The 54601-nt window shown below is 73.2% G+C and carries 61 protein-coding genes and 1 tRNA gene (1 of these 62 cut by a window edge); 30 read left to right on the top strand and 32 right to left on the bottom strand.

Annotated elements, in window-relative coordinates:
- The 7 genes from E4P39_RS02860 to E4P39_RS02890 form a co-directional block, all read left to right on the top strand.
- Positions 1–625: the 3' portion of a metallophosphoesterase gene (locus E4P39_RS02860; RefSeq protein ID WP_167761535.1), read on the top strand. The gene continues 374 nt to the left of window position 1, outside the view; the window shows 625 of its 999 coding nt (coding positions 375–999); its start codon lies off the left edge, out of view; the stop codon is at positions 623–625.
- 121 nt (positions 626–746) lie between these two features.
- Positions 747–1517 (top strand): polysaccharide lyase, encoded by a 771-nt coding sequence (locus E4P39_RS02865; protein ID WP_135134896.1) that lies wholly within the window; start codon positions 747–749, stop codon positions 1515–1517.
- 56 nt (positions 1518–1573) lie between these two features.
- Positions 1574–2656, top strand: a complete 1083-nt coding sequence (locus E4P39_RS02870) for an NAD(P)-binding domain-containing protein (RefSeq protein WP_245159599.1) — start codon at positions 1574–1576, stop codon at positions 2654–2656.
- Positions 2657–2777: 121 nt separating this feature from the next.
- On the top strand, positions 2778–3701 hold the full coding sequence (locus E4P39_RS02875; RefSeq protein WP_135134897.1) for an ABC transporter ATP-binding protein: 924 nt from the start codon (positions 2778–2780) through the stop codon (positions 3699–3701).
- Positions 3698–4531 carry an ABC transporter permease gene (locus E4P39_RS02880; RefSeq protein ID WP_245159600.1) on the top strand — a complete coding sequence of 278 codons (834 nt, stop codon included), beginning with the start codon at positions 3698–3700 and terminating at the stop codon, positions 4529–4531. The genes E4P39_RS02875 and E4P39_RS02880 overlap by 4 nt, the downstream gene beginning before the upstream one ends.
- A gap of 138 nt (positions 4532–4669) precedes the next feature.
- Complete coding sequence (locus E4P39_RS02885; protein ID WP_135134898.1) at positions 4670–5011, top strand: hypothetical protein; 342 nt, start codon at positions 4670–4672, stop codon at positions 5009–5011.
- A 110-nt stretch (positions 5012–5121) separates the two neighbouring features.
- Positions 5122–7233 (top strand): SGNH/GDSL hydrolase family protein, encoded by a 2112-nt coding sequence (locus E4P39_RS02890; RefSeq protein WP_167761536.1) that lies wholly within the window; start codon positions 5122–5124, stop codon positions 7231–7233.
- Here E4P39_RS02890 and E4P39_RS02895 read toward each other — a convergent pair.
- Positions 7155–8324: an MFS transporter gene (locus tag E4P39_RS02895; RefSeq protein WP_245159601.1), complete on the bottom strand. Its 1170-nt coding sequence runs from the start codon at positions 8322–8324 to the stop codon at positions 7155–7157. The two genes, E4P39_RS02890 and E4P39_RS02895, sit on opposite strands and share 79 nt — an antisense overlap.
- An 82-nt stretch (positions 8325–8406) precedes the next feature.
- Between E4P39_RS02895 and E4P39_RS02900 the strand changes: the two genes are divergently transcribed.
- Both E4P39_RS02900 and E4P39_RS02905 read left to right on the top strand, forming a co-directional pair.
- Positions 8407–8952, top strand: coding sequence for a DUF488 domain-containing protein (locus tag E4P39_RS02900; RefSeq protein WP_135134900.1), 546 nt, complete (start codon positions 8407–8409; stop codon positions 8950–8952).
- Positions 8949–9458, top strand: coding sequence for a gluconokinase (locus tag E4P39_RS02905; protein ID WP_135134901.1), 510 nt, complete (start codon positions 8949–8951; stop codon positions 9456–9458). Before E4P39_RS02900 ends, E4P39_RS02905 begins: the two co-directional genes overlap by 4 nt.
- A 78-nt stretch (positions 9459–9536) precedes the next feature.
- On the opposite strand, the gene pruA is transcribed toward E4P39_RS02905, so the two are convergent.
- Positions 9537–11162, bottom strand: a complete 1626-nt coding sequence (pruA, locus tag E4P39_RS02910) for an L-glutamate gamma-semialdehyde dehydrogenase (protein ID WP_135134902.1) — start codon at positions 11160–11162, stop codon at positions 9537–9539.
- Positions 11163–11219: 57 nt separating this feature from the next.
- Complete coding sequence (locus E4P39_RS02915; RefSeq protein WP_135134903.1) at positions 11220–12149, bottom strand: proline dehydrogenase family protein; 930 nt, start codon at positions 12147–12149, stop codon at positions 11220–11222.
- A 208-nt stretch (positions 12150–12357) separates the two neighbouring features.
- On the opposite strand from E4P39_RS02915, the gene E4P39_RS02920 reads away from it, so the two are divergent.
- Positions 12358–12981, top strand: a complete 624-nt coding sequence (locus tag E4P39_RS02920; protein ID WP_135134904.1) for a biliverdin-producing heme oxygenase — start codon at positions 12358–12360, stop codon at positions 12979–12981.
- Positions 12978–15323: a SpoIIE family protein phosphatase gene (locus E4P39_RS02925; protein WP_135134905.1), complete on the top strand. Its 2346-nt coding sequence runs from the start codon at positions 12978–12980 to the stop codon at positions 15321–15323. Before E4P39_RS02920 ends, E4P39_RS02925 begins: the two co-directional genes overlap by 4 nt.
- Before the next feature lie 18 nt (positions 15324–15341).
- On the opposite strand, the gene E4P39_RS02930 is transcribed toward E4P39_RS02925, so the two are convergent.
- Together E4P39_RS02930 and E4P39_RS02935 are read right to left on the bottom strand one after the other, a co-directional pair.
- Positions 15342–15620: a hypothetical protein gene (locus tag E4P39_RS02930; protein ID WP_135134906.1), complete on the bottom strand. Its 279-nt coding sequence runs from the start codon at positions 15618–15620 to the stop codon at positions 15342–15344.
- Positions 15621–15722: 102 nt separating this feature from the next.
- Positions 15723–16538, bottom strand: coding sequence for a polysaccharide deacetylase family protein (locus tag E4P39_RS02935; protein WP_135134907.1), 816 nt, complete (start codon positions 16536–16538; stop codon positions 15723–15725).
- A 325-nt stretch (positions 16539–16863) separates the two neighbouring features.
- Here E4P39_RS02935 and E4P39_RS02940 point away from each other — a divergent pair, with 325 nt between their 5' ends.
- Both E4P39_RS02940 and E4P39_RS02945 read left to right on the top strand, forming a co-directional pair.
- A complete protein-coding gene (locus E4P39_RS02940; protein WP_135134908.1) occupies positions 16864–18738 on the top strand; it encodes a S8 family serine peptidase in 1875 nt (624 codons plus the stop codon).
- 4 nt (positions 18739–18742) lie between these two features.
- Complete coding sequence (locus tag E4P39_RS02945; RefSeq protein ID WP_135134909.1) at positions 18743–21358, top strand: GGDEF and EAL domain-containing protein; 2616 nt, start codon at positions 18743–18745, stop codon at positions 21356–21358.
- 12 nt (positions 21359–21370) lie between these two features.
- Here E4P39_RS02945 and idi read toward each other — a convergent pair whose 3' ends face one another.
- Positions 21371–21898: an isopentenyl-diphosphate Delta-isomerase gene (gene idi / locus E4P39_RS02950; protein WP_135134910.1), complete on the bottom strand. Its 528-nt coding sequence runs from the start codon at positions 21896–21898 to the stop codon at positions 21371–21373.
- Positions 21899–22087: 189 nt separating this feature from the next.
- On the opposite strand from idi, the gene E4P39_RS02955 reads away from it, so the two are divergent.
- The 4 genes from E4P39_RS02955 to E4P39_RS02970 are packed head-to-tail and all read left to right on the top strand — an operon-like array spanning position 22088 to position 24744.
- Complete coding sequence (locus E4P39_RS02955; protein ID WP_135134911.1) at positions 22088–22918, top strand: alpha/beta hydrolase; 831 nt, start codon at positions 22088–22090, stop codon at positions 22916–22918.
- Positions 22919–22958: 40 nt separating this feature from the next.
- Positions 22959–24326: an MFS transporter gene (locus tag E4P39_RS02960; RefSeq protein WP_135134912.1), complete on the top strand. Its 1368-nt coding sequence runs from the start codon at positions 22959–22961 to the stop codon at positions 24324–24326.
- Positions 24327–24380: 54 nt separating this feature from the next.
- Complete coding sequence (locus E4P39_RS02965; protein ID WP_209306314.1) at positions 24381–24533, top strand: hypothetical protein; 153 nt, start codon at positions 24381–24383, stop codon at positions 24531–24533.
- A gap of 13 nt (positions 24534–24546) precedes the next feature.
- Positions 24547–24744 carry a DNA-binding protein gene (locus tag E4P39_RS02970; protein ID WP_135134913.1) on the top strand — a complete coding sequence of 66 codons (198 nt, stop codon included), beginning with the start codon at positions 24547–24549 and terminating at the stop codon, positions 24742–24744.
- Positions 24745–24751: 7 nt separating this feature from the next.
- Here E4P39_RS02970 and E4P39_RS02975 read toward each other — a convergent pair whose 3' ends face one another.
- Positions 24752–25102 (bottom strand): VOC family protein, encoded by a 351-nt coding sequence (locus tag E4P39_RS02975; RefSeq protein ID WP_135134914.1) that lies wholly within the window; start codon positions 25100–25102, stop codon positions 24752–24754.
- A 67-nt stretch (positions 25103–25169) separates the two neighbouring features.
- Between E4P39_RS02975 and E4P39_RS02980 the strand changes: the two genes are divergently transcribed.
- On the top strand, positions 25170–26246 hold the full coding sequence (locus E4P39_RS02980) for an NAD-dependent epimerase/dehydratase family protein (RefSeq protein ID WP_135134915.1): 1077 nt from the start codon (positions 25170–25172) through the stop codon (positions 26244–26246).
- On the opposite strand, the gene E4P39_RS02985 is transcribed toward E4P39_RS02980, so the two are convergent.
- Positions 26229–27695 carry an ATP-binding protein gene (locus tag E4P39_RS02985; protein ID WP_135134916.1) on the bottom strand — a complete coding sequence of 489 codons (1467 nt, stop codon included), beginning with the start codon at positions 27693–27695 and terminating at the stop codon, positions 26229–26231. The genes E4P39_RS02980 and E4P39_RS02985 overlap by 18 nt on opposite strands.
- A gap of 68 nt (positions 27696–27763) precedes the next feature.
- Entirely contained in the window at positions 27764–28441 is a 678-nt protein-coding gene (locus E4P39_RS02990; protein ID WP_167761537.1) for a PaaI family thioesterase, read from the bottom strand.
- A gap of 261 nt (positions 28442–28702) precedes the next feature.
- Here E4P39_RS02990 and E4P39_RS02995 point away from each other — a divergent pair, with 261 nt between their 5' ends.
- The gene (locus tag E4P39_RS02995; protein ID WP_167761538.1) at positions 28703–29080 is read left to right on the top strand and encodes an STAS domain-containing protein; all 378 of its coding nucleotides are present in this window, start codon (positions 28703–28705) and stop codon (positions 29078–29080) included.
- A 6-nt stretch (positions 29081–29086) separates the two neighbouring features.
- Here E4P39_RS02995 and E4P39_RS03000 read toward each other — a convergent pair whose 3' ends face one another.
- A complete protein-coding gene (locus E4P39_RS03000) occupies positions 29087–29941 on the bottom strand; it encodes an aldo/keto reductase (RefSeq protein WP_135134919.1) in 855 nt (284 codons plus the stop codon).
- A 58-nt stretch (positions 29942–29999) separates the two neighbouring features.
- Here E4P39_RS03000 and E4P39_RS03005 point away from each other — a divergent pair, with 58 nt between their 5' ends.
- On the top strand, positions 30000–30584 hold the full coding sequence (locus E4P39_RS03005; RefSeq protein WP_135134920.1) for a histidine phosphatase family protein: 585 nt from the start codon (positions 30000–30002) through the stop codon (positions 30582–30584).
- On the opposite strand, the gene E4P39_RS03010 is transcribed toward E4P39_RS03005, so the two are convergent.
- On the bottom strand, positions 30562–31665 hold the full coding sequence (locus tag E4P39_RS03010; protein ID WP_135134921.1) for an EAL domain-containing protein: 1104 nt from the start codon (positions 31663–31665) through the stop codon (positions 30562–30564). The two genes, E4P39_RS03005 and E4P39_RS03010, sit on opposite strands and share 23 nt — an antisense overlap.
- A 120-nt stretch (positions 31666–31785) precedes the next feature.
- Between E4P39_RS03010 and E4P39_RS03015 the strand changes: the two genes are divergently transcribed.
- Entirely contained in the window at positions 31786–32424 is a 639-nt protein-coding gene (locus E4P39_RS03015) for a TetR/AcrR family transcriptional regulator (protein WP_245159602.1), read from the top strand.
- Between the two features lie 3 nt (positions 32425–32427).
- Here the strand turns inward: E4P39_RS03015 and E4P39_RS03020 are convergent, their stop codons facing one another.
- From E4P39_RS03020 to E4P39_RS03030, 4 genes are all read right to left on the bottom strand, one after another.
- Positions 32428–32916, bottom strand: coding sequence for a DUF427 domain-containing protein (locus E4P39_RS03020; protein ID WP_135134922.1), 489 nt, complete (start codon positions 32914–32916; stop codon positions 32428–32430).
- Positions 32913–34100 (bottom strand): sugar-transfer associated ATP-grasp domain-containing protein, encoded by a 1188-nt coding sequence (locus E4P39_RS03025; protein ID WP_167761540.1) that lies wholly within the window; start codon positions 34098–34100, stop codon positions 32913–32915. Before E4P39_RS03025 ends, E4P39_RS03020 begins: the two co-directional genes overlap by 4 nt.
- Positions 34097–34849: a hypothetical protein gene (locus E4P39_RS22110; protein WP_167761542.1), complete on the bottom strand. Its 753-nt coding sequence runs from the start codon at positions 34847–34849 to the stop codon at positions 34097–34099. Before E4P39_RS22110 ends, E4P39_RS03025 begins: the two co-directional genes overlap by 4 nt.
- Before the next feature lie 150 nt (positions 34850–34999).
- Positions 35000–35230, bottom strand: a complete 231-nt coding sequence (locus E4P39_RS03030; RefSeq protein WP_135134923.1) for a DUF3618 domain-containing protein — start codon at positions 35228–35230, stop codon at positions 35000–35002.
- Between the two features lie 88 nt (positions 35231–35318).
- Here E4P39_RS03030 and E4P39_RS03035 point away from each other — a divergent pair.
- Both E4P39_RS03035 and E4P39_RS22790 read left to right on the top strand, forming a co-directional pair.
- Positions 35319–35399: transfer RNA gene (locus E4P39_RS03035), tRNA-Leu, on the top strand.
- A 251-nt stretch (positions 35400–35650) separates the two neighbouring features.
- Entirely contained in the window at positions 35651–37468 is a 1818-nt protein-coding gene (locus E4P39_RS22790) for an exosporium protein (protein ID WP_280790777.1), read from the top strand.
- A 316-nt stretch (positions 37469–37784) separates the two neighbouring features.
- Here the strand turns inward: E4P39_RS22790 and E4P39_RS03045 are convergent, their stop codons facing one another.
- The 4 genes from E4P39_RS03045 to E4P39_RS03060 form a co-directional block, all read right to left on the bottom strand.
- Entirely contained in the window at positions 37785–37973 is a 189-nt protein-coding gene (locus E4P39_RS03045) for a twin-arginine translocase TatA/TatE family subunit (protein ID WP_135134924.1), read from the bottom strand.
- Positions 37973–38926: a 3,4-dioxygenase subunit beta gene (locus E4P39_RS03050; protein ID WP_135134925.1), complete on the bottom strand. Its 954-nt coding sequence runs from the start codon at positions 38924–38926 to the stop codon at positions 37973–37975. Before E4P39_RS03050 ends, E4P39_RS03045 begins: the two co-directional genes overlap by 1 nt.
- Before the next feature lie 132 nt (positions 38927–39058).
- A complete protein-coding gene (locus tag E4P39_RS03055) occupies positions 39059–39679 on the bottom strand; it encodes a DUF732 domain-containing protein (protein WP_135134926.1) in 621 nt (206 codons plus the stop codon).
- 178 nt (positions 39680–39857) lie between these two features.
- On the bottom strand, positions 39858–40778 hold the full coding sequence (locus tag E4P39_RS03060) for a hypothetical protein (RefSeq protein WP_135134927.1): 921 nt from the start codon (positions 40776–40778) through the stop codon (positions 39858–39860).
- A 62-nt stretch (positions 40779–40840) separates the two neighbouring features.
- On the opposite strand from E4P39_RS03060, the gene E4P39_RS03065 reads away from it, so the two are divergent.
- Positions 40841–41470 (top strand): class I SAM-dependent methyltransferase, encoded by a 630-nt coding sequence (locus E4P39_RS03065; protein ID WP_209306315.1) that lies wholly within the window; start codon positions 40841–40843, stop codon positions 41468–41470.
- 70 nt (positions 41471–41540) lie between these two features.
- Positions 41541–41786: a hypothetical protein gene (locus E4P39_RS03070; protein ID WP_135134928.1), complete on the top strand. Its 246-nt coding sequence runs from the start codon at positions 41541–41543 to the stop codon at positions 41784–41786.
- A gap of 3 nt (positions 41787–41789) precedes the next feature.
- Here E4P39_RS03070 and rdgB read toward each other — a convergent pair whose 3' ends face one another.
- Together rdgB and rph are read right to left on the bottom strand one after the other, a co-directional pair.
- A complete protein-coding gene (gene rdgB, locus E4P39_RS03075; RefSeq protein ID WP_135134929.1) occupies positions 41790–42401 on the bottom strand; it encodes an RdgB/HAM1 family non-canonical purine NTP pyrophosphatase in 612 nt (203 codons plus the stop codon).
- Positions 42402–42489: 88 nt separating this feature from the next.
- Positions 42490–43227: a ribonuclease PH gene (gene rph, locus E4P39_RS03080; RefSeq protein WP_135134930.1), complete on the bottom strand. Its 738-nt coding sequence runs from the start codon at positions 43225–43227 to the stop codon at positions 42490–42492.
- Positions 43228–43379: 152 nt separating this feature from the next.
- Here rph and E4P39_RS03085 point away from each other — a divergent pair, with 152 nt between their 5' ends.
- Both E4P39_RS03085 and bcp read left to right on the top strand, forming a co-directional pair.
- Positions 43380–43784: a YjbQ family protein gene (locus E4P39_RS03085; RefSeq protein WP_135134931.1), complete on the top strand. Its 405-nt coding sequence runs from the start codon at positions 43380–43382 to the stop codon at positions 43782–43784.
- Between the two features lie 45 nt (positions 43785–43829).
- Positions 43830–44318: a thioredoxin-dependent thiol peroxidase gene (gene bcp, locus E4P39_RS03090; RefSeq protein WP_135134932.1), complete on the top strand. Its 489-nt coding sequence runs from the start codon at positions 43830–43832 to the stop codon at positions 44316–44318.
- Between the two features lie 5 nt (positions 44319–44323).
- Here the strand turns inward: bcp and E4P39_RS03095 are convergent, their stop codons facing one another.
- The 7 genes from E4P39_RS03095 to E4P39_RS03125 form a co-directional block, all read right to left on the bottom strand.
- Entirely contained in the window at positions 44324–44809 is a 486-nt protein-coding gene (locus E4P39_RS03095; RefSeq protein WP_135134933.1) for a DUF4262 domain-containing protein, read from the bottom strand.
- Between the two features lie 85 nt (positions 44810–44894).
- Positions 44895–45848, bottom strand: a complete 954-nt coding sequence (locus tag E4P39_RS03100) for an ATP-dependent DNA ligase (RefSeq protein ID WP_135134934.1) — start codon at positions 45846–45848, stop codon at positions 44895–44897.
- Positions 45849–45859: 11 nt separating this feature from the next.
- Entirely contained in the window at positions 45860–46600 is a 741-nt protein-coding gene (locus E4P39_RS03105) for an MBL fold metallo-hydrolase (protein ID WP_135134935.1), read from the bottom strand.
- Complete coding sequence (gene murI / locus E4P39_RS03110; RefSeq protein WP_135134936.1) at positions 46597–47424, bottom strand: glutamate racemase; 828 nt, start codon at positions 47422–47424, stop codon at positions 46597–46599. The genes E4P39_RS03105 and murI overlap by 4 nt, the downstream gene beginning before the upstream one ends.
- A gap of 148 nt (positions 47425–47572) precedes the next feature.
- On the bottom strand, positions 47573–48523 hold the full coding sequence (locus E4P39_RS03115; RefSeq protein ID WP_135134937.1) for a cysteine synthase: 951 nt from the start codon (positions 48521–48523) through the stop codon (positions 47573–47575).
- A 22-nt stretch (positions 48524–48545) separates the two neighbouring features.
- A complete protein-coding gene (locus E4P39_RS03120; RefSeq protein WP_135134938.1) occupies positions 48546–48821 on the bottom strand; it encodes a MoaD/ThiS family protein in 276 nt (91 codons plus the stop codon).
- 121 nt (positions 48822–48942) lie between these two features.
- Positions 48943–49416 carry a M67 family metallopeptidase gene (locus E4P39_RS03125; protein ID WP_135134939.1) on the bottom strand — a complete coding sequence of 158 codons (474 nt, stop codon included), beginning with the start codon at positions 49414–49416 and terminating at the stop codon, positions 48943–48945.
- Positions 49417–49516: 100 nt separating this feature from the next.
- Between E4P39_RS03125 and E4P39_RS03130 the strand changes: the two genes are divergently transcribed.
- A complete protein-coding gene (locus E4P39_RS03130; protein ID WP_135134940.1) occupies positions 49517–49870 on the top strand; it encodes a hypothetical protein in 354 nt (117 codons plus the stop codon).
- Here the strand turns inward: E4P39_RS03130 and E4P39_RS03135 are convergent.
- Entirely contained in the window at positions 49809–50306 is a 498-nt protein-coding gene (locus E4P39_RS03135) for a DUF2017 family protein (RefSeq protein WP_135134941.1), read from the bottom strand. The two genes, E4P39_RS03130 and E4P39_RS03135, sit on opposite strands and share 62 nt — an antisense overlap.
- Positions 50303–50599, bottom strand: a complete 297-nt coding sequence (gene clpS / locus E4P39_RS03140; RefSeq protein ID WP_135134942.1) for an ATP-dependent Clp protease adapter ClpS — start codon at positions 50597–50599, stop codon at positions 50303–50305. Before clpS ends, E4P39_RS03135 begins: the two co-directional genes overlap by 4 nt.
- 51 nt (positions 50600–50650) lie before the next feature.
- Between clpS and E4P39_RS03145 the strand changes: the two genes are divergently transcribed.
- Together E4P39_RS03145 and E4P39_RS03150 are read left to right on the top strand one after the other, a co-directional pair.
- Complete coding sequence (locus E4P39_RS03145; protein WP_135134943.1) at positions 50651–51946, top strand: nicotinate phosphoribosyltransferase; 1296 nt, start codon at positions 50651–50653, stop codon at positions 51944–51946.
- Between the two features lie 13 nt (positions 51947–51959).
- Entirely contained in the window at positions 51960–52532 is a 573-nt protein-coding gene (locus E4P39_RS03150) for an isochorismatase family protein (protein ID WP_167761543.1), read from the top strand.
- Here E4P39_RS03150 and E4P39_RS03155 read toward each other — a convergent pair.
- Entirely contained in the window at positions 52529–52912 is a 384-nt protein-coding gene (locus E4P39_RS03155; protein WP_135134944.1) for a hypothetical protein, read from the bottom strand. The two genes, E4P39_RS03150 and E4P39_RS03155, sit on opposite strands and share 4 nt — an antisense overlap.
- Before the next feature lie 336 nt (positions 52913–53248).
- Entirely contained in the window at positions 53249–54505 is a 1257-nt protein-coding gene (gene serB, locus E4P39_RS03160) for a phosphoserine phosphatase SerB (protein WP_135134945.1), read from the bottom strand.
- Between the last annotated feature and the right edge of the window lie 96 nt (positions 54506–54601).

Here is a 54601-nt window from a genome sequence, read left to right on the forward strand (position 1 = left end):
CAACCACGAGTACCACTCCGATCCGCCGGCCGGGTACCTGGCCTACTTCGGGGCCGCCAACGTCACCAATCCCGTCGACGGCGGTGCGTACTACGCCTGGGACGTCGGCAACGGCTGGCGGGCCTACGCACTCAACACCGAGATCAGCACCTCCGGTGCGCAACTGGAGTGGCTGCAGGACGACGTGGCCGCCCATCCGGGGCAGCACTACATCCTCTACACGCACCGTCCCCGGTACACCTCCAGCGACAACCACGGGCCCTCCGACGACGTCTGCCCGCTGTGGGACGCCCTGGCCCTCACCGGCGGGCTGGAGATCGTCCTGTTCGGGCACAACCACCAGTACGAGCGGTTCGCACCCATGGACTGCGCCGGACAGGCCGGCGACGCGGGCGCCCGGAGCTTCGTGATCGGCTCGGGCGGCAAGGAGCTCTACGGATTCGGACCGGCCCAGCCGGGCAGCGAGTTCCGCAACGACAGCGACTTCGGGGTGCTCAAGTTCAATCTGTACGAGAGCTCCTACGAATGGGAGTTCATCGCCTCCGGCAGGGGCCAGGACGGCAACGGCACGATGGACACGGGCAACGCCGGTCAGATCCTCGACAAGGGGAGCGCGGCCGTCTGAGCGCCGGACCGGCCGGATCCCGCCACGGACGGGAACGGCGGGCCGCGACGTCGCGCCAGTTCCTCATGGCGCGTGCGCGGATCTTCCGGAACGGGGGCGGTGTCCTTACCCTCCCCGGGGCATGAGAGGTCGCCGGGGCTCCTGGAGTGCGCTCACCGTCTGCGTTCTTGTCGCCCTCGCCATGGCCTCGGCGACTCCCGCGAACGCGGCCGTGCCGACGGGCAGCCGGGTCGTCTTCGTGGGCGACTACGAGACGGGTGACTTCAGTCAGTGGACCGACTGCCAGAACCGGACGCACAGCGCGTCCTGCTCGCGCTTCCGCGAGTCGTTCTACGGCATGCAGGTCCAAGGGGCGATCAACCGGCAGGGGCGGTGGGCCGCCCGGTACGAGGTGCGCAACGGCGACAAGCCCTCCTGGGGCGGTGGCGAGCGCGCTGAGGTGGCCCGGTACGACATCGGCCGGGTGTACGAGGGCGACGAGCGCTGGTACGAGTTCAGTCTGCTGTTCGACGCCGCCTTCCCTGCGGTGACGGGCGACTTCCTCGTGGTCATGCAGTGGCACGCGGGAAGAGGGTCCCCGCCGATGGCGCTCAAGGTGGACGCGCAGGGCCAGCTCCTGCTGGACGGCTCGGGCCCGGACGCTCCCACGATGGTCATCGGTGACATCGCGCGCGGGCAGTGGGTCGACTACGTGGTGCACGCCACGTTCGGCAGGTCGATCTCGAACGGGTGGGCCGAGGTGTACCGGAACGGCGTCCTCGCCGTCCCGCGGCACGCCCGCGACAACATGTCCAGCCGCTCGAACTACCTGAAGATGGGCATCTACCGCGACCCGCGCGAGACGACGACCGCGGTGATGTGGCAGGACGGACTCCGCGTCACCGCTCCCTGAGCCGGCGCCCGCCCCGTCGCAGGGAAGGGCGGGTCGCCCTCCGGCGTTCAGCGGACGTGGGCATCCGGAGTGTCGACGTCGTGGTCATCGGTGCCGGGCAGGCCGGGCTCAGCACCGCGTGGGCGCTGGCCCACCAGGGATTCGAGCCGGAGACCGGCTTCGTCGTCCTCGACGGCGACGACGGCCCCGGCGGCGCGTGGCAGCACCGCTGGCCGTCGCTGACCGTCGGCACCACCCACCGGGTGCACGACCTGCCCGGTCTCGCGTTCGAGCCCGACGCCGGGAACCTGCGTGCCGCCGACGTCGTCCCGGCGTACTTCGCCGAGTACGAGCGCCGCTTCGACCTGCCCGTCCACCGGCCGGTGCACGTCCGCGCGGTCTCCCGCACCGACGCCGGGAGCTTCCTGGTGCGGACCGACACGGGCGACTGGACGGCGCAGGCGGTCGTCAACGCGACCGGCACCTGGACCCGTCCCTTCGTGCCCCGCTACCCCGGCCAGGAGACCTTCGCCGGCCGGCAGCTGCACACCGTCGACTACGGGGATGCCGCCGAGTTCGCCGGGCAGCACGTCGTCGTGGTCGGCGGCGGGGCGTCGGCCGTGCAGCTCCTCGGTGAGATCTCGCAGGTCGCCTCGACGACCTGGGTGACCCGCCGCCCGCCGGTGTGGCGCGAGGGGCCGTTCGACGAGGAGGCGGGGCGCCGCGCGGTCGCGCTCGTCGAGGGGGCGGTGCGGGAGGGACGCCGACCCGGCAGCGTCGTCGGCGTCACCGGGCTCCTGACGTCCACGCCCTACGTCCGGGACGCGCTCGACCGCGGCGTCCTGGAGCGGCTGCCGATGTTCGACCGCATCACCGAGGACGGCGTCGCCTGGGCGGACGGCCGGTTCGTGGCCGCCGACGCGATCCTCTGGGCCACCGGATTCCGGGCGGCGCTGGGGCACCTCGCGCCTTTGCACCTGCGCGGTCCCGGCGGCGGCATCCGCATGGACGGGACGCACGTCGCCGGCGAGCCGCGGGTGCACCTGGTCGGCTACGGGCCGTCGGCCAGCACGATCGGGGCCAACCGCGCGGGGCAGGCGGCCGCCCGCAGCCTGCGCCGGCTGCTCCGTCCACAGGGGGAACTCCCCCGCAGCGCCTGAGTTCCTCCCTTCAGGGACCGTTCAGGGTCTGTTCAGGGGTTCCCCCGATGTGCCGAGGGCACCCCGGCCGACAGGCTGCTCCCATGACTTCCTCCTCGCTTCCGAGCCGCGGCGCGACCGCATGATCGTCGCCTCCGGACTCACCAAGACCTACGGCTCGAAGACCGCGGTCGACGGCATCAGCTTCACCGTCGAGCCCGGCCGGGTCACCGGCTTCCTCGGGCCCAACGGCGCCGGGAAGTCGACCACCATGCGGATGGTCCTCGGCCTCGACCGCCCCACCGCGGGCAGCGTGACCGTCAACGGCCGCCGGTACGCCGACTCCCCCGCACCGCTCCGCGAGGTCGGCGCGCTGCTGGAGGCCAAGGCCGTCCACCCCGGCCGGTCGGCGCGGAACCACCTGCGCTGGCTGGCCGCGACCAATGGCATCCCCGTCGGACGCGTCGACGAGGTGCTCGATCTCGTCGGCCTGACCGAGGTCGCCCGCCAGCGGGTGGGCAAGTTCTCGCTCGGCATGGGCCAGCGGCTCGGCATCGCCGTCGCCCTGCTCGGCGACCCGCGCGTCGTCGTCCTCGACGAGCCGGTCAACGGCCTGGACCCCGAGGGCATCCGCTGGGTCCGCAATCTCGCCCGCCGCCTGGCGGCCGAAGGCCGCACGGTGTTCGTCTCCAGCCACCTCATGTCCGAGATGGCACTGACCGCGGACCACCTGGTGGTCATCGGCCGCGGCCGGGTGCTCGCCGACTGCTCGATGTCGGACTTCATCGCCGAGCACGCCGCCTCCTACGTGCTGGTGCGCAGCCCGCAGCGCGGGGAGGTCGCCGACGTCCTGCGCCGGCACGGCCTCGACGTCGCGGTGCACGAGGACGACGAACTCCGCGTGCAGGGCCTCGACGCGCCGTCCATCGGCGAGCTCGTCGGCAAGAACGGCCTCTACCTGCACGAGCTGACCCTCGTCCGCTCCTCCCTGGAGGACGCCTTCATGACCTTGACCGCCGACAGCGTGGAGTACCACGCCGCCACTCCTGCAGGGATCGCCCGATGACCATGACCCCGATCTCCCGGACCGTCGAGCTCGACCCGAACCGGAACGTCCCGGGGATCCGGCGGCCCGGGTTCTCCGACACGCTCCGGGCCGAGTGGATCAAGTTCTGGACCGTCCGGTCGACGCAGTGGTCGGTGGCCACGCTGTTCGTCATGGGCGCGGGCCTCACCGTGCTGGTCTGCTGGGCCGCCGCCGGGGAGCTGGCCAGCGAGACGGCCGACGAGGCAGCGGCCGCCTTCGTCACCTGGGGCCTGATGCTCGCCCAGATCGCCGCCGTCGTCCTGGGTGCGATGGTCGTGACCAGCGAGTACGGCACCGGCATGATCCGGGCCACGCTGGCGGCGACCCCGAGCCGGGGCGCCGTCCTGGCGGCCAAGGCCCTGGTCCTCACCACGACCCTGTTCGTCGTGGGCACGGCCACCGCCTTCGCCGGCTACTTCGGGGGGAACCCGTTCCTCGAGAACGAGGGCGTCGGCGTCGCCCTGAGCGACGACGGCGTGCTGCGGGCGATGGTCGGCAGCGGGCTCTACATGGCCGGCCTCGGGCTGTTCGCCGCGGCGGTGGGACTGCTGGTCCGCCACACGGCTGCCGCGCTGTCGATCGTGCTCGGTCTGGTCTTCGTCGTCGGCAACATGGTGTTCCTCCTCCCCGGCGCCTGGGGCGAGTGGATCGGCAAGCTCATGCCGGGCAACGCCGGGTCCGCCGTCTCGTCGGCGGCGTCGTTCAACCCGATGCTGCTCGACCCGTGGGTCGGCTACGCCGTCTTCATCGGCGAGGTGGCCGTCGTCCTCCTGGCCGGCTACCTCGTCCTCCGCAGCCGGGACGCCTGACCGGACGAGCCCGTTGCGGGTGTTGTCCCGACATTGCGGGTGCTGCAGCACGCGCAACGCAGGGACAACACCCGCAATGCGGGGCCCCAGCGCCGCCCCTGTCGTCAGGACGCCGGTCCGGCCAGGCACAGTGGAGGCATGACCGACCCAGCCGCTGACGGTGCCCGCCGCGCCGAGGAGCTCCTCCGGCTGCTGACCGACGGCGACGAGGAGGGCGCCGGCCTCCTGCTCGACGAACTCGCCGAGGTGCGCGACCTGGTGTTCGCCGGGGCCGGGCTCACCGCCGTCGCCCGCAGCGAGGCACGCAGCCTGCCCCCCGCGCAGCGCGCCCAGGCCAACACCCGTCAGTTGCGGCTCGGCATCCTCCGCGACGCGAACCGCGACGACCCCGCGGGCCTGCGGGTCTGGCTGCGCCAGGCGGCCGACGAGATCCTGCTGATCCGGTCCCAGCAGGAGATCGCCGACAGCCTCGCCGGATGATCCGCACCCCCGCCGCCGGACGAGAACGAAACGCCTTGTTGCCGCAACTCCCGCGGCTCTAGCCTCCAGCCGGTCTCGCCGCTGAGACCACGGGGGACGGGGGCCCAGGCGTGAGCACCAAGGACAGCGGGATGACGCGCGTCCGCAACTTCTTCGATCACCCACCCAGCCGTCAGACCCTGTGGTTCCTCGTGAGCGTCGGGCTCCTCTACTGGGGCGCCCGAGGCGGAGCCTCGCGCACGGTGATCATGGGACTGTTCGTCCTGTACGCGATCGCGGGCACGGTCTGGGTGCGGTCCCAGTACGAGGACTCGCTCGACGGCAGGCGCCACACCCTGCCCCACACCTCGCTGATCGCCATCGGCGTACTCGCAGCGGGGCTCGGTGCGGCCGGTTGGTTCCGCGAGCAGAGCCTCGAGACTCTCGTGCTGACGGCGTTGATCCTCTTCTTCGTCGGCCTCGGGTTCCGGATCGTCGTCCTGCGCCACCGCGAGGACAGGGTCTCCCTCGGAAGATGGGCGCTCGTCGCTGGCGGCGTCAGCTACTTTCTCGGCTGCGCGGCCTTGGGGCGAGCGCACTGGCTCGTAGCTGCGGTATTGCTTGTCGTGGCGCTCTTCCTGCTCCCTTCTGGGCTGGCGATGCTGTCCGAGGAGGCCATCCACCGCAATTGGCGGATCCGGACGCCGCGACAGCGGCTCGTCCGCATGACCCTCGGCGTCGTCGCCTTCGCGCTGATCGCCGTCGCCTCGGCGGATGTCGCCGACTCTCCGCTGGTCCTGCTGGCGTTCGCGGCCTTCGGCCTCCTCGTCGTGGCGCTGACGTCGTCGACGATGGCCGATGTCGCGGCGGTGCTGGCGTTGGTCGCCTTCATGGGGATCACACCGAGGCAGGCGGCCCTGCCGCCGGAGCTCACACCCTCGGCCGACCGTTCCAACGTTCTCGTCGCCCTCGGCGACTCCTACATGTCGGGCGAAGGGGCAGCGACCTTCTACGAGAGGACCGACGAGGGGGGTGGCAATGGCTGCCGCCGGTCACCGACAGCCTGGGCCGCCGTCGCCGGCCAGCAAGATCCCTTCGACGGCCTCGACTTCCTTGCCTGCTCAGGCGCGTCGACGTACAACGTGCGCGAACCCATCGCCGCCAGGAGCCCCGGGCCGGAGACCCCGAAAGACCCCCGACCGCATGCCCAGGACGGAGAGATCTCGACCCAACTGGCGCAGTACCAAAATCGCGCGGACGCCCGGAAGTACACCCCCCGCCTGGTCGTGCTCAGCATCGGCGGAAACGACGCAGGCTTCGGGACGATCGGCCAGATGTGCGTGGCGCCGGGCAACTGCGGCACCGAGGCCGCCCTGTGGAACGGCGGCCTGGAGCAGGTGGAGGAGTCGCTGCGCGCGACGTACCAGGAGGTCCGGGAGACGTTCGGCCGCACCCCGGTCGCCGTCATCCCGTATCCGGATCCCATCTACAACGGCCCCGGGAGCAACTGCGAGCTCATCGCGTTGAGCCCCCGGGAGCGGACCTTCATCGGCGAGTTCCTGGCCGGGCTCAACAACAAGATCCGGACGGTCGCCGAGGAGTTCGACTTCTTCTACCTGGTCGAGATGGAAGGCGCCCTGGCGAACTCCGGCCTGCAGCTCTGCGACCCGGTGAACGAGGGCCGTCCCGGGCTGAACTTCATCGGCCTGCGGTCGGTCAACGGGGACCCGGCACAGCGGTTCAACCCGAGCAACTGGACGCACAACAGCCTGCACCCCAACGAGCGGGGGCACGCCGCCATGCTCCGGGTCTTCAAGAACTGGCGGGATGAGGTGGACCCGAAGCCGGGCGACGACCCTGCCTCGGCGCCGGAACCAGGCGACCTCCAGGCCGGCGCCGACCAGGCATCGGACCTCCCGGACACCACGGCGGCGTGCGACGTCTACGGCCATCTGACGCCGGACGTGTACAGCAGGGCCGACGGTGAGGGTTGCCGCAACCAGGGCTCCGACTGGGCCCTGAAGCAAGTGGGCGTCCAGGCCGGCCTGGTAGGGGTTATCGGGGCACTGGCGGCGGCCGCGGCGTGGACTGCCAGTGCCGCCTACTTCGGCTGGAGGCGGGCCCGATGGCCTCAGGTTCTCGAGAAGCGTGAGGAGGCCGCGCGTCAGGCGATGGAGCGTGGGGAGGCCGCGCGGACCGCCAGCGGGACCAGCACCGCGAGCAGTGCCGACGCGAGCACGTAGGTCCACGGCAGCCCGATCCCCGCGGCGAGGATCCCGAGACCGAGGGCGCCGGCGGCGGTGCCGGCGTCGAACGAGGCGTTCCACATCGCGCTCGCCGACGTCGCCCCGCCCTCCCCGGCGCGGGCGAAGGCGGTCAGCAGCGTCAGGTTCTGCACCGCGCCGAAGCCGGCGCCGAACACCGCGGCCCCCACGAGGACCCAGGCGTCTCCCGCGAGGAGCCCCGCGGCCACGGCGATCAGCCCGGCCGCTCCGAGGACGAGAGCCAGGGGCAGCAGCCGGCGGCTGCCGAACCGGTCGGCGAGCAGCCCCGCACGCCAGCGCGTCACCGCCCCGGTGAGCCCGAAGAGCAGCAGGGCCGCCGTCGCCAGTGCGCCATCCGGACGCTCGATGGGCAGGAAGGTGACCAGGCCCCCACCGGCCAGGGTGACCACGAAGAGCACGACCGACGGAGCCACCGCGGCCATGGCCGCGATCCGACCGGCCCCGGCCGGACCCCGGACCTCCTGGGGAGGCATCGCGCGAACCAGGGTCGGGACCAGGAAGAGGCCCAGCAGGGGGGAGGCGGCCAGCCAGGCCAGCCAGCCGGCGTGCCCGTCGAGCACCAGGGCGACGCCCGCGGGAACCGCGACGAGGTTGGGTACCGCGATCGCCAGCCCGTAGATGCCGATCGCCTCACCCCGCCGCTCGGCCGGGGCCACCTGCGCGGCCAGGGTCGCGCCCAGGACGGTGAGGACGGCGAAGCCCACGCCCCGGACCGCCGACAGCGCGGAGAGCCAGAGCAGCCCGTCGTCGACCGCGTAGAGGGGAGACGGTGCCCCCAGCGCGACGAGCCCGAGCGCGAGCACCCGGGCCTGCCCGAGGCGCGCCGTCAGCACCGGGACGACCGCCTGCACCGCGATGGTGACCACCAGCAGCACGGCGGTGACCGTTCCGGCGGTGCTCTCCCGGGCACCCCCGGCGACGGCGTAGGCCGGCAGCGAGGCCAGCGTCAGGCAGTAGCTGACGAACCCGAGAACGGTGACGCCCACCAGCGCCCGCATCGCCGGCGCCCGCCACAGCGACGCCCGCATGCCCACGGCTCCCCCGCGCACGACTCCCCCTCCTTGCCGACCTCCGTTCGTCCGAGCATGACCTGCGGTGCGCGACTCCGTGCCTCCGGGTAGGCAGGAACGCATGCCGCTGCTCACCGTCGGTCACGGCCCCGAGGACCGCGTCCGCCTCGGGGCGCGCCTGACCGCGGCGGGAGTCACGTCCCTGGTCGACGTCCGCCGTTTCCCGGGCAGCCGCAGCAACCCCGACGTCGCTCGCGACGCCCTCGCGGCCTGGCTGCCCGAGCTCGGCGTCAGCTACCGCTGGGAGGAGCGGCTCGGCGGCCGGCGACGCCTGCCGCCCGGCGGGCCCGTCGCCGACGGCTGGTGGACGGTGGCGCAGTTCGCCGCGTACGCCGCGCACACCCGGACGCCCGAGTTCAGCGCCGCCCTCGACGACGTGCTCGGCGAGGCGGGGCGCAGCACCGTGGCGGTGATGTGCAGCGAGAGCGTGTGGTGGCGCTGTCACCGCCGGCTGATCGCCGACGTGGCCGTCCTGGGGCGCGGCGTCCCGGTGGCGCACCTCATGCCCGACGGCCGGCTTCCCGGGCACCGCCCGTCGGAGGGCGCGGTGCTCGACGACGACGGAGCGGTCCGCTGGCCGGCGCAGGAACTACGGTCCGGGGCATGACCCGCCCCACCGCCGTCGTCGTCATGGGGGTGTCGGGGTCCGGGAAGACCACGGTCGCCGTCGAGCTCGCCCGCCGGACGGGCTGGGAGTTCGCCGAGGGCGACGACCACCACCCGGCCGCCAACGTCGAGAAGATGCGCGCCGGGATCCCGCTCGACGACGCCGACCGCGAGCCCTGGCTGCGGACCCTCGCCGGATGGATCGCCGAGCGCGAGCAGGCCGGCGCCTCGTGCGTGCTGACCTGCTCGGCGCTCAAGCGCAGCTACCGCGACCTGCTCCGGGAGGGCAACGGGTCGGTGTTCTTCGCCTACGTCGCCGTCCCGGAGGCCGTGCTGTCCGAGCGCCTCGCCGCGCGGAAGGGCCACTACATGCCGCCGTCCCTGCTGGGCAGCCAGCTGGCCGCGCTCCAACCCCTGGGGGACGACGAACCGGGCATCACCGTCCCGGGCACCGGGGAGCCCGGCGAGGTGGTCGACGGGATCGTCGCCGCCCTCCCGAACCGTTGATCATCGGGTTGTTGCCGCCGACACGGCCGGACACGCCGCGGGGAGCGGGAACGAGCCGATGATCGACTGCGGGAGGCGTCAGCCCATGTGCGGGTAGCGGTGGTCGGTGGCCGGCACGAACGTCTCCTTGATCGACCGGGTGCTGGTCCAGCGCTGCAGGTTCTGCGGGGCGCCGGCCTTGTCGTTGGTCCCCGAGGCCCGCCCGCCGCCGAACGGCTGCTGACCGACGACGGCGCCGGTCGGCTTGTCGTTGACGTAGAAGTTGCCGGCCGCGTTGCGCAGGAAGTGCTGAGCGTGCGCTATCGCCGCACGGTCCTGCGCGATCACGGCACCGGTCAGCGCGTACGGCGCGACCGACTCCATCTGGGTCAGCACGGCGTCGTAGTCGGCGTCCTCGTAGACGTGCACGGCGAGCACCGGCCCGAAGTACTCGGTGCTGAAGACCTCGTGCCCGGGGTCGGTGCCCTCGATGATCGTCGGCCGGACGAAGTAGCCCTCGCTGTCGTCCGCCGTCCCTCCGGCGATCACCGTCAGCGCGGCGTCGTCCTTCGCCCGGTCCAGGACGCCGGACAGCTTGGAGAACGACTTCCGGTCGATGACGGCGCCCATGAAGTTCGAGAAGTCGGTGACGTCGCCCATCGACAGCGACTCGGTGGTCGACACCAGGTCGTCCTTCAGCCGGGTCCAGACGCTGCGGGGGACGTACGCACGGGAGGCCGCCGAGCACTTCTGGCCCTGGAACTCGAACGCGCCGCGGATCATCGCCGTCCGCAGTACATCCACGTCGGCGGACGAGTGCGCCACGATGAAGTCCTTGCCACCGGTCTCGCCCACGATCCGCGGGTAGCCGCGGTAGGACGCGATGTTCTCCCCCACCGTCCGCCACAGGTGCTGGAACACCGGGGTCGAGCCGGTGAAGTGGATGCCGGCCAGGTCGCGGTCGGCCAGGGCCACCTCCGAGACCGGGATGCCGTCGCCGGGGACCAGATTGATGACGCCGGGCGGCAGGCCCGCGGCCTCGAGCAGCCGCATCAGGAAGTGCGCGGCGAACTGCTGCGTGGGCGAGGGCTTCCAGACGACGGTGTTGCCCATGAGCGCCGGCGCGGTCGGCAGGTTGCCGGCGATCGCGGTGAAGTTGAACGGCGTGATGGCGTAGACGAACCCCTCGAGCGGCCGGTGGTCGACCCGGTTCCACACGCCCGGCGCCGACGTCGGCTGCTCGGCGAGGATCTGGCGGGCGAAGTGCACGTTGAAGCGCCAGAAGTCGATCAGCTCGCACGCCGCGTCGATCTCCGCCTGGTAGGCCGTCTTGCTCTGGCCGAGCATCGTCGCGGCGTTCAGCGTCTGCCGCCACGGCCCGGCGAGCAGGTCCGCGGCCTTGAGGAAGACGGCGGCCCGGTCGTCGAAGGAGAGGTCGGCCCAGCCGGGCGCGGCCTCCTTGGCGCAGCGGACGGCGTCCTCGGCGTCGGCATGCGTGGCGTGCGCCGACGTCCCGAGGACGGCGGCGTGCCGGTGCGGCTGGACGACCTCGAACTTCTCGCCGGCCGCCATCCGCTGCCGGCCCCCGATCGTGGCGGTCAGCTCGAGCTGGTCGGCGGCGAGCTCGGCCAGCCGGGTCTCCAGGGCCGCGCGCTCGGCAGAACCGGGCGCGTAGGTCAGGACCGGCTCGTTGCGGGGAGCCGGCACCTGCGTGATGGCGTCCATGGGGTGGACCTTCCGGTGAGATCGGGGGCCAACACGGCCATTTTGGCCCCTCAGAAGTCAGGACCTGGTGACGAGGGAGCGCAGGAAGAAGCGGACGTTCGCCGGGCGCTCGGCGAGACGGCGCATGAAGTAGGCGTACCAGTCGACGCCGTAGGGGACGTAGGCCCGCACGCGGGTACCGGCGGCGGCGAGGCGGCGCTGCTCGTCGGGGCGGATGCCGTAGAGCATCTGCACCTCCCAGGAGTCGGCGGCCCGCGAGTTCTGCGCGGCCAGCTCGTGGGCCAGCTGGATCAGCCGCGGGTCGTGCGAGCCGACCATCGGATAGCCCGGCCCGGCCATGAGGATGTCCAGGCAGCGTGCGTAGGCGGCGTCGACGGCCTTCTTCTTCTGGTGGGCCACCTCGGCCGGCTCGTCGTAGGCCCCCTTCACCAGGCGCACCCGGGACCCGGTGACGGCGAGGGCCTTCGCGTCGTCCTCGGAGCGGATCAGCATCGCCTGCAGCACGGCACCGGTGCCGGGGTGCTCCTTCCGGAGCTCGGCGAGGACGGCGAGGGTGGAGTCGACGGTGCGGTGGTCCTCCATGTCGAGGGTGACCGTGGTGCCCATCTCCGTGGCCGCCTCGACCACCGGCCGGACCAGCTCCAGCGCGAGGTCGTGCCCACCCGGCAGCGCCTGGCCGAAGGCCGACAGCTTCACCGACACCTCGGCCGCCCGGCCGAGCCCCAGCGGGGCGAGGCCGGCCAGCAGCGCCAGGTAGGCATCCCGGGAGTCCTCGGCCTCCGACCGCCGGGTGATGTCCTCGCCCAGGTGGTCGAGGGTGACCGCGATGCCGTCGGCGGCCAGGGTGCGGACGACGCCCAGCGCGTCGGCCAGGGTCTCCCCCGCGACGAACCGGTCGACGACGCGCCGGCTGGCCGGGTTCCCGGTGACGAGTCGGCGCAGCCCCGGCCGGCGCGACGCGGCGAGGAGAGCCTTCTGGGTGAGCACGGGACCTCCGGCGCGACGGGACGGGAACACCTCGACGCTAGGCAGCCGGGCGGCGCCGGGCCAGCGACACGCGTACCGGCTCTCCCGGCCTCGACCTCGCTACCGGCGGCACCGGCCGCCCCTGCGCGCGTTCCCGGAGGCGGTCCGTCTCGTGCGGGGGCCCGCCTGCCCCCGCGGCGTGGACCGGGCTGACCTAGGCTCGGGTGCGATGGCTGAAGGTCTGCGTCCGGAGCACCACGGCGAGGACGACGTCCTCCGGATGCTGCGGAGCGGTACGGCGGCGGAGCACGCAGACCTGGAGCGCTCGCTCGATCTGCTCGACCCGGCGCTGGACCGCACCCGGCTCACCGACGTGCTGGCACGGATGCACGGGTTCTGGCAGGCCGCGGAGACCGGGCTCGACGCCTGGGCCGCCCGCCATCCGGGGGACGCCGGGCAGGTCTCCTGGGAGCGACGGCGCCGGGCGGGGCTGTTCGCGGCCGACCTGGCGACGCTCGGCGCCCGGGGCGCCGCGGACGCTCCCGAACTCCCGCCCCCGGCCGGCACCGACGAGGCCATGGGCCGGCTCTACGTCCTCGAGGGCTCGACGCTCGGGGGGGCCTTCATCGACCGGCACCTCGCGACCGTGCCGGCGCTGTCGGGCCTGCGGCTGAGGGCCTTCTCGCCCTACGGTCCCGAGACCGGAGCCATGTGGCGCGACTTCCGCCGCGCGGCCCGCGACCGGGTGGCGGCGGGCGGGGACGCCGGGGCGATGGTCGCCGCCGCCCGTTCGACCTTCGGCGCGCTCGCCGCGTGGTGCCGCCCCGCCGCGAGCGCCCGGGTGCCCGCGTGACGGAGGCCGACCGGACGCTGGAACTGCTGCCGCCGGGCACCCCGGTCGACCTCAGCAACTGCGAGCGCGAACCGATCCACGTCCCGGGCAGCATCCAGCCGCGCGGCGTGCTCATCGAGGTCACCGATCCCGACTTCGTCGTCCGGCAGGTGTCGGAGAACCTGGCCGACCTCGTCGGCCTCCCCTGGCAGGACGCACTCGGCCTGCCGCTCGCCGACCTGCTCGGGCCCGCGCCGGCCGGGGCGGTGGCACGCTCGGCCAGCGGGTTCGGCGACCTGCGCGAGCGGAACCCCGTCGAGATCACGCTCGACGTCGCCGGGTCCCCGGTCCCGGTCGACGCGCTGCTGCACCGGGTGGCGCAGGGAGGGGACGGCGACCCGGCGTCCTCGCTGGTGGTGGAGCTGGAGCCGGCCCGCGGCCCGCGGCCCTTCTCCTTCCCGAACACCTACCAGGCCGTCCGCGGCACGATCGGCGAGCTCAACCGGGCGTCGTCGCTGCAGGAGCTGTACGACATCACCGCGCAGGCGGTCCGGACGCTCACCGGGTTCGACCGCGTGATGGTCTACCGCTACGACGCCGAGTACAACGGCGAGGTCGTGGCCGAGGCGAAGGCGCCGCAGCTCAACTCGTTCCTCGGCCTGCACTATCCGGCGTCGGACATCCCCGCCCAGGCCCGCGCGCTGTACGAGAAGAACTGGATCCGGCTGATCTCCGACGTGGACTACACGCCGGCGCGGCTGCGACGTGCCGAGGGGACGGCCGCCGAACCGCCCCTGGACCTGACGTACTCCACGCTGCGCAGCGTGTCGCCCATCCATGTCGAGTACCTGAAGAACATGGGGGTCCGCGCCTCCATGTCGATCTCGCTCCTGCGCGAGGACAAGCTCTGGGGGCTCATCGCCTGCCACCACTACAGCGGTCCGCACGCCCCGCCGTACGCCACGCGCGCGGCCGCCGAGTTCCTCGGCTCGACGCTGTCCCTGCGGCTGGTGGACCGGGCCGAGGAGGACGAGGTCCACCGCGCGCTGCGGGTCCGGTCCACCCTGGCGTGGCTGACCGCCGCCACCCTGGACGAGGACCGGCCGCTGGTCGACACGCTGCTCGGCTCGCCCAGCCTGCTGGACCTCCTGTCCGCCGACGGCGTCGCCGTGCACCTGCAGGGCCGCCGGGCGACGGCCGGTGCGGCGCTGCCCGAGGGGCTGGCCGACCGGATCGCCGCATGGGCGGCGGGGCACGGCGGGGACGTCGTCGCCACCGATGCCCTGCGCCGGACGGCGCCCGCGCTGGGGGTGCCGGTCGCGCCCGCCTGCGGCGTCGTCGTCCTGCCCCTGCCGGAGGGCCAGTACGTCCTCTGGTTTAGGGGGGAGGCGGTCCGGCACATCGACTGGGGCGGCGATCCGCACAACAAGGCGATCGCCGCCCGCGAGGGCGACGAGGTGCGGCTCAGTCCGCGGAAGTCGTTCGAGCGGTGGCAGGAGGTCGTCCGCGGCCGGTCGGAGCCCTGGCTGCCGCGGGAGCTGGCCGAGGTCGTCGAGCTGCGCAGCCACCTGCTCGAGGCCCTGTACGCCCGGTCCCGCAGCATCGTGCGGGCGGCCGAGACGCTCCAGCGCAGCCTGCTGACCGACCCGCCACAGCCGGCCCACCTGCAGGTCGCCGTCCGATACGTGCCCGCTGCGCGCGAGGCGCAGGTCGGCGGCGACTGGTACGACGTCTTCCTGCAGCCGGACGGCTCGACGGTCCTGGTGATCGGTGACGTCGCCGGGCACGACACCGCGGCGGCGGCCTGCATGTCGCAGCTGCGCGGAGTCCTGCGCGGCATCGCCTTCGACAACCGGGAAGGACCGGCGCAGGTGCTCACCCGCCTCGACGCGGCCATCGCCGGGCTGCAACTGGGCGCGCTGGCGACGGTCCTGATCGGCCGGCTGGAGCAGTCCGCGGCCGACCGCGCCGCCGGCGTCCACCGGCTGCGGTGGGCCAGTGCCGGGCACCTGCCGCCGCTCGTCGTGGCGCCCGACGGTACGCAGCGCCTCCTGACGACGCCGCGAGCCGGGCTGCTCCTCGGCGTCGACCCGCTCGCCGTCCGCCCCGAGCGGGAGGTCGTCCTCGAGCAGGGCTCGACCTTGCTGCTCTACACCGACGGCCTCGTCGAGCGCCGCGACCAGGCGTTCGACGACGGGATCGACGTGCTCGGCCGGGCACTGGCCGAGGAACGCGACCGGCCGGTCGAGGAGGTGTGCGACGCACTGCTGCGTCGGCTGCTCCCCGACGGAGCCGAGGACGACGTCGCGCTGGTCGCCGTACGGCTGCTGCCCCGCGCGGAGGGCGACGCCGGGGCTCGCTGACCTTCCGGCCGGAAGGCCTCAGGGCTCCCCGGGCGACTGGAACAACGGGTTCAGGCCGTCGTCGGGCGGCCCGCCCTTGGCGGGCAGGGGCCCCTCGTCCTCGGCGGCACGGACCTCCGCGACCGTCCCGGCGGGTGGGACGACCGCGCCTCCGGTGTCGCGTTCCAGGGCCGCCAGCAGGCGCTCCTCGTCGGGCGCCAGGTCGCCGGGCCCCAGGTGCCCCCCGGGTTCGCCCGCGTCCGATCCGGAGGCCATGGCCGAGTCCGGGGTCGGGTCGTCCGGCGCGGTCCAGCTCATGTCTGTTCTCCTGTGCCGTGGCAGGTGAGGTCGGCGGACCAGGTCCCCCCGACAGCCTCGCGGAAGTCCGGCCCCGGCGCAGGTCGGGCCGCCGCGGCCGGGCTACCGCGCCACCCGGCCGCCGGCCGTCGCGCCGCGAAGCCGCTGGCCAGGCGTGGCCCAGACGTCGGCGAGGGTCACGGTGCGCAGCTCCCGCTCGGCGATCAGGTCCAGCAGCTCGCCGTACACGGTGGTGACGGGTGGGTGGTTGGCGTGGCCGACGACGATCGACCGCGCGACGAACCACTCCCGCGCCGACGCCAGGAGCTCGTCCGGGCCGAGGACACGGGCGTCCCCGAGGGTGCCGTTCCACATCGCGATGGTGGGGTGGCCCTCGTCGGCGGCGATCCGGTCGGTGCGCTCGTCCCTCGCGCCGAACGGCGGGCGGAAGAACGGGCTGTCGGTGACGCCGAATGTGCTGTGGAGGAAGTCGCGGTTCCGGCCGATCTCCTCGGCGACCTCGCGGTCGCCGAGCCCGGTCAGGTCGGGGTGGGACCAGGTGTGGTTGCCCATGGCGACCTGGCCGGACTCGACGAGCGGCCGCAGCACCGCGGCGTTGTCCGCCCACGAGCGGTAGCGGCCGTTGGGGAAGAACGTCAGCCTGATCCCGGTCTCCACGGCGAGCGCGGCGAACGCGGCGACGACCTCTGAGCTGGTGCCGTCGTCGATGGTCAGTGCCAGCGAGTTCCCGGTGCCCGGAAGCGCATCGACCACGCCGGTCGGAGGCCGTGCGACCGCTGGGTACGGAGCTCCCGTGGCGGCCGGCGCGAGGACCCGGGGCGGGGTCGCGTCGGGATCGCCCAGCTCGCTCGCGCCCCGGGCGACAGAGGCTCCGGCCAGCCCCGCGGCGAGCACGAGGAGGAAGCGCCGGCGGTCCATGGCCGGAAGCTAGGGCGGTCCGCGGGGCCGCTCGGGGAGCCACACCCTGCGACGCGCCGGACCTCGCCTCCCGTGGCCGATCGGTTACGCCTTGTAGTGCTAGTACCTCCGCTGAGCGTCGCCGTCGTCACGGACCGTCATATCTTCACCCGTCCGCGGGACACGGCACGCTCACTGGGCCCTTCTGAGGCCCCTCCCCCCTCGGGGTGAAGTACATGGGCCTTCGGGTCCAGACCCTCTCCTGTTCCTCACACTCTGTGTCGATCCAGTCACCGTCAAAGGCACACGGACGTGCCCCGCACGACACAGGGAAGTGCAGGCCTACATGAAGAACAGCCTCGCGGGGGTCTCCTCCGCGTCCACGCCCGGATACGGGGTGACCTGGGGCGGACCGCCTCGGGCAGCCGGCCGGGCACTCACCGTCTTCGCCGCGGCGGCAGTCGTCGCCGGCATGGCGGGACCGGCGGCTGCCGCTGCCGCGCCGGCCTCCTCGGCCGACTCGGTGTCGGTCATCGTCCGCGAGACCCCGGGGTCCGGCAACGGCCCCGAGCGGGCCGTCGTGGCCCTGGGCGGCACCGTCGAGCAGCAGCTCGGCATCATCGGCGGCTTCGAGGCGACCCTCCCGGCCGACCGCCTGGGCGTCCTGCGCTACGCGCCGGGTGTCCTCGAGGTCGTCGAGAACGCCTCGGTGACGCTCACCAGCACCGAGGTCGACAACCAGGTCGGGCTCAACGGTTCGCTGCAGCGGGTCACGCACGAGATGACCGGCGCCGCCTCCATGTGGGACGCCGGCTTCACCGGCGCCGGCGTGGACGTCGCGCTGATCGACTCGGGTGTCGTCACGGTCGACGGTCTGGCGACCGCCGGCAAGGTCGTGCACGGCCCGGACATGTCGTTCGAGGGTGTCGCCTGCGACAGCTCGGGCTGCAAGGCGAGCCCCGTCGCGACGCTGGACACCTACGGGCACGGCACGCACCTGGCGGGCATCATCGCCGGGCGCGACAGTGCAGCTCCCGGCACCGTGAACAGCGCGTCGTCGGGCGACTTCGTCGGCATCGCGCCGGACGCCCGGGTCGTCAGCATCAAGGTCGCTGACGCCGAGGGCCGTACCGACGTCTCGCAGGCGATCGCCGCGATCGAGTGGGTGATCCAGAACAAGAACGCCAACGGGCTGAACATCCGCGTGCTGAACATGTCGTTCGGCACCGACGGTGTCCAGCGCTACCAGCTGGACCCGCTGGCGTTCGCCGCCGAGCAGGCGTGGCACCAGGGCATCGTGGTCGTCGTGGCCGCCGGCAACACCGGCTACGGCAGCGCGAAGCTCAACAACCCCGCCTACGACCCGTACGTGATCGCCGTCGGCGGTTCCGACGGCGTGGGCACGGCGACGACGGACGACGACATCGTCCCGTCCTGGTCGACCAGTGGTGACGGCACGCGCAACCCCGACGTCGTCGCCCCGGGCCAGTCCGTGGTCAGCCTGCGGGTGCCGAACTCGCACCTGGACGCGGCCTACCCGGGTGCCCGTACCGGGGAGCGGTTCTTCCGCGGCAGCGGCACGTCGCAGTCCGCGGCGGTCGTCTCCGGCGCTGCGGCCCTGCTCCTCGAGCAGCGGCCGGAGCTCACCCCGGACCAGGTCAAGGCGCTGCTGATGGGTTCCGCGCGTTCGCTGCCGAACGCCGACGCCCGCGCCCAGGGCAGCGGTCTGATCGACATGGTGGCGGCCAGTGCCGCAGCCACGCCGACCGCCGTGCAGACCTGGGAGCGGTCGACCGGTGCCGGTTCGCTGGACAAGTCGCGCGGTACCGCGATCGTCAAGCACAACGGCAAGGAGCTCCGCGGCGAGACCGACTTCACCGGCAACAAGTGGGACGCCGCGAAGTTCAGCAAGAAGTTCGCCAAGGCGCTCGACAAGGCTGCCGCCGGGAAGGGCCCGCTCAAGAACGTGGACCTGAACGGCCTGTCCTGGAACGGCCTGAGCTGGAACGGGCTCTCCTGGAACGGCCTGAGCTGGAACGGGCTCTCCTGGAACGGCCTGTCCTGGAACGGCCTGAGCTGGAACGGGCTCTCCTGGAACGGACTGTCCTGGAACGGCCTGAGCTGGAACGGGCTCTCCTGGAACGGCCTGAGCTGGAACGGACTGTCCTGGAACGGCCTGAGCTGGAACGGGCTGTCCTGGAACGGTCTGGCGTGGGGCTGATCCCATGACGACGACGATGACGGACGGCGGCGCTGCCGCCCCCCGGCGCTTCTCTCTGGGCGTGCCCCAGAAGATCGCGCTGCTCACGGGGGGGATCGCCGCGACTGCGGTGACCCTGTTCGTCATCGTCGTCGCGCCGCTTCCCGCGGCGCCCACGGCCCTGAACCTGCCGTGGGTGCTGTGGGCGGTGGCCTTCGCGGCCAGCGAAGTGCTGATCGTGCACGTGCAGTGGAAGCGCGAGTCGCACACCTTCTCGCTCAGCGACCTCGTCCTGGCCGCCGGCCTCGCGCTCGCCCTCCCGTGGCACCTCGTGCTGGCGCAGCTGGCCGGGACCACGCTGATCCTGGTCTTCTACCGCCGCCAGCGGGGCCTGAAGCTGGCCTTCAACACCGTGCAGTTCGCGCTGTCCGCCACCATGGCGGTGCTCACGTTCTCGGCCGTCAGCTCGGTGCTGGGCCAGCAGTGGGCCTTCGCCGGACAGCTGCTGGCCATCGCCGTCGCCACCATGACGGCCTCGGCCGCCATCTTCGCCGTCATGACCCTCTCGACGGGGCATGCCGACATGCAGCCCCTGATCGGGATGCTCGGCTTCTCCCTGCCGTTCACCGTCGGCGCCGGCGCCGTCGGCGTGGTGATCGCCCGCACCTCCGCGGACGACCCGGCGGCCCTCGTGCTGCTGATGATCCCGACCCTCCTGATCATCGCGGCCTACCGCGCCTACACACGGGCCCGCGAGCAGCAGGAGAACCTCAAGCTGCTGCACGAGGTCACCTCGCTGCTGCACGGCGGCGACGTCGAGGCCGCCCTCGGGGACTTCCTCTCCTCCGCCCGCACCGCCTTCCACGCCGAGGTGGCCGAACTGGTGCTGGTCAGCAGCGCCGGCACCGGTGGGATGACCGTCAGCCGGAGCCAGGAGGGCGACGACCCGGTCGTCATGTCGCCGGCCGTGGACGACCTCGAGCGGCAGCGGCTGCTGCGCCTGGCGACGACGCAGGGCTCGCTGATCACCCGCGCCGGCGGCGGCCGTGGCGGTCTGCTCGACGGCTACGCCGCCGAGCGCGGCGTGAAGGACGCCATGGTCGCCGCGCTGCGCACGGAGGACCGGGTGCACGGCGTGCTGCTGGTCGCCGGCCGGATGGGGGCGGGTACCACCTTCAACGGCAGCGACCTAGCCCTGCTCGAGACCTTCGGCCGGCACGTGGCCACCTCGCTCGAGCGCGGCCGGCTCGAGGAGACGCTGCGCCAGGTCACCGACCTCAAGGAGCAGCTCCGCCACCAGACGCTGCACGACGCGCTGACCGGGCTGCCCAACCGCACCCTGTTCCTCGACCGCGCCCGCCAGGCGGTCGAGGTGGCGGCGCGGACGCACGCCTGGCCCGCCGTCCTCTACCTGGACCTCGACGGCTTCAAGCCGGTCAACGACGAGTACGGCCACGACGTCGGCGACGCCGTGCTGCGCACCATCGCCATCCGGCTGCGCGGCTGCCTGCGCCCGGCCGACACCGCGGCCCGGCTCGGGGGTGACGAGTTCGCCGTCCTGCTCGGTGGCCCGCTCGACCAGCAGGGGATCACCCGCGTCGTCGACCGGATCCAGGCGCAGTTCGACGTCCCCGTGGACCTCGGCAACGGCCATGTCGCCAAGATCGGCGCCAGCATCGGCATCGCCGTCGGCAGCTTCGACACCGAGAACGCCGACAAGCTCATCCGGCAGTCCGACATCGCCATGTACTCCGCCAAGCGCAGCGGCGGCGGCGCGAGCTACTACGAGCCGGGCATGGGTGACCCCACGTCCGCGCGCGAGGAGCAGATCGCCACCCTCAACCGTGCGATCCGCGAGGGCGAGCTCTTCACGGTCTACCAGCCGCTGATCAACCTGCGCACCGGCCGGCCCACCGGCGCCGAGGCCCTGGTGCGCTGGCAGCACCCGGACGACGGTGTCGTCGGTCCCGACGCGTTCATCGGGCTCGCCGAGGAGACCGGTCTGATCGTCGAGATCGGCACCCAGGTGCTCCGCGAGGCCTGCCGTCAGGCGGCCCGCTGGGCCGAGGCCGACCCGAGCCAGCCCCTCACCATCACGGTCAACCTCTCGGCGCGGCAGCTGTCCGACCCCGCCATCGTCGGCACGGTCACCGAGGCGCTGGCCGACGCCGGGCTCGATGCGAAGCGCCTGGTCCTGGAGATCACCGAGACGGTCCTCATGCAGGACCGCGAGGCGGCGGCCGCCACCCTCTGGCAGCTCAAGGCTCTCGGCATCCGCATCGCCATCGACGACTTCGGCACCGGCTACTCCTCGCTGGCCTACCTGCGCCGGTTCCCGATCGACATGCTCAAGATCGCCCGTGAGTTCGTCGACGGCCTCGGCCGCGACGAGCACGACGACGTGATCACGCGCGCGATCGTGGAGCTGGCCAGCACGCTGGGCCTGCTGACCGTCGCGGAGGGCATCGAGACCCACGACCAGCAGACCATCGTCACGGCGCTGGGCTGCGACCTCGGCCAGGGCTACCTGTTCTCGGTGCCGGTCGACGCCGAGGCCGCGTTCGCCGTGCTGACCGCCACCCCGCTGGCGGTTCCGCAGCCCCGTCCGGGCGAGGGCCCGCGGCTGTACAGCGTCGGCTGAAGCGGCTGCCGCTCAGCCGAGCGGCACCAGCCCGGCGTCCTCGATCAGGCGCGCCTGCTCGCGGCACCACGGCGACCAGGCGTCCCCCTCGGTCTCCTGGCGCTCGCGGAAGGCCGCCCAGTCCAGCAGCTGCCACTCCCCCACCTCGCTGGGCTCCGGCTCCGGCGTGCCGGTGAACCGGCCCAGGTAGACCGGGCAGATCTCGTTCTCCACGACGCCGCGGAACTCCGCCCGGTAGCGGTACCCGGGCAGGGCCGGACGGACGTCGGACACCTCGAGGCCGAGCTCGAACCCAGCGCGCCGGGCGATCGCGGCGGCGTCGTCCTCGTCGGGGCCGGGATGGCCGCACACCGTGTTCGTCCACATGCCCGGGAACGTCGCCTTGCCGGCGGCCCGCCGGGTGATCAGCAGGCGGCCGGCGTCGTCGAAGAGGTACGCGGAGAAGGCCCGGTGCAGCGGGGTCTCCCCGTGGTGCACCTGCGACTTGGGCATCGTGCCGAGGGCGGCACCGTCGTCGTCCACGAGCACGATCAACTCCATACCTGATTGTCTCCCTACCGGTCGACGACCGCGGCCAGCGGGCGTCCCCCGCTGCGCTGAGCCCTTCCCGGCCCTCCTCAGGGAGGCCTCCGGCCGCCCTTCGTCGAGCCGCCTCGCGGGGCGGCTGCGTGCCACTCCTCGCGGGATCCTCCGGCCCCCGCTCGTCGTGGCACTGGCAGCATCTGCCACGTGGACAGCTTCCGACGCGACGGTCTCACCTTCGACGTCCGTGACGCGGGACCGCCGGACGGCGAGCCCGTCGTCCTCCTGCACGGGTTCCCGCAGGACTCGTCCGCGTGGGACGCGGTGAGCCCCCAGCTCCACCAGCACGGGCTGCGCACCCTCGCGCCCGACCAGCGCGGCTACTCCCCGATGGCCCGGCCGCGCGGCCGGAAGCAGTACACGATCCGCGAGACGGCCGCCGACGTCCTGGCCCTGCTGGACGCCGCCGGGCTGGAGCGCGCCCACGTCGTCGGCCACGACTGGGGCGGCATGGTGGCGTGGGGCCTCGGCGCCTGGCATCCGGACCGGGTGCGCACGCTGACGGTGCTCTCGGTGCCGCACCCGGCCGCGATGGCCAAGGCCATGGTCACCAGCGATCAGGCCCTCCGGTCGTACTACATGGGCCTGTTCCAGCTGCCGCTCCTCCCGGAGCGCCTCCTGCTGGCCCAGGGTGGGAAGGCCCTGCGCGGGACGCTGCGCAGCGGCGGCCTCTCGCGTGAGACCGCCGCGCACTACGTCGCCCGGATGCAGGAGCCGGGCGCGCTCACCGCCGCGCTCGGCTGGTACCGCGCACTGCCTTTCGGCGCCCGCGACGGGATCGGCACGGTCCGGGTGCCGACGCTGCACGTGTGGAGCACCGACGACGCCTTCCTCGGGCGCGCCGCGATCGAGGCGACGTCGCGGTTCGTCGACGCCCCGTACCGGCTCGAGATCCTGGACGGCGTCTCCCACTGGATCCCCGAGCTGGCCGCCGACCGCGTCGCCGAGCTGATCACCGCCCACGTCCGCACCGCCTGAGGGTCTGCGACGCGGACCACCGGTTGTCACACTTCTCGCCATGACGGCAACCGCTCCCCCGCTCACCCGGGCCGAACGGCTCGACCGGCTCCCGTTCACCCGTGAGCACGGCCGGCTGGTCGTGGGCTCGGGGCTGGGCTGGGCGCTCGACGCCATGGACGTCGGCCTCATCTCCTTCGTCATGGCCTCCCTCCTGGCGCAGGAGCAGTGGGGCATCACCGCCACCGAGCTCTCCTTCATCGGCTCCATCGGCTTCGTCGGGATGGCGCTCGGCGCGACCCTGGGCGGGCTGCTCGCGGACCGGTTCGGACGGCGCCAGATCTTCGCCGTCACCCTGCTCGTCTTCGGCGTGGCGACCGGGGCCGCCGCGCTGTCGTGGTCGGTCGGCGCGCTGCTGGTCTTCCGGTTCCTCATCGGCCTGGGCCTGGGGGCCGAGCTGCCGGTGGCCTCGACGCTGGTCAGCGAGTTCGCGCCGGCCCGCCTGCGCGGCCGGGTCGTGGTCGGGCTCGAGGCGTTCTGGGCCGTGGGCTGGACGCTGGCCGCGCTGATCGGCTACCTGGTGGTCCCCGTCAGTGACAGCGGCTGGCGGTGGGCCTTCGCCCTCGGCGCGGCCCCGGCGCTCTACGCCGTCGTCGTCCGCTGGGGGCTGCCCGAGTCGGTGCGCTTCCTCGAGCTGCGCGGCCGGGTCGAGGAGGCCGAGACCGCCGTGCGGCGCTTCGAGCAGGCGGCCGGCGTCGAGCCCGTGCCCTCGCCGCTGCCGCAGCCGCAGCGGGTCCCGGGACCGCGGGCGCTGTGGGGGCCGGGCACCCGCGGCCACACCGCGGCGCTCTGGGCGGTCTGGTTCTGCATCAACTTCGCCTACTACGGCGCCTTCATCTGGCTGCCCTCGCTGCTGTTCGCGTCGGGCTTCTCGCTGGTGCGGTCGTTCGGCTACACGCTGATCATCACGCTGGCCCAGCTGCCCGGGTACGCGGTCGCCGCCTACCTGATCGAGAAGTGGGGCCGGCGCCCGACGCTGACGGTCTTCCTCGTCGGGTCCGCCGTCGGGGCGGGCATGTTCTCCGCCGCCGACGGCGACACCGCGGTGCTCGTCACCGGCATGGTGCTGTCGTTCTTCAACCTGGGCGCCTGGGGAGCGCTCTACGCGGTGACGCCGGAGGTCTATCCGACCGTGCTGCGGGCGACCGGCGCGGGCGCCGCGGCCGGGTTCGGCCGGATCGCCTCGATCGCCGCGCCGCTCTGCGTCCCGCCGCTGCTCGAGCTGGGCGGCTCCGGCCTGGTGTTCGGCACGTTCGCGGCCTTCTTCGTGGTCGCCGCGGCCGCCGCCCTCGGCCTTCCCGAGCGGCGCGGTCAGGCCCTCGAGGACGGTCCTGCCGCAACGGTCCCCAGCGATGCCGTGACCGGCTGATCCGCACGGGAACGTCTGGTCCGTGCGACGGGCGGCCCGGCACTGTGCAGGGGCATGAGCCTCCACCCCGCGGGGACGACGGTCTGGGTTCCGGCGCAGCAGCACTACGGCGAGAACACCGGCGACACCCCGAGCCACTCGATCTTCGTGGAACTCGAGGAGGGCGCGACCGCTCAGGCGGACGGGGTTCGCCTCGGGCCCGGATGATCGGCAGCTCCTCGTGACCTCACCCCCGGCGGACCTCCCGCGCGGCGTCGGCGCACCTGCGACCCGGGCCCTCACCGCCGCCGGGTACACCAGCCTGGAACAGCTCGCCGGCGTATCCGAGCGGCAGCTGGGAGCCCTGCACGGAGTGGGCCCGAAGGCGCTGCGCATCCTCCGCGAGGCACTCCAGGAACGGGGCCTGTCGTTCGGGTGAGCTCGGCTCAGAGGTCGAACGCCGTGGGATGACGGGCCTCGTACAGGCCGACGGTCCCCCCACCGGGCAGCCGGATCCCGGTCAGCCGTCCCCAGCCCTGGTCGCTCACCGGCTCGGTGACGGTCACCCCCCGGGCGCCCAGCTCCGCGACGGTGGCGTCGACGTCGTCGCACACGAGGTAGAGCTCGACGGCGCCGGAACCCTCGGCCGGGTGGACCGCCACCTCGGCCGGCGGGAGCTGCAGGATCAGCCACCCGCCGCCCGCGTCCACCTGCCCGCGGCCGAGCAGCTCCTGCAGGAAGGCCCGGTCGGCCTCGGCGTCGGTGCTGTACAGGATGACGTGCGCGCCGCGGATCATGCGGCGAAGCTAGCCCGTCGGCGACAGCGATCCGGTTGCTCCCCGGCCGCCCGGGTAGCCGGAAGGCATGCCCGATCCCTTCCTCCCCCATCTCCATGGCGCGACGGTCGCCGTCACCGGTGCCAGCGGCAACCTCGGCACCGCACTGCTGCGCCGGCTCACCGCTCCGGGGAGCGGGGTCGCCGAGGTGCGCGGGCTGGCCCGGCGCCGGCCCCCGGACGTCGCCCCCTACGACGGGGTCCGCTGGCACCTCGCCGATCTCGGGACGGTTGCCGGTGACGAGGTGCTCCGCGGCTTCCTCGACGGCGCGGACGCCGTCGTCCACCTGGCGTGGGCCCTGCAGCCGGGACGGCACCCCGACGACCTGCGCCGCGTCAACGTGGGCGGGACCGGCCGGGTCGTCCGCGCCGCCGCCGCGGCGGGGGTTTCGCACGTCGTGCACATGTCGTCGCTCGGCGCCTACGCGCCCGGGGCGGTGGGCCAGCAGGTCACCGAGGACTGGCCGACCACCGGCATCCCGAGCGCGCAGTACAGCCGCGACAAGTGCGAGGCCGAGCGGGTCGTCCGGGAGATCGCCGCCCGCCACGGCGACCTCACCCTGACCGTCGTGCGACCCACCCTGGTGCTGCAGCCCGACGCCGGCAGCGAGATCGCCCGCTACTTCCTCGGGCCCCTGCTGTTCGGGGCCGCCCGGCTGCTGCCCGGCTCGGTGGCGCGGCTGCTCCCCCTCCCGCTGCCGGCGGTGTCGGTCGCGTTCGTGCATGCCGACGACGTCGCCGACGCGCTCGTCCGGATCCTGGGCCGGCGCGCGGCCGGGCCGTTCAATCTCGCCGCCGAGCCGCTGATGGACGCCGCGGCGATCGCCCGCGCGCTCGGCACCCGTCGGGTCCCGGTCCCCGCCCTCGCCGTGCGGACGGCCGTCCAGGCCGCGTTCGCCGCACACGTGATCCCCACGGAGCCGGGGTGGGTCGACATCGGTCTGCGCGCACCGGCGCTGGACAGCACCCGGGCCCGCCGGCTGCTCGACTGGACGCCGGAGCATCGCGGCGACGAGGTGCTGGCGCGGTTCGTCGCGGCGCTGGGCCGCGGCGAGGGCGGCGAGGGACCCCTGCTCCGGCCCGAGGAGTCAACCGGCGCTCCCTAGCAGCGTGCGGGTCATCGCGTTGCGGGTGTCGAGCAGCTCGTCGAGCGCCGCTCCGAGGTCGCCCGCCGACACGGCCAGCTCCTCGCCCTCCGGCGTCCGCGTCGCGGCCAGCAGGGCGGCCCGCCGGAGCAGCTCCTTGAGGAACGACGCCGTCACGCCCTCGGTGCGGGCCAGGACGTCGTCCAGGCCCGACGTGTCCACCCGGAGCGAGCCGCGGTAGAGCTCGAACAACGCGCGTCGCGCATCGGTGTCCGGCAGGTCGAGGACCACCGCCTGGTCGACCCGCCCGGGCCGGGCGGCCAGCGCCGGCTCCAGCAGGTCCGCCCGGTTGGTGGTGAGCACGAAGACGACGTCGGCGTCCTCGGCCAGTCCGTCCATCTCGTTGAGCAGCTGGAAGAGCAGCGGGTGCCGGCCGGGGTGCATCCCGCGGTCCTCGGCGATGAGGTCGACGTCCTCGATCACCAGCATCGCCGGCTGCAGGGCCCGCGCCACCGAGCAGGCCTCGGCGACCAGGTGCATGGCGTTGCCGGTGAGCTGGAGGACCGTCGTGCCGACCAGGCTGCTCGTCAGGTAACGGACCGTATGGGTCTTCCCGGTCCCGGGCGGCCCGTAGAGGAGCAGGCCGCGCTTGAGGTGCTGACCGGCCGCCAGCAGCCGGCCCTTGTGCCGGGCCACCTCGACGACCTGGCGCTGCACCTCGGCGAGGGTCTCGGGGCGCAGGATCAGCTGGTCCGCGGTGAGCACCGGCCGGCGGTGGAACCGCAGCAGGGTCTGCCTGTGGCCGAACACCTCCTGACCGAAGGACAGCACCTGCCCCCGGAAGACGTTGTGTTCGAGGGCCGCGGCCCGGATCTCCGTGGCCACCCGGGGCGCGGCTGCGGGGTCGCTGCTCACGATCTGCAGCGACACCCGCTCGTTGCCGAACTCCGGCGAGGCACCGCGCACCAACATGGTCGTGCGCACCTCTCCCTCGACGACCAGATAGATCCCGCACCGCTGGCACGGCCGCACCTCGCCGTCCGGACCGCAGGCCACGTTGACCGTCGCCGGGTTGCCGGGCCGCAGTCCCATCGGATGGTGTCGGCCCTCGTCGGCGAAGAGATCGCCGAGGCCGAACATCGTGTGCTGGAAGTTGGCGATCCCGACCAGCTCCCACGTGCGGCGCGGATCGGCCAGCCAGGCGTCCAGGCCGGCCTGCACGTTCACGTGGTCGTATCCGGGCCAGGTCTCCTCGACGACGTCGTGGGCCCCGGCGCCCGCTCCCAGATGGTCGGACAGGATTCGGGACAGCTGCGGCCGCTCTCCTGCCCGCGCGGCACCGATGACGGCGCGGAGCCCGCGCCGGGCGAGCCGGCCGACGTCGGCGAGCTCCGGACGCAGGTCGCCCTCCACTGCGGCCCCGCCGCCGGGCGCCACCCCGGGGGCAGCGAACCAGCCGTACGAACGCACCACCGTGTTCCTCCCGAGGCCGGAGGAGGCGGACAGTAGCCGGGACGGCACTGTTCAGGTACCGGGAATCAGGTGCGATCGTGCCGATCGCCGCCGCCCGGCCCGGTCGGGGGGAGGACATCCGCGGGTACGTCCGGCCGGAGCGACACGAAGAGGCCTTCCGCCTCGGCGAGCGTCGACCCCGGGTCGTCCCGGGCGACCAGGCGGGCCCGGGCGGTGGTCCGCCGGCCGTCGGCATCGGCCACCTTGGCCGTCACCAGCAGGGGGACGCCGAGGCGCACCGGCCGCAGGTAGGTGACCGTGAGCGTGGCGGTCATCCCGCCGCGTCCTGCGGCACGCACGGCCCTGGCGAGCACGTGGTCGAGCAGGGTGGCGACCACGCCGCCGTGCACGAGCCCGGGCGGGCCCTCGTGCGGCTTGCCGAGGGTCACGTGCCCGGTGGCCCGGCCGTCCGGGCTGTCGGTGGCGACCATCGGCGGGGCGATGGGGTTGCCGGGGCCGTACACGGGGCTGTACCAGCGCTCTCCCGTGGCGAGGTCGTCCACCGTGGCGATGTCCTGCGGTCCACGACCGTGGGCCCGCCGCCGCCAGGCGAGCTGTCGGGTGGCTGACGTGACAGCCTCGAGCTCCGCTACGGGCACTTCCGTGAGAACCGCGGCATCGACCAGGTCGCGCAGCGCCGAACCGAGATCGCCGACCGCCTCCCGCCGAACGGCCCGCTCCTCGGGCGACAGGTCGTCAGCCACGGCGCGGACCGGCTTCGCACGGCGTCGTCGATGTGCCGACCGCACGTCGGGCGGTCCTGAGGGGGCGGAGGTCGTCGTGGTCCACCCCGCCATCGTGACGGCTCCCAGGACGGCCCGCGCGATCGGATCCTAGAGCGTTGTGTGATTGAGCGATCACCAAACGTTGCGGAGACGTCACTGAGCGATTACGGTCGATTCCGGACAGCAACGCTTCCGCTCCCCCCTGCCGGAGTCGCCGTGCCCCTGCTCACCGTTGCGCTCGTGCCCGCCCCCGACCGCACCGTGGTTCGGCTGACCGGCGAGAGCGACCTGTCGACGGATCCGCTCCTCACCCGGGAGCTCGCCCGGGCGGCTGCGCTCGGCGCCCGCGCGGTGATCGTCGACGTCGCCGGCGTCCGGTTCTGGGACTGCTCCGGTCTGCACGCTCTCGCCGACCTCACCGCCGAGCTCGACACGGCGGGCCGTCAGTGCCGCATCGTGGGCGCCGGCCCCGCGACCCGCCGGCTGATCGGTATGGCGGACTTCGCGGGGGTGCTCGACCTGGACGGGCCGGTGCAACTGTCCCGCCGGCCCCGCCGTCAGCCGAGCCCTCCACCACCCGCTCCCGTCTGGAGGCGGCCGGTGGAGGTCCCGGCCTGATCGGCCTCAGGCCAGCGCGTCCAGGCGGGCCATGTCGTCGTCGGACAGGGTGAGACCGGCCGCGCCGAGGTTCTCGGTGAGGTGCTCCACCGACTTCGTCCCGGGAATGGGCAGGACGACCGGCGACGTCTGCAGCAGCCACGCCAGCGCCACCTGGGCCGGTGTCGCGTCGAGCTCCGCGGCGATCGCGGCCACCGGGCTGTCGGGCGCGGCCAGGTCCCCGGTGGCGATCGGGAACCACGGGATGAACGCGATGTTCTCGGCCGTGGCGTAGTCCAGCACGTCCTGCGACCTGCGGTTGGTCAGGTTGTGGAGGTTCTGCACGCTGACGACGTCGACGATCTCGCGCGCGGCCCTCAGCTCCTCCACCGACACCTCCGAGAGTCCGATGTGGCGGACCTTGCCCTGCTCCTGCAGCTCCTTGAAGGCGCCGAGCTGGTCGGCGAGCGGCACCTCGGGGTCGATGCGGTGCAGCTGGAGAAGGTCGATCCGCTCGACCCGGAGGTGACGCAGGGAGAGCTCTACCTGCTGCGTGAGGTAGGCCGGGCGCCCGACCGCCGTCCACACGCCGGGCCCCTGCCGCGTGAACCCGGCCTTGGTGGCGATGACCAGTTCGTCGCCGTACGGATGCAGCGCCTCGGCGATGATCTGCTCGCTCACGAACGGCCCGTAGGAGTCGGCGGTGTCGATGAAGTCGACGCCCTGCTCGACCGCGGCGCGGACGACGGCGAGCGCGCCGGCGCGGTCGGCCGGCTCGCCCCAGACGCCCTGGCCGGTGATCTGCATCGCGCCGTAGCCGAGGCGGTGGACGGGGAGGTCCCCGCCGATGGAGAAGGTGTCGCTTCGCTGTGCAGTCGTCATGTCTCCGGCCAGCACGCGATCCCGCGCGGGTGTTCCCGAAACCGTGTTCGATGGCGGGATGGGCGAGGTCGTGGTGATCCGGCACGGGCAGACGGAGTGGAGCCGCAGCGGCCAGCACACCAGCGTGACGGACCTGCCGCTCCTGCCGGAGGGCGAGGAGCAGGCGAGGAACCTGCGGACGTCACTGGCCGGCCGCCGATTCGTGGACGTGTGGGTGAGCCCGCGGCAGCGCGCACTCCACACGGCGGAACTCGCCGGGCTGACGCCGACGCGGGTCGAGGAGGACCTGGTCGAGGTCGACTACGGCGGCTACGAGGGCCGGACGACGCTGGAGATCAGAGCCGAGCTCGGGCGACCCTGGACGCTGTGGGCGGACGGCACCATCCCCGGCGACGCCTCACCTGGCGAGACGCTGGCCGCCGTCGCGGTGCGGGTGGACCGGGCGCTGGCCCAGGTGCAGGAACGACTGGCCGACGGCGACGTAGCGCTCGTGGCTCACGGCCACGTGCTCCGCGTGCTGACCGCCCGCTGGCTGGGTCTCCCGCCGGAGGCCGGGGCGCTGTTCGCGCTCCCCGCCGGGAGCTACGGCGTCCTGGGACACGATCGCGAGAGGAAGGTGCTCACCGGCTGGGGGCTGCACTGACCTCCCGGCGGCCGACCGGCTGCCACCGGTCCTCCGGCTCCTCGGCCGGCAGTTCTGGTCGGACGGGCCGGCCGAAGAGCCACCCCTGACCGAGGTCGGCCCCGAGGGCGGTGACCTCCTCGGCCAGCCGTTCGGTCTCCACCCCCTCCGCGACGACGACGGCACCGAGCTGGTGGGCCAGCTCGGTCACGGCCCCGAGCGCGGTGCGGACGCCGTGGTCGGGCAGCTCCTGCACCAGTCGCTTGTCCAGCTTGACCACGTCGGGGCGGACGGCGGCCAGGAGCGACCGGGTCGCCCGGCCGCCGCCGACGTCGGCCAGCGCCACCCGCCAGCCCAGCGAGCGGTGGTGCTCCAGCACCGAGACGAGGTGGCCGCGGTCGGCGATCGCGTGCGACTTCATCACCTCGAAGACCAGCTGCCGCGGGGCGATGCCGGTGTCGTGCACGACGCGTTCGGTGCCGGCCAGGCAGACCTGCGGCCGGTAGATCGCAGCGGGGTGGAAGTTGACGTACAGCTCGTCGTCCCCGAGCCACGGGGCGGCCCCGGTGATCGCGGACTCGCGGGCGATCCGGTCCAGCCGGTCCAGCCAGCCGGCCTGCTCGGCGACGAAGAAGAGGTCACCGCCGCCGATCTCGCGGCCGTCCACGACGCCCCGGAGCAGCGCCTCGTGGGCCACCACCGAGCGGTCGGCCAGCGAGACGATCGGCTGGTAGGCGGACCGGAAATCGGCCTCCGCCAGCACCCCGACCTCCACGGTCACCCCGCGGCGGGCGAGCTCGACGGCGAGGGTGGGCGCGGTGAGGAGCCGCTCGGTGAGCGCCGCGCCGTCCGCGGGCGGGTCGGTGACCACCCGCAGCGCTCCGGCCTCCGCGTCGGTGAGCACGCGGGCCAGCCGCTGGAACAGCAGCGCCAGCCCTCGGCCACCGCGCTCGTCGACCAGGTCGAGCAGCTGCGGGGACGAGTGCACGATCAATCCGATGGCCTCGGCGGCGCGGGCGATCGGGGGCAGCACGTGGCCGACGGAGGTGGCCAGCAGGGCGCGCGTCGCCGGTGCCGGGACCTGCCAGCGGATGGTTTCCACGCTCGCAGGATGACTGACCGATCCGCCGCGACGGCACAGGCGCGCGGCGCCCCGTCGCAGCACTTCCGGGTGAACCGTCGAACGAACGACGCGCACTGATGTGGGCCTACAGAGACTTTAATGTCTAAGGTCAGCGTCATGGCCGCACTGACCACGACCGACATGCCCCGACCGAGCCGCGGTGGTCGTCCCCGCGACCCCAGCCGGGACGGCGTCATCCGGGCCGCCATCCTTCGTCTCCTCGCCGACGTCGGCTACGGCGCCCTGACCATGGACGCCGTCGCCTCGGAGGCCGGCGTGGGCAAGGCGACCATCTACCGCCGCTGGCGCACCAAGCAGGACCTCGTGGTCGACACCATCTCCGACCTCAACCGGGCAGAGGCGACGCCCCCCGACACCGGCTCGCTCGAGGGCGACCTCCGGCAGATGCTGCGATCGCTGGTCACGGTGATCACCGGCCCGACCGGTGCCGCGACGCTGTCGCTCCTGTCCACGATGCCGCACCAGCCGGCGCTGGCGGAGGCGTTCCGCACCGGTCCGCTGGCCGTGTGGCGACAGTCCTTCGAGGAGATCTGGGCGCGCGCCGAGCAGCGCGGCGAGGTGCGGCCCGGGGTCGCCAGCTCCGTGGCGGCCGAGACCACCAGCGCACTGCTCGTGCAGCGCTGGCTGCTGACCGGCAAGCCGGTCGACGAGGCCTTCGCCGACGAGGTGCTCGACACCGTGGTCCTGCCGCTCATCCGGGTCAACACCCCCAGCTGACCGCTACCAGCCGAGCGTGCCGGGCTCGCCCTTGAACGGCCCGACGACGTCGGCGGTGATCCAGCCGCCGTAGAAGCCGCCGGCCTGCGCGCGGACCGTCTCGCCGTCGACGAGCGCACGGTCGACCTTGCCCGGATAGAAGGCGACCGCGCCGCGCACATGCTCGAAGCCGGGGCTGGGGTCCTCGTAGGACCAGCCGACCGCCGCCACGCGCCGTCCGTCGACCACGGCGTCCCAGTAGGTCGCGGCGCCCTTCCACTCGCACCACGAGCTGCCGGCGGCCCGTTCGAGGACGCCGTCGGCGACGTCCTCGCGGGGCACGTAGTAGACCGGCGGGTGACTGGTCTCGCAGACCCGGATCGCGCGGTCGGTGGCGGCGAGCACCCGCCCGCCCAGCTCGACGACGATGCGGCGGGGGGTGACCTCGGCCGACGGCGGCCGCGGGTAGTCCCAGACGGACTCCTGCCCGGGCCCGACCGGGTCCCGCTTCACCGCCGCAGCCCGATCGTCCGCAGGAGCCGGCCGCCGAGCCGCCGGACCCGACGGCCGAGCCGCCGCAGCAGCCGGACACCGATGTCCGCCGTGAACCGCCCAGTGGGCAGCGGAACGCCCAGACTCTCCAACTGGGCGCGGATGACGGGGTCGGCGAGCCAGCCGTCGGTGTGCATCTGGAGGGACCGGAGTCCCCAGTCGGCGTTGCCCTCGAGCAGGACCGGGCCGCTCGCGGTGATGACGACGTCCCATCCCAGGGAGCGCAGGCCCGGGAACAGCCGCGCGGCCCGCACGCAGAGGTCCACGGTCTCGGCCCACCGGGGCACCTGCCAGCCGGTGAACTCCACACCTGTGTCCGGATGGTGCGTCAACCGTTCGGTCGACCCGGGCAGCACGCCTCGCCCCAGGGTCCCGGTGGCCGCGTCCACCGGTACGGACAGGCCCCCGAGGCTGTAGTTGTCGACCATGCCGCCGCGCCGGCCCAGCCGCAGCACGGCGCCCTGCACGGCGACGCTCCCCTCGCCGGTGAGGAACGTCTGTACCCGCACCGTGTTGGCCGCATAGGGAGCCAACCGGGCCAGCTCCTCGTGGTTGCGCACCGGCTCCTGCAGCACGTAGCCGCTCACTCCGCGCATGCCCGTGAGGTCCAGGGATGTGAGGGTCGCCTCGAGGTCGACCTGCTCCCCGGTCCGGGTCACCGCCTCGCCGGTGTCGTGATCGATGGCGTCCAGGATCAGCACGTGGCTGCCCCGTCCCCCACCGGCCGGCTTGATCACGAGTGCGCCCGGCTGCTGGCGACGCAGCTCGGTCAGGACGTCCTGGACGGTCCGCATCGGTCGCTCCCCGTCCCAGGTGACGCCGTGGACGGGGTCGAACAGGCCCAGGGTCCTCGGCACGGGGAGTCCGAAGCTGTCGGCGAAGCGGTAGAACACCCACTTGTTCTCCGTGAGGACCTTCGCGCCCCCGTCGTTGAGAACAGGGCGGACGACGCTCAGGTACCAGTCGTAGCCGAGGAACCGGCCGGCGTCGGCGAGTGGCCGTCCGCCGGTGAAGCCGTAGGCGTCCACGTCCTCGGTCCGGTACCCCCAGAGATAGGCCAGCCGGAGACGCGCGGCCCTGCTCAGGACCCCGGCCGACGTCCGCGCGTCCCCGGTCACGGGCTCCGGTCCGCCGCTGGTCGTCACGGGATCCGGCTGCTGGTCCGGCGACGGCGCCGCACCGCGCGGACGAGGCCGCGGGGATAGCGCGCCACCTCGCGACCGATCGCGACGGCGGGGTTGGCGAACTGGACGCCCTCGCGGATCGCCAGCTGACACGGTCGGCACCGCCCACAGGCCTTGTCGTTGAGCGGGTCGTGGCAGAACCAGCGCTGGGACAGCAGGTCCATGAAACCGTGCTCGCGGGCGATCGCGGCCATCTCCGGCTTGGTGGTGTTCAGGACCGGGAAGGAGAAGTAGCGGAACAGCTGTGCCTCGGGCGCGTCGCTGAGCGTTCCGGCGGTGTCGGTGAAGACGAGCCGGTGCAGCGGCGTGGGCCCGTCGTCGTGGGCCTGCATGCAGATCTCCACGCCGGTCCAGCCGAGGGCATCGGCGACCGCGGCCAGGTACACGTACTGGCTGCCGATCCAGATGCCCCGGGCGAGGATGCCCTGGTAAAGGGCATCCAGCTCGGGGGTGGGCGGGTAGTCCGACCGCAGGTGCACCTCGAGCGCCCCGAGCTCTCCGGGGTCCCCGAGGCGGGCCCTGAGCTCCCCGAGCATCCGGTGCATCGTCCCGAGCTCCTGCATCGTGCTGCGTCGCTCGGGGTTCAGCACGTACACGGGGCGGACCGCGCGGCGCTCGACCAGCAGCAGCTGCATGAGCCGGAACGAGGAATCCCATCCCCCGGTCCACAGCAACCGCACCGCCTGCGCGTCATCGACGTCGTCGGACATCAACTCCCCCTTCCTGCCGTGGGGTCGTCAGCGCCTGCGCCGGGTACGGGACAGGACGGCAGGAGTACGCGCCGAGCGGCGGTGCGGGCACTTCGGCAGGCAGCCGCGCCGGAGGCGGCCTCCGGGAAGCTGGGCACCAGGCGGGCTCGCTCAGTCGTTGCGGTGCCGGATCTTCTGGACGACGGCGATGGTGACCAGCAGACCCACTGCGCCGACCGTGGCCTTGCCGGCCGGCGTCTGGAGGAACCGCTCGACCGCGGCCCTCCCCTTCGCCTTGAGCCGCGTGGGGCTGGTCCGGTAGGTCAGGTTGTCCAGGGTGGCGGCCAGCGACTCGCGGGCGGCGTCGATCTCCAGCTGGATCTGTCGTGGGTCACGAGTCACGGCGACAGCCTGCCAGACGATCGGAAGTCCAGCTTCCCCGCTCGCCCGGGGGCCACCCGCGCGGGCTACTCCTAGACTCCTGGACCGCGCGGGAGTGGTGTAACGGTAGCCACGCCAGACTTAGGATCTGGTGCCTTCGGGCGTGGGGGTTCGACTCCCCCCTCCCGCACGCGACACGGGCTGCTCGAGACCCGGCAAACGCCGTCCGCCCTCGACCTCACCCCTAAGAGCGTCGCCGCGCCTCCACCGTTCTCGTTACTGTGCGTATACGGCCGTGATCTACGGAAAGTCACGAAACGGATGACGCCGGACGGGGAACGCCCACAGAGCCCCGTCAGCACGACCCACGGGGATCACGTGTCGCGCACCCGCAATATCGCAATCGCATCGGCCGCATTGGTCGTCCTTGGCGGCGGAGGAATGGTCTATGCCGCCGCATCGCCCACTTCTCCCACGAACACGATCACGGCCTGCTACAACAAGCAGACCGGCGCACTGCGAACGATCACCCCGAAGTCCGCGTCCTGCAATGCGGCCGAGATGACACTGAGTTGGAACCGGGTCGGTCCGCCCGGAGCGGCCGGCCCGCAGGGGGCCACCGGTAAGTCCGCCTACGAGGTGTGGACGTCACTCACGTCCAACGCAGGAATGACGGTGGACCAGTACCTCGCCTCCCTCAGGGGAGCGAACGGCGCGACGGGAGCCACCGGAGCCACGGGTGCGACCGGAGCGCAGGGCGCGACCGGAGCCACCGGAGCCACCGGAGCGACCGGAGCGACCGGCGCAACCGGGGCGCAGGGCGAGAAGGGCGACACCGGTGCCACCGGAGCGACCGGTGCAACCGGGGCGACCGGCGCAACCGGGGCGACCGGCGCCCAGGGCGAGAAGGGCGACACCGGTGCCACCGGAGCGACCGGCGCAACCGGGGCGCAGGGCGAGAAGGGCGCCACCGGAGCCACCGGCGCAACCGGCGCAACCGGTGCCCAGGGCGACAAGGGCGACACCGGCGCGACCGGCGCAACCGGCGCAACCGGCGCAACCGGCGCAACCGGTGCCCAGGGCGACACCGGCGCGACCGGCGCGACCGGCGCAACCGGCGCAACCGGTGCCCAGGGCGACAAGGGCGACACCGGCGCGACCGGAGCGACCGGTGCCCAGGGCGAGAAGGGAGACACCGGAGCCACCGGCGCCACCGGAGCCACCGGCGCCACCGGCGCGACCGGCGCCGCCGGAGCGACCGGCGCGACGGGGGCGCAGGGCGAGAAGGGCGACACCGGAGCCACCGGGGCGACCGGCGCGACCGGAGCCCAGGGCGAGAAGGGCGAGAAGGGCGACACCGGCACGACCGGCGCCCAGGGCGCCACCGGTGACCGAGGCGAGAAGGGAGACACCGGCGCCCAGGGCTTCTCGGCGTTCGAGATCTGGGCAGCCCAGGATGGCAACGGCTCCAAGACCATCCAGGAGTTCCTCGACTCGCTGATCGGCGCTCAGGGGGCCGAGGGAGCCGCCGGGACCAAGGGCACCGACGGCACCGACGGCACGGACGGGCTGTCGGCGTACGAGATCTGGCTCCAGCAGAGCGGGAATGCCGACGGCACCGTGAACGACTTCCTCGCCTCGCTGCAGGGCCCGGCCGGCGTTCCCGGCGCCGATGGCGCCGATGGGCTCTCCGCCTACGAGGTGTGGCTGGCGCAGCCCGGCAACGACGGCCAGAGCGTGGCGGACTTCTTCGCGTCGCTGAAGGGCGCGAAGGGCGACACCGGCACCTCGGGCCCCCAGGGTCCCGCCGGGTCGACCGGCCAGACCGGCGCTACCGGCGCGGCGGGTCCGCAGGGCGCCACGGGCGCTGCAGGTCCCCAGGGTGAAACCGGGCTCACCGGTGCGACCGGGCCGCAGGGCCCGGCCGGCGCCACCGGACCTCAGGGCCCGGCCGGCGCTACCGGACCTCAGGGACCGGCCGGCACCGTCGCAACCAGCACCGTGGTGATCGGCACGACCACCAGCGCAGGCAACGGTGCGGCGGCTGGGTTCACCACCGCGGTCTCCACCGCCAACTGCCCGACCGGCACCAAGCTGCTGGGCGGCGGGGCCTCTGCAAACCAGGGAGGGTCGGCGCGCATGGCGGTCAGCTCTTCCGCCCCCAACTCCGGGGGCACGGGCTGGACAGCAGTCGGCATCGTGGTGGTCATGGGTACCGGCTCCACCTCGGTGACGTCCTACGCGGTCTGCGGCTCCTAGCGATACCCGGATCGGGCCCGGCCTGGGACACGACGTACCTGGCCGGGCCCGATCCAGTGCAACTCCACAGAGCAGGCACACGAGGCCGGAGTGGAGCCGGCACCTGGACGCCCCTGGCGCGACCCGATGGACGCCTTCGGATGGCTGGGCTTCGGGCCGAACTGAGTGCCCTCAGGCCCCGAGGGTCACGGCGAGCGCGGGCACCAGCGCCGCGACCGCCTGACCGCTGTGGCTCCTACGCGACAGTCAGGCTGTCGCCGTGGCGCGGGGGGGCCGCGGAGGAGCGAGGAACCGCCGGGCGGCAGTGCGACGGGCCTCAGCGCCCTGAGGAGCGGGCGCCTTCGGGATCCGTCGTCGTCGACCCGCTCCGGACGTCGTCCACCTCGCTCTTGAAGATGCGGAGCGAGCGTCCGAGGGAGCGGGACGCGTCGGGCAGCTTCTTGTAGCCGAAGAGCAGCATCACCGCGAGCAGGATGAGGCCGATCTCGACCGGTCCGAGGCTCATCACGACGTCGGGCGGCTCGGCGGTCCGCCACGTCCACCCGGCGCGCCGGACGGCGCGCCGTCACCGGACAGCTGGCCACCGGTCGGCGTCGTCGTCGTGTCGATCCGGACCGGCAGGGTGACCGTGTAGCCGCTGCGGACGTCGCCGGTGACGGTGGCGAGCTGGCTGGCGCCGCCGTCGTCCCCGAAGACGTTGTCGCTGCTCAGGCTGAGTTCCGACAGGCTGCGTACCGAGGTCTCGTAGCCGTCGGTCGCGTAGACCGCGTCGCACGCGTTCTTCGGCAGGGCCACCTGCGAGGTCGCGATCGCACTCGTCGCGTCGGCGATACCTGCCTCGTCGGAGTAGACCTCGAAGTGGATGTGCGGCCAGCGCCCCGGGTAGCAGGCCGGGAAGATGCTGGTGAAGGTGACGCGGCCGTCGGCGTCGGCGATCTGGACGCCGCGCAGGTAGTTCTGGTCCTCGATCCCCTGCGAGTACAGGGAGTACCCCCCGTCGCGGTCGCAGTGCCAGACGTAGACGGCCACCCCGGCGAACGGGGCTCCCCCGTTCGCGAGGTCGGCCACGACGAGTTCGAGCGTCATGGGCACGCCCTCGGCCGTGCCGCTGTACTCCCCGAAGCTGGACCGGATGTCGGTCCGCACGATCCCGCTCTGCTCGAGCACGTCCGGACCGTTGGACCCGTCCCCCGGGTAGGGGCCGGCGGTCTCGTCGGGGATCTCACCGGACGCGTCGGCCGCGGCCGACGAGGACGAGGACGAGGACGACGTGCTGCCCGAGCTCCCCCCGCAGGCGGCCAGCCCCAGCCCGGCCGCACCGATCCCGAACACGGCCAGCATCCGCCGTCGGCTCAGCAGGGTGCCGACGTCGAAGCCCAGCCCCTGGTCGGCGAGCTCCTCCTGCGGCCGCGGCAGGGCGCGCCCCTCGTACGTCTGGTCGTGCGGCGGGTTGCCCATGTCGTTCTCCTGAGAAGGTCGCGGTTGCTGGTCCCGACGCTAGGCACGGCTACCGCGAGTTCCCTGGGCCTCTGCTGGACATCGGCTGGGAGGGCTTCGCCTCACCCGGTCCAGAAACGGCGCGCGACCGTCTCAGCAGAGATTCGTGCTCGCGGCGTTCACCAGGTCGTAGATCTCCTGCGGGGACGCCCCGACGTCGCCCTCGATGAGGACGTCGGCGAGCGCCTGGGCCGAGGCGCCCTTGCCCATCGCCGTACATGCGTGCTCGCCCAGCGCCAGGAGCTGCTGGTCCGGCTGGAACGGCCAGTTGCTGCCGTCGGAGCCGCGGGCGTCGAGCAGGAAGGCGTCGCCGCCCGTCCCCCCGCTACCCGCGGATTCTCCGGTCACGGCCGACATGTCCAGTTCCCCGGATGCCACCGGGGGTGGAGTCGCCGAGCACTGCTGGTGGAAATGCCGAGCGATGGTCGGGTTGCTGTCCCCCGGGTTCGCCTCGTACCACAGGCCCAGGTCCGCGCAGGTGCCTCCGTGTTCGACGAGCATCAACTCGGCGTCGGCCAAAGCGCTCGGCGAGAGGTCCGCGTAGGGGTTCGCAGCCGGCTCCGTGGACTCCTCGTACGCGGTGTCGGCGTACGACGAAGCCGCGCTGCCGGCCGCGTCCGAGGAGCAGCCGACGAGTCCGCACACGCCCAGGGCGAGCAGGGCCACCATCCCTGCCCGGGGTCGCCAGGATCCCGAGACGCTTCCCTCTGACACGCAATCCTCCATCGATGGGTGCCGGCCACGGCCTTCGGGCGTCCCCCGGCCGTCTCCGCCCCTGTGGGCACGAGCGGTACTCGGCGGGGCAGCATCGCACGACGCCGGACACCGGCCGGCCGGGCTCGCCCGGGAGTGCGCCCCATGCGCCCCGCAGGCCCCGGCAGCGCCCCGGGTCTCAGGCCAGATGGACGCGGAGATCGATCTCGGCCGACGGCGTCCCGGGGTCGTCGTCGTCCACGACGGCCAGCAGGTGCACCTCGTCCCCCCGGCAGTCGCGCAGCGCCAGGCCTTCGATCTTGTGCACGTGTCCGCCCCACTCGGGGATCGCCGCACGCGCGAGCACCTGCTCCCCGTCCACCAGGGCGAGTGCGGTGGCGACCACGGGACCGTCGTCGACGGCGTTCGAGCTGTCCTCGGCGGCGGCGCTCAGCAGCAGGCGTCCGTCGGGCAGCGCGATCGCGTCGGTCACCTCCAGGCCGACGCCCTCCACCTCGCCGAGGTCGTAGCCGCGCGGCTGCCCGACCGGCACCGCCTCGGCACCGGCCCGCCCGAGGACGGCGGTCACCATCGCATCCAGCGGGACGTCGACGCTGCCGGAGCGCACGCCCGCGGCCAGGTTGCCTCGGTTGAACCAGCGGAGCATCCGGCCGTGCCGGCTCGCCCCCTCCAGGTTGAGGTGTTCCAGCGGCAGGCCCAGACACCCCGCCACTCGTTCGTAGAGCGGACCGAGGTCTCCAGCCCGCGCGACCGGCTCGCCGCCCACCAGCCGGACGAGCACGCCGCGCATCCGCCGCGGCGTCGAGCCCGACCCGAGGAGCAGGACGGCCGGCTCCCGGCCCACCTCCACGGGGCAGGCCGCCTCGAGGTCCGGCTTGAGTCGCTTGGTCCCCGCCGCTTCGGAGAACCGGTCGTGGCCCTCGACGGGTGGCAGCACGCGCACCGACGTGACGTGACCGGGGCGGCGCCAGGCGGCGCAGGTGGCGTCGTCCTGCGCGATCAGCAAGCCGTCGCCCAGCGGGGCGATGCCGGAGGCCGCAGTCACCGGCGTCCCGTCGTCGAAGCGCAACGCCCTGACGTCGTCCACGTAGACCCGCACCGGCCCCCTGTGCCCGCGGAGACCTCCCGCCACGCGTTCCGCGGCTTCCGCTCGGACAGCGGGTGGGGAATCCTGCGCCGATGGGCATCTACGGCACGCACCTCCGGCCTCGGCTGCACACGTTCGCCCTCAACGACCGGCTCACGGGCGAGGTGCGGGATCGCGTCTGCTCCGGCCTGACCGGCGACGTCCTGGAGATCGGCTACGGCTCGGGCCTCAACCAGCCGCACCTGCCATCGACGGTTCGCGGCGTCTGGGCGGTGGAGCCGTCCGCGACAGCGCTGCGGCTGGGCGAGGCGCGCCGGGCGGCGTCAGCGGTGCCGGTGGTGGTGGCCGGCGACGACGCCCAGACCCTCCCGTTCCCCGACGACCGCTTCGACGCCGCTCTGTGCACCTGGGTGCTCTGCGGCATCCCAGACCCGGGTGCCGCCCTCGCCGAGGTGGCGCGGGTGCTGAAGCCGGGCGCCGCCCTGCACTTCGTGGAGCACGGGCTCGCCCCGGAGCCGACGGTCGTCCGGTGGCAACGGCGGGGCAACCGGATCAACCGGGTCATCGCCGGCTGTGTCCTGGACAACGACGTCCGCGGCCTGCTCGACCGGTCACCCTTGAGCGTCACCGCGCTGACCGCGTACTACCAGAAGGGGGCGCCCAAGCCTTCCGCCCACATGTACGAAGGGCGCGCGACCGCCTGACCTGACCCCTCCGGGTGGGGCCCCGGCTCCGTAGCTCGCGCCGCCCGGGGATCCGTCCGACATCCAGGGCATGACCAGCCTCGCTCCACCGTCCACGTGGCTCCCGGCTGCCCTCGCCCGCGCCGCGGTCGTCCCCGTGGTCGCCACCTCTCCGCGCCCCGCCCGGCACGCCGCACCCGAGGCTCCCGGCCCGGTCGAGATCGTGGCAGGCGAGCGGGCCGTCCCCGGCCGGCATGCCGAGCCGGCGTGGAGGCGCGAGCTCTTCGATGCGAGCCGCGACGAGGATCCCTTCGAGTGGCTCGGGTTCAGCGCCTGAGGGTCAGCTCGATCCGAGGGTCGAGGCGATCACCGGGACCAGGGCGGCGAACGCCTGGCCGCGATGACTCCGTGCGTCCTTCTCCGCCGGCACCAGCTCGGCCGAGGTGAGGTCCATGCCCTGCGGAACGAAGACCGGGTCGTAGCCGAACCCGTTGGATCCGCGCTTCTCCCGGATCACCGTTCCCCGCCAGTGCCGCTCGAGCACGTGCTCGGTGCCGTCGGCGGCGACGAACGCGGCGGCGCAGACGAACGCGGCGCCGCGCCGCTCGTCCGGGACGTCGGCCAGCTGCCCGAGGAGCAGCGCCGTGTTGCCGTCGTCGTCCCCGTGCCGGCCCGACCAGCGCGCCGAGAGGACGCCGGGCATCCCGTTGAGCGCATCGACGGTCAGCCCGGAGTCGTCCGCCACCGCCGGGAGTCCCGTGTACCGGACGGCCTCGTGCGCCTTGAGCAGAGCGTTCTCCGCGAACGTCGCGCCGGTCTCCGGAGCCTCCGGGTAGTCGTCCACGTCGCGCAGGCCGACCACCTCGACACCGGGGACGGCTGCCTCGAGCAGCCGCTGCAGCTCGGCGAGCTTCCCCGCGTTCCGGGTGGCCAGCAGCAGCCGGGTGCTCAACGCTGCTCCGCAGCAGTGAAGGAGTCAGCGCCGAAGGCACCGATCACACACCGGAGGTGCGTAGGGGAACCGGCGGCCTTCGGCCCGCTCATCGGCGCGCGGCGGGTGAGGACAGGGCCTCCCGCTGCAGCCTGGTCAGCTCACCGCAGCCCGCGACGGCGAGGTCCAGCAGCGCGTCGAGCGTCTTCCGGTCGAAGACTGCCCCCTCCGCGGTGCCCTGCACCTCGACGAAGCTCCCGTCGCCGGTGCAGACGACGTTCATGTCGGTGCCGGCCGTCACGTCCTCCTCGTAGGCGAGGTCCAGCCGCGGCTCCCCGTCGATGACGCCGACGCTGACCGCGGCCACCGACTGCGCGATCGCGTTCGGCTTGGCGAGCTTCTTGCGTTCACCGAGCCACGAGACGGCGTCCGCCAGCGCCACGTAGGCGCCGGTGATCGCCGCGGTCCGGGTGCCGCCGTCGGCCTGCAGGACGTCGCAGTCGATCGCGATGCTGTTCTCCCCGAGCGCCGACAGGTCTATCGAGGCGCGCAGCGAGCGGCCGATCAGGCGACTGATCTCGTGCGTGCGCCCGCCGATGCGGCCCTTCACCGATTCCCGGTCGCCGCGGGTGTGGGTGGCCCTCGGGAGCATCGCGTACTCTGCGGTCACCCAACCGAGCCCCGAGCCCTTGCGCCAGCGGGGTACGCCCTCGGTCACGCTCGCCGCGCAGAGCACACGGGTGCGGCCGAACTCGACCAGCACCGAGCCTTCGGCGTGGTCGAGCCAGTTGCGGCTGATGGTCACGGGGCGGAGCTGGTCGGCCGTACGGCCGTCGGGGCGGGTCACGTGCACTCCTCGCTAGCGCTCGTCGGGCACGTGCCCGGGTGCTGTACCTCCGCGTGACCTCGCAAGCTCGGTCACCGAGCCCGAGGGTAGTTGGCGCGGACGACCGGCCCGGCGCCGAGCGCCGGAGGGCACGCCCGGCCAGGATCCTCTGCATGCGATCCGAGCTCCGTTCCGTCCGCACCGGCGGCGTCCCGTCGGTAGTGGACCTGACCGACGAGTGCGCCGAATTCGTGAATGGGGAGCGCGACGGGCTGCTGCACGTGTTCGTGCCGCACGCGACCGCGGGGATCGCGATCCTCGAGACCGGCTCGGGCAGCGACGACGACCTGCTCGCCCAGCTCGACGTCCTCCTGCCCCGCGACGACCGCTGGCGGCACCGCCACGGCAGCGCCGGACACGGTCGGGACCACGTGCTGCCCGCCTTCCTCCCGCCGCACGCGAGCGTGCCGGTGCTGGAGGGCCTGATGCAGCTGGGCACCTGGCAGCGGATCTGCCTGGTGGACACCAACGTCGACAACCACGCGCGGCACGTCCGGTTCTCCTTCCTGGCGGGCTGACCTCCCCCTGCGCCGGACCACGGCGGTACGCGGCAGGATGGCCGTATGACCGAGACCGCCGCCGCTCCCGTCCGCCTCTCCCCCGGCGACCCGGCACCGGACTTCACGCTGCCGGACGCCGACGGGAACGAGGTCGCCCTGTCGTCCTACCGCGGACGCCGGGTCATCGTGTACTGCTACCCGGCGGCCCTGACCCCGGGTTGCACGACGCAGGCCGTCGACTTCACCGAGGCGGCCGGGGACCTGGCCCAGGCGGGGCTGGACATCATCGGGGTCTCGCCCGACGAGCCGGAGAAGCTGCTGAAGTTCCGGGAGAAGGAGTCGCTCGGCATCACGCTGGTCTCCGACCCCGACAAGTCGGTGCTGAAGGCCTACGGGGCGTACGGCCCGAAGAAGCTCTACGGCAAGGAGGTCGTCGGCGTGATCCGGTCGACCTTCATCGTGGACGCCGAGGGCCGGATCGAGAGCGCCGCCTACAACGTCAAGGCGACCGGTCACGTCGCGAAGCTGCGCCGCGAGCTCGGCCTCGGCTGACCCCGTCATGCCCGCCACGTCCCCGGCCGGGGCTGGCACTCCGGCTCGCACGGGTAGCGCGGGTCCCAGGGGAAGATGCCGCCCTCCAGCGCCCAGGTGAGCTGGTAGGCGGGCACGGAGAACTCGTCCGGCCGCCGGTAGAAGCGGTTGGCCGAGAACAGCACCTCGGCCGGGTTCGGCAGCACCTCGACCGTGAGCACGTCCACGCCGTCGTCGTCCGTGATCACCTCGCCGGGCACGAGGTCACGTCCCTCCAGCACCATGCCGGCGACCGTGTTGAGCAGGCCGCACGCCGTCTCGTGATCCAGGCCGACCGCGACGAGTTCGGGATGGTCCAGACCGAAGAGCCCGACCGTGTAGGCGAACGACGGCTCGTCGGACTCCTCGCCGCGCATGACGTACTGCACCGCCACCCGGTGCGTGCGCACGGTCCGGGCGAGCCGGGTGTCCTCCTGGTCGAGCCAGGCCGTCGTCTGCGGATCTGTCGTCATGCGGAACAGCGTCTGCCGCGGCACCGACAGGACGGGGCGACTCAGCCGGGTCTGTGGACGGACGGGATGCCTGGGGATGAACGGGTCAGCCGGCGGCGTCCCGCTCGGCCTTCTTCCGGCGCCGGCCCTCGTGCATGGCCACGACCCGGGCGATCGGGATGGTGTGCCCCTGGGCGACCAGGTCGGCCGGGAGTTGCTGCGGCTCGGGCAGGGTGGCCGTCCAGGGGTCGCCGTCCCCCAGCCGCTGCCCCGCCGTCGTCACGGTGACGTCCCCCGGGTGGACGGCGTCGAGCGCGTCCCAGGCCACCGGGGCCGACACGGGCAGTCCCGGGCGGACCCGTGGGCTGTAGGCGGCTACGACCGTTCCCTGGCCGGCGCGGGTGGAGTCGACGAAGACCTTCCCGCCGCGCTCCTCCTTCAGGTACGCGGTCGTGGCGATCCCGGGGTCCAGCTTTTCGGTGCGCGCGGCCAGGGCGCGGGTGGCCGCGGCGACGTCCTCGACCGGTGCGTCCCGGACCGGGACGACGACGTGCAGCCCCTTGGCCCCGCTGGTCTTCACCGCGCCCGCCAGCCCCGCGCCGTCCAGCGCCCCGCGGACCAGCCGCGCCACCGCCACCACGGCCGCGAAGTCCGCGCCCTCGGGCGGGTCCAGGTCGAGCACCAGCGCGGTGGGATGGACCGGGTCGTCGAGGCGGAAGAACGGCACGTGGAACTCGACCGCCCGCTGGTTCGCCAGCCACAGCAGGGTTCGCCGGTCGTCGCAGAGCACCTGGTGCACCTCGCGGTGGGCCGCCTCCGACCACACCGTCACGGTGCGCACCCAGTCGGGGGCGCCTTTCATCACGTTCTTCTGCATGAACGGCTCGGCACCCGGCCGGACCCGCTTGATCGTCAGCGGCCGCCCGGTCAGCTGCGGCACCAGCCGGTCGGAGAAGGCGTCGAGGTAGTCGAGGAGATCGCCCTTGGTCACGTCGAGCCCGTCGCCCAGCGGCTTGTCGAGGCTGGTCAGCCGGACGCCGTCCCGAACGTCCTCGGCCATGTCCTCGCCCCTCAGATCTCGTAGGTGGCGCCCGGGCGGACCAGCTCGGTCTCGGGGAAGACGGCGCTCGCCGCGAACAGCTGGCCGATCTCGTCCACCCAGGCCGGGACGTGGGTGAGCAGCAGCCGCCCCACGCCGGCGGCCGCGGCGTGCTCGCCGGCCTCGCGAGCGGTCAGGTGCAGCCCGGGAGGCAGGTCCGGACCGGGCGGGTGGGCCGCCTCGGCGAGCAGCACGTCGGCGCCCCGGGCCAGCTCGACCACGCCTTCGCTCGGCCCGGTGTCGCCGGTGTAGACCAGCGACCGTCCGCCGGCGGTCAACCGGAGCGCGTGGCACTCGACCGGGTGCGCGGTGAGAGTGGTCTCTGTCGCGAACGGCCCGATGGCCGACCTCCCGGGCGCGAGGTCGACGAAGTCGAAGACGTCGGTCAGGTCGGCGTCCTGACCGTCGGCGGCACCGGCCAGGCGCGCGTGCGCGCCACCGGGTGCGTACAGCGGGATCCGCCGTCCCGACGACCGGCCGGAGTACCGGTGCCAGATGACGAACGGCACGACGTCGAGGCAGTGGTCGGCGTGCAGGTGCGACAGGAAGACCGCGTCGATGGTGTCGGGTTCGACGAGGCCCTGCAGCGCGCCGAACGAGCCGTTGCCGAGGTCCACCAGCAGCCGGAACCCGTCGTGCTCGACGAGGTAGGAGGAGGCCGGCGACTTCGGGCCCGGGCCGCTGCCCGAGCAGCCGACGATGGTGAGCTTCACGGCGCGCCCACCGTCTCCGCGCGCAGCACCGAGCCCACCTCGGGACCCAGGAAGCGCCTGCCCAGGCGGGCGAACGGCTCCGGGTCGCCGGTGGCGAGGAAGCGGTGCTCCGGCGGCGGGCCGTCCTCGTTCCGCAGCAGGTCGGCGCGGGTGAGCACCCGGTAGACGTCCTTGGCCGTCTCCTCCGCGCTGGACACCAGCGTGACGTCGTCGCCCAGGACGAGCGAGAGCACGCCGGTGAGCATCGGGTAGTGGGTGCAGCCCAGGACGACGGTGTCGACGCCGGCGCCAAGCAGCGGGTCGAGGTAGGACTGCGCCAGCCCCACGAGCTGCCGCCCGGTGGTGACGCCGCGCTCGACGAAGTCGACGAAGCTCGGGCAGGCCGCGCTGGTCACGGTGATGTCCGGCGCGGCGGCGAAGGCGTCCTCGTAGGCGCCGCTGGTGATCGTGGCCTGGGTGCCGATGACGCCGACACGGCCGGTGCGGGTCGCTGCGGTGGCCCGGCGGACCGCGGGCAGGACGACCTCCACCACCGGGACGTCGTAGCGCTCACGGGCGTCCCGCAGCGAGGCGGCGCTCGCGGAGTTGCAGGCGACGACCAGCATCTTGACCCCGGAGGCGACCAGGTCGTCCATCACCGCCAGGGAGTGCCGGCGCACCTCGGCGATCGGCAGCGGGCCGTAGGGGCCGTTGGCCGTGTCGCCGATGTAGCGGATCGCCTCGTGCGGCAGCTGGTCGAGCACGGCCCGGGCGACCGTGAGCCCCCCGACCCCCGAGTCGAAGATGCCGATCGGCGCATCGGTCCTGCCCAGTCCGCTCCGCATGTCGCGCGCCAGGCTAACCGGCGCCCCTGACACCCCGCACCGGCGCTCCCGCGTTGATCATCGAGTTGTTGCCGCCGACACGACGCAACACGCCGCGGTGGGCGGCCACAACCCGATGATCAACTGGGAGGACGGCCGTGAACGGGCGTCAGGCCCAGAGCTGGCCCTCCAGCGCGGAGGTAGCCTCCTCCAGCGAACCGGCGTACGCGCCGGTGGAGAGGTACTTCCAGCCGCCGTCGCAGACGATGAAGGCGATGTCGGCCCGGCGTCCGGCCGCGACCTCCTTGTCGGCGATCCCGAGAGCCGCGTGCAGGATCGCGCCGGTCGAGATGCCGGCGAAGATGCCCTCGCGCTCCACGAGCTGGCGGGTGCGGTGGATGGCGTCCTCCGGCCCGACCGAGAAGCGGGAGTCCAGCAGCGACGGGTCGTACAGCTCGGGGATGAACCCCTCGTCGATGTTGCGGAGCCCGTAGACCAGCTCGCCGTAGCGCGGCTCGGCGGCGATCACCTGGACGCCGGGCTTGTGCTCGCGCAGGTAGCGGGAGACGCCCATCAGCGTCCCCGTCGTCCCGAGGCCCGCGACGAAGTGGGTGATCGACGGCAGGTCGGCGAGGATCTCCGGGCCGGTGCCCTCGTAGTGCGCCTGGGCGTTCGCCGGGTTGCCGTACTGGTACAGCATCACCCAGTCCTCGTGCTCCGCCGCGAGCCCCTTGGCGACGGCGACGGCCTGGTTCGACCCACCCGCGGCCGGCGAGTAGATGATCTGCGCGCCGTACATCTCCAGCAGCTGACGGCGCTCGACCGAGGTGTTCTCGGGCATGACGCAGATCAGCTTGTAGCCGCGCTGGCGGGCGACCATCGCCAGCGAGATCCCGGTGTTCCCGCTGGTCGGCTCCAGGATCGTGGCGCCCGGTGCAAGCGACCCGTCCTTCTCCGCCGCGTCGATCATCGCGATCGCGGCGCGGTCCTTGATCGAGCCCGTCGGGTTGTGGTCCTCGAGCTTGGCCCAGAGGCGGACGTCCGGGGTCGGCGACAGCGACGGCAGCCCGACCAGCGGGGTGCCGCCGAGGGAGTCGACGAGGGAGGCGAAGCGGGCCATCGGTGCTCTTCCGGGAGAGGGGTCAGCCGCCGGCGACGGCCGGGAGGATCGTGACCGAGTCGCCGTCCTTGACCTGGGTGTCCAGGGCGCCGGTGAAGCGCACGTCCTCGTCGTTGACGTAGACGTTGACGAAGCGGTGCAGCTTGCCCTCCTCGGTGACGAGGCGGTTCTTCAGCCCGGGGTGCTTGCTGTCGAGGTCGTCGACGAGCGCGGAGAGCGTGGCGCCACTGCCCTCGACGGTCTTGTTGCCGCCGGTGTGGGTGCGCAGGATGGTCGGGATCCGGACCTCGATGGCCATGGCGTGCGGTTCTCCTCGAACTGGGATGTCAGGGGGCGCTGCGCGGCGGCAGCGTTTCATGCGTCTGAGCGGGCAACGCCCGGGCGCCGCCCGGGATTCCGGACGGCGCGGGAACTTCCCCTCAGTCGTAGACGACGGTCGTCGGGGTGTGGCCGAAGAGGTAGGACTCGACGACCTCGACCTCCTCCTCGCTCACCTCGCCGTCGACGATGCGGAAGCTGCGGAACTCGACGTCGTCGCCCACCAGGCCGGTCTGCGGACCGTGCTCGCGGGTGGACACCAGGACGTAGTGGGCCTCGGGCTCGGCGGCCAGCCCGATGTCGGTGCGCGAGGGGTGGGCCTCGGTCGCGGTGTGCGAGTGGTAGATGACCACGGGCACCTCGTCGCGGTCGTCCATGTCGCGGTACAGCCGGAGCAGGTCGCCGGAGTCGAACTCGTAGAACGTGGGCGACCGCGCTGCGTTGAGCATCGGGATGAACCGCTCGGGACGATCGCTGCCCTCGGGGCCGGCGACGACGCCACAGGCCTCGTCCGGGTGGTCCTCCCGGGCGTGGGCCACGATGGCGTCGTAGGTCGCGCGGTCGATGCGCAGCACGATCCCAGTCTAGGCGGCGGCTCCGTGGGCCTCCGGGCTCGGGCTCCGGGGAGGGAGGCGGCCACGCTCTCCGTCGTGCGACCCGTTACGGTCCGTTCTCGTGCTGGTCAAGTTGCTCATCGCCGTGGGTGTGGTGGCGTTCCCGCTGCCCGCGCTCTACCTGGGCGCCGGCAACCTGCTCAAACGACCCGGCCTCAGCGTCGACGAGCCCGCCGACCGGGCCTCCTTCCTGATGCTGGTCTTCCTGCGCGGGCTGATCCTGCTGGTGGTGTTCGCGCTGTCCGCGGTGACCCTCGTCTCGGCGGTCGGCGCGCTGATCCGGGGCGTGGAGCTGCACGGGCTGGTCTACGTGTTCTTCGTGCTCGACCTGCTGCTCGCGCTGGTGATCGTGCTCAGCTTCGGCCGGCGCGAGCGGCGACCAGTGCGTCGACGAGCGACCCCTGCACCGCGGTGAGCCAGTAGTAGACGGCCAGCTGCTGGTCCTCCTCGCCGGTGATCTCCTCGGGCGGCTCGGTGTCCTCGCCGATGTCCAGCCGGGTCCCCAGCGCGAGCCGCAGGTCGTTCGTGCTGCGCAGCCACGCGGCCGCCTGATCGGCGTCCAGCCGCACCTCGCCGCCCGCCGCCGGCAGCGTCGCCCGCACCACCGCCAGGTCGTCGGCCTTGCCGCTCCGCAGGGCCGACTCCGTCAGCTCGCGGTAGTCGGCGGCGATCTCCGGGTCGCCGCGGTGGCCGTCGGGCAGCAGCCGGGCCAGCACGGGGTCGTCGCCGACATCCTCGGCGTCGGCGGCGAGCAGCTGCTCGAGCTGGTCCAGCAGCAGCCCGACGACGGTCGCCTCGGCGGGGTCGAGCCGCGCGACGACGTCGCCCCCACGCGCCCGGAAGGGCTTCACGAGTCCCGCTGGTAGCTGGCCCACAGCCCGTAGGCGTGCAGCCGGCTGGTGTCGTGCTCCATCCGCTCGCGGGGCCCGGAGCTCACGATCGCCTTCCCTTCGTGGTGGACCTGGAGCATCAGCGTCGTCGCCGTCGGCTCGTCGTAGCCGAACAGCTCCTGGAGCACGAACGTCACGTAGGTCATGAGGTTGACGGGGTCGTTCCAGACGATCGTCACCCACGGCCGGTCGAGGTCGTGGTCCTCGTCGACGGTGGTGTCCGGGGTGCGCTCAGGCGCAAGGGGTCCGGCCACCGGACCACCTTAGGACGCCGGTCCGACGCCGTCCCCCTACCCTTTCCGATCATGGATACAGCCCCTGGGCCGGCTCCCTCCCTGTTCACCGACCGGTACGAGCTGACGATGGTCGCCGCGGCGCTCGCCGACGGCACCGCCGACCGGGACTGCGTCTTCGAGGTCTTCGCCCGCCGCCTGCCGCACGGTCGCCGCTACGGGGTGCTCGCGGGCACCGGACGTCTCCTGGAGGCGCTCCCCTCCTTCCGCTTCGGCGACCAGGAGATCACCGCGCTGCGCGAGCAGGGCCTGACCGACGAGCGGCTGCTGGACTGGCTGGCCGGCTTCCGGTTCAGCGGCGACATCGAGGGCTACGCGGAGGGCGACCTGTTCTTCCCGGGCTCCCCGGTCCTCACCGTGCGAGCACCCTTCGCCGAGGGCGTGCTGCTGGAGACCCTGGCGCTGTCGATCCTCAACCACGACAGCGCGATCGCCTCCGCCGCCGCCCGCATGATCGCCGCGGCCTGCGAACGCCCCTGCATCGAGATGGGCTCCCGCCGCACCCACGAGCATGCCGCCGTCGCCGCCGCCCGGGCCGCGCACATGGTCGGCTTCGCCTCGACGTCCAACCTCGAGGCGGGGCGGCGCTACGGCGTCCCCACCACCGGGACGAGCGCGCACGCCTTCACCTTGCTGCACGACGACGAGAAGGCGGCCTTCCGGGCGCAGGTGGACGTCCTCGGCCCCGGGACGACGCTGCTGGTCGACACCTACGACGTGGACCAGGGCATCCGGACGGCGGTCGAGGTCGCCGGCACCGGGCTCGGCGGCATCCGGCTGGACTCCGGTGACCTGCCCACCCTGGCCACTCACGCGCGGGAGCTGCTCGACTCCCTCGGCGCCACCGGAACCCGGATCGTCGTGACGAGCGACCTCGACGAGTACGCCATCGCCGGCCTGATGGCCGCGCCGGTCGACCGCTACGGCGTCGGCACCTCGCTGGTCACCGGCTCGGGGGCGCCCACGGCGGGCATGGTCTACAAGCTGGTCGAGCGCGCGGGCGTGAAGGTGGCCAAGAAGTCGGAGGGCAAGCGGTCGGTCGGCGGCCGCAAGTACGCCGTCCGCCGGCACGACGGCGACGGCATCGCGCTGGCCGAGGTGGTCAGCAGCGAGCCGATCCAGCCCCGGGACGGCGACCGCGACCTCGTCGTCGCCCTGGTGGAGGCGGGTCAGGTGTGCTCCACGGCCTCGCCGGTACAGGCACTGGCCGAGGCACGGGCACACCACGAACGCGCCCGCGCCGCGCTGCCGCAGGAGGCCTGGGCACTCTCCCGGGGTGAACCGGCGTTGGACACGGTGACCGCATGAGGGAGACCGCCGGATGACCCGCGCCCTGCTCGTCGTGGATGTCCAGAACGACTTCTGCGAGGGCGGCAGCCTGGCCGTGACCGGCGGCGCCGCCGTCGCGGGCGCGATCAGCACCCACATCCGGACGGCGGGCGAGGAGTACGCGCACGTCGTCGCCACCCGGGACCACCACGTCGACCCCGGCGGGCACTTCGCCGCGGAGCCGGACTTCCTCGACACCTGGCCCGCGCACTGCGTCGTGGGCACCGGCGGCGTGGAGCTGCACGAGGCGCTGGACCGCGGCCCGCTCGAGGCGGTCTTCGACAAGGGGGAGCACGCCGCGGCCTACTCCGGGTTCGAGGGCAGCGCCGATGGCGTCCCGCTGGCCGACTGGTTGCGGGAGCGCGGCGTCGACGCGGTCGACGTGGTGGGCATCGCGACCGACCACTGCGTGCGTGCGACGGCGCTCGACGCCGTCGGCCAGGGGTTCGCGACCCGCGTGCTGCTGCACCTCACCGCGGGCGTCGCCGAGGCCAGCACCGAGGCGGCGCTGGACCAGCTCCGGACTGCCGGGGTCGAGCTCGAGGGCGAGGTCGGCCGGACCTAGAGCTTCCCGGCGGCCGCAGTGAGCACCGCGACCGACGCCTCGGGAGTCTCCTGGAGGTTCACGAGATGGACGACCACGTCGCCGACCCGCGCGAAGTAGTTCTCCGAGGTCACGAATGCCTCGTCCCCGACACCCTCGATCGGAGTGCGTTCACCGATGGCGGCGGAATAGGTCAGGTCGGTCGGCGACATCAGCGTGATCGTGAACTCCTTGCCCGAGCCTTCGCCCCACGTGTCCCGGGTCCACGAGTAGGTGCAGGTGCCGCCGCCGCCCAGGGACGAGCTCTCGGAAGTCACGGTGACCGCGCCCTCGTCGGCGGGGAGCTGCTCGGACAGGATCCCGGCCATCTCCTCGTCGCCGAGCAGGCTGCACGGCTCCACAGGCGGGGGGGCACCCACGTCGTCCGACGTGGGCAAGGCTTCTGCCCCACTCTGACTGCCGCCGGCGGCGGGGCTCGGGTCGCCCCCGCACCCGGCCAACGGAAGCAGGGCCAGTGCACACCACACAGCCGCCAGGCGTGTTCGCGTCATGCGGTCATCTCCCTCAGCGGCGCTGAGCATGGCGCGCGCATGCTGGCAGGCACCCGCTCTGTTCCACAATCCCCCAGCGCGTTCGGGCCGCCGGCCGTCGCGAGGCATCACCGCGTGCACCGGCGAGGTCCCGGCTCGGTGACACGCCTCGTCCCTCGAGGTGGACCCGCCGGCCGCGACACGCAATCAGGGGACGGCGTCGAGGACCTCGTCGCGGGTGAAGCCGAGCACCTGCAGCACCGCGTCCAGATAGGGCTGGTTGAGCGCGGTGTGTGCCTGCTCCCGCACGAACGGCTTGGCGTTGAAGGCGATCCCGAGTCCGGCCGCGTTGAGCATGTCGAGGTCGTTGGCGCCGTCGCCGACCGCGACGGTCTGCTCCATCGGGATGCCGTACTCCGCGGCGAAGCGCTCGAGGGCCCGCGCCTTGCCCGGCCGGTCGACGATCTCCCCCACCAGCCCGCCGGTCAGCTTCCCGTCGACGACCTCCAGGGTGTTCGCGGCGGCGAAGTCGAGCCCGAGGGTCTCGGCCAGCGGATCGACGATCTGGGTGAATCCGCCGCTGACGATGCCGCAGCGGAAGCCGAGCCGTTGCAGGGTCCGGATCAGCGTGCGCGCGCCGGGGGTGAGCACCAGCGCCTCGCGCACCTCGTCCAGCACCTCCGCGGGCAACCCCGCCAGGACGGCGACCCGCGCGCGCAGCGACTCGGCGAAGTCGAGCTCGCCGTTCATGGCCGCGGCGGTGATCCGCGCGACCTCGGCGGCCCGGCCGGCCCGGGCCGCCAGCTCGTCGATGACCTCACCGCGGACGAGCGTGGAGTCGACGTCCAGCACGATCAGCCGCTTGCTCCGGCGGGCCAGGCCCACCTGCTCGACGGCGATGTCGGCGCCGGTGGCCGCGGCCACCGCGGCCAGGGCGGTGCGCAGCGCCGTCGCCTCCGCGCCGGAGACGGTGAGCTCGAAGCTGGTGACCGGGTAGTCCGAGAGCCGCCGGATCGCGTCGATGTTGCCGCCGATGCCCGCGATCGCCCGCGCGGCGCCGGCCACGGCGTCGGGCGGAACCGGCCGGCCCAGCACGATGACGTGGTGCGGCCGGCCGTCGGCGGGCGCCGGCCCGGGGTCCGTGGCCGACTCCACGTCGACCCGCACCCCCACCGCTGCCGTCACCCCGGCGGCCACCCGCGACAGGTGCGCCAGCAGCGTCGGCTCGTCCGCGACGCCCCCCTCCACGGGCAGCGCACCGACGACGACACCGAGCACCAGGTGGCCGTGGACGACCACCTGCTCGACGTCGATGACCTCCACCCGCGGCCCCGGGGTCTCCGCGAGGGCCGAGAACAGCCGCGCCGTCACCCCCGGCCGGTCGGCGCCCGTGACGGTCAGCAGGCCACGGGGGGACTGCGGCGTCGGAACCGGCTGCGGGCGGGGAGTCGGGTCCAGCGGCACGCCGCCATCGTGCCGCACCGGCGTCCCCTGCCCGGGAGCCGGTCCCGGTCCCCCGGACACCGAGATCCGGATCCCGCCGCTTCCCGTCCCCGTCGG

It is taken from the genome of Blastococcus sp. CT_GayMR19 (genome assembly GCF_004570385.1).
GTDB lineage: Bacteria > Actinomycetota > Actinomycetes > Mycobacteriales > Geodermatophilaceae > Blastococcus_B.

Excerpts from the sequence above, each read along its gene's own strand:
- E4P39_RS02865 (WP_135134896.1), top strand. The coding sequence starts at position 747 with ATGAGAGGTCGCCGGGGCTCCTGGAGTGCGCTCACCGTCTGCGTTCTT.
- E4P39_RS02875 (WP_135134897.1), top strand. The coding sequence starts at position 2,778 with ATGATCGTCGCCTCCGGACTCACCAAGACCTACGGCTCGAAGACCGCG.
- E4P39_RS02880 (WP_245159600.1), top strand. The coding sequence starts at position 3,698 with ATGACCATGACCCCGATCTCCCGGACCGTCGAGCTCGACCCGAACCGG.
- E4P39_RS02885 (WP_135134898.1), top strand. The coding sequence starts at position 4,670 with ATGACCGACCCAGCCGCTGACGGTGCCCGCCGCGCCGAGGAGCTCCTC.
- E4P39_RS02900 (WP_135134900.1), top strand. The coding sequence starts at position 8,407 with ATGCCGCTGCTCACCGTCGGTCACGGCCCCGAGGACCGCGTCCGCCTC.
- E4P39_RS02905 (WP_135134901.1), top strand. The coding sequence starts at position 8,949 with ATGACCCGCCCCACCGCCGTCGTCGTCATGGGGGTGTCGGGGTCCGGG.
- pruA (WP_135134902.1), bottom strand. The coding sequence starts at position 11,162 with ATGGACGCCATCACGCAGGTGCCGGCTCCCCGCAACGAGCCGGTCCTG.
- E4P39_RS02920 (WP_135134904.1), top strand. The coding sequence starts at position 12,358 with ATGGCTGAAGGTCTGCGTCCGGAGCACCACGGCGAGGACGACGTCCTC.
- E4P39_RS02930 (WP_135134906.1), bottom strand. The coding sequence starts at position 15,620 with ATGAGCTGGACCGCGCCGGACGACCCGACCCCGGACTCGGCCATGGCC.
- E4P39_RS02935 (WP_135134907.1), bottom strand. The coding sequence starts at position 16,538 with ATGGACCGCCGGCGCTTCCTCCTCGTGCTCGCCGCGGGGCTGGCCGGA.
- E4P39_RS02940 (WP_135134908.1), top strand. The coding sequence starts at position 16,864 with ATGAAGAACAGCCTCGCGGGGGTCTCCTCCGCGTCCACGCCCGGATAC.
- E4P39_RS02945 (WP_135134909.1), top strand. The coding sequence starts at position 18,743 with ATGACGACGACGATGACGGACGGCGGCGCTGCCGCCCCCCGGCGCTTC.
- idi (WP_135134910.1), bottom strand. The coding sequence starts at position 21,898 with ATGGAGTTGATCGTGCTCGTGGACGACGACGGTGCCGCCCTCGGCACG.
- E4P39_RS02960 (WP_135134912.1), top strand. The coding sequence starts at position 22,959 with ATGACGGCAACCGCTCCCCCGCTCACCCGGGCCGAACGGCTCGACCGG.
- E4P39_RS02965 (WP_209306314.1), top strand. The coding sequence starts at position 24,381 with ATGAGCCTCCACCCCGCGGGGACGACGGTCTGGGTTCCGGCGCAGCAG.
- E4P39_RS02975 (WP_135134914.1), bottom strand. The coding sequence starts at position 25,102 with ATGATCCGCGGCGCGCACGTCATCCTGTACAGCACCGACGCCGAGGCC.
- E4P39_RS02980 (WP_135134915.1), top strand. The coding sequence starts at position 25,170 with ATGCCCGATCCCTTCCTCCCCCATCTCCATGGCGCGACGGTCGCCGTC.
- E4P39_RS03000 (WP_135134919.1), bottom strand. The coding sequence starts at position 29,941 with ATGACGACTGCACAGCGAAGCGACACCTTCTCCATCGGCGGGGACCTC.
- E4P39_RS03005 (WP_135134920.1), top strand. The coding sequence starts at position 30,000 with ATGGGCGAGGTCGTGGTGATCCGGCACGGGCAGACGGAGTGGAGCCGC.
- E4P39_RS03015 (WP_245159602.1), top strand. The coding sequence starts at position 31,786 with ATGTCTAAGGTCAGCGTCATGGCCGCACTGACCACGACCGACATGCCC.
- E4P39_RS22110 (WP_167761542.1), bottom strand. The coding sequence starts at position 34,849 with ATGTCCGACGACGTCGATGACGCGCAGGCGGTGCGGTTGCTGTGGACC.
- E4P39_RS22790 (WP_280790777.1), top strand. The coding sequence starts at position 35,651 with ATGGTCTATGCCGCCGCATCGCCCACTTCTCCCACGAACACGATCACG.
- E4P39_RS03045 (WP_135134924.1), bottom strand. The coding sequence starts at position 37,973 with ATGAGCCTCGGACCGGTCGAGATCGGCCTCATCCTGCTCGCGGTGATG.
- E4P39_RS03050 (WP_135134925.1), bottom strand. The coding sequence starts at position 38,926 with ATGGGCAACCCGCCGCACGACCAGACGTACGAGGGGCGCGCCCTGCCG.
- E4P39_RS03070 (WP_135134928.1), top strand. The coding sequence starts at position 41,541 with ATGACCAGCCTCGCTCCACCGTCCACGTGGCTCCCGGCTGCCCTCGCC.
- E4P39_RS03085 (WP_135134931.1), top strand. The coding sequence starts at position 43,380 with ATGCGATCCGAGCTCCGTTCCGTCCGCACCGGCGGCGTCCCGTCGGTA.
- bcp (WP_135134932.1), top strand. The coding sequence starts at position 43,830 with ATGACCGAGACCGCCGCCGCTCCCGTCCGCCTCTCCCCCGGCGACCCG.
- E4P39_RS03095 (WP_135134933.1), bottom strand. The coding sequence starts at position 44,809 with ATGACGACAGATCCGCAGACGACGGCCTGGCTCGACCAGGAGGACACC.
- E4P39_RS03100 (WP_135134934.1), bottom strand. The coding sequence starts at position 45,848 with ATGGCCGAGGACGTTCGGGACGGCGTCCGGCTGACCAGCCTCGACAAG.
- murI (WP_135134936.1), bottom strand. The coding sequence starts at position 47,424 with ATGCGGAGCGGACTGGGCAGGACCGATGCGCCGATCGGCATCTTCGAC.
- E4P39_RS03115 (WP_135134937.1), bottom strand. The coding sequence starts at position 48,523 with ATGGCCCGCTTCGCCTCCCTCGTCGACTCCCTCGGCGGCACCCCGCTG.
- E4P39_RS03120 (WP_135134938.1), bottom strand. The coding sequence starts at position 48,821 with ATGGCCATCGAGGTCCGGATCCCGACCATCCTGCGCACCCACACCGGC.
- E4P39_RS03145 (WP_135134943.1), top strand. The coding sequence starts at position 50,651 with ATGGATACAGCCCCTGGGCCGGCTCCCTCCCTGTTCACCGACCGGTAC.
- E4P39_RS03150 (WP_167761543.1), top strand. The coding sequence starts at position 51,960 with ATGACCCGCGCCCTGCTCGTCGTGGATGTCCAGAACGACTTCTGCGAG.